The sequence below is a fragment of the Chryseobacterium culicis genome (assembly GCF_900108365.1).
GTDB lineage: Bacteria > Bacteroidota > Bacteroidia > Flavobacteriales > Weeksellaceae > Chryseobacterium > Chryseobacterium culicis.
Genome location: NZ_FNWQ01000003.1, coordinates 288,358 through 346,028, shown reverse-complemented (window position 1 = coordinate 346,028; position 57,671 = coordinate 288,358). Strand labels below are relative to the sequence as shown.

The 57,671-nt window shown below is 38.5% G+C and carries 50 protein-coding genes (2 of these 50 only partly in view); 30 read left to right on the top strand and 20 right to left on the bottom strand.

Annotated elements, in window-relative coordinates:
* Positions 1–901 carry the 3' portion of a quinone-dependent dihydroorotate dehydrogenase gene (locus BLW74_RS13255; protein WP_089692887.1) on the top strand. Its footprint begins 137 nt before the window's first position, so 901 of the gene's 1,038 nt are visible here — the last part of the coding sequence; its start codon lies off the left edge, out of view; its stop codon occupies positions 899–901.
* 30 nt (positions 902–931) lie between these two features.
* Here BLW74_RS13255 and BLW74_RS13250 read toward each other — a convergent pair whose 3' ends face one another.
* Positions 932–1,819: a hypothetical protein gene (locus BLW74_RS13250; protein ID WP_089692885.1), complete on the bottom strand. Its 888-nt coding sequence runs from the start codon at positions 1,817–1,819 to the stop codon at positions 932–934.
* A 29-nt stretch (positions 1,820–1,848) separates the two neighbouring features.
* Positions 1,849–3,093, bottom strand: coding sequence for a DUF445 domain-containing protein (locus BLW74_RS13245; protein ID WP_089692883.1), 1,245 nt, complete (start codon positions 3,091–3,093; stop codon positions 1,849–1,851).
* 176 nt (positions 3,094–3,269) lie between these two features.
* Here BLW74_RS13245 and msrB point away from each other — a divergent pair, with 176 nt between their 5' ends.
* Together msrB and BLW74_RS13235 are read left to right on the top strand one after the other, a co-directional pair.
* Positions 3,270–3,716 carry a peptide-methionine (R)-S-oxide reductase MsrB gene (gene msrB / locus BLW74_RS13240; protein WP_167358427.1) on the top strand — a complete coding sequence of 149 codons (447 nt, stop codon included), beginning with the start codon at positions 3,270–3,272 and terminating at the stop codon, positions 3,714–3,716.
* A 127-nt stretch (positions 3,717–3,843) separates the two neighbouring features.
* Positions 3,844–4,590: a murein L,D-transpeptidase catalytic domain family protein gene (locus BLW74_RS13235; RefSeq protein ID WP_089692881.1), complete on the top strand. Its 747-nt coding sequence runs from the start codon at positions 3,844–3,846 to the stop codon at positions 4,588–4,590.
* Positions 4,591–4,622: 32 nt separating this feature from the next.
* Here the strand turns inward: BLW74_RS13235 and BLW74_RS13230 are convergent, their stop codons facing one another.
* Positions 4,623–5,996, bottom strand: coding sequence for a HAMP domain-containing sensor histidine kinase (locus BLW74_RS13230; protein ID WP_089692879.1), 1,374 nt, complete (start codon positions 5,994–5,996; stop codon positions 4,623–4,625).
* Positions 5,993–6,679, bottom strand: coding sequence for a response regulator transcription factor (locus BLW74_RS13225; RefSeq protein ID WP_089692878.1), 687 nt, complete (start codon positions 6,677–6,679; stop codon positions 5,993–5,995). The genes BLW74_RS13230 and BLW74_RS13225 overlap by 4 nt, the downstream gene beginning before the upstream one ends.
* A gap of 235 nt (positions 6,680–6,914) precedes the next feature.
* On the opposite strand from BLW74_RS13225, the gene BLW74_RS13220 reads away from it, so the two are divergent.
* The 3 genes from BLW74_RS13220 to BLW74_RS13210 are packed head-to-tail and all read left to right on the top strand — an operon-like array spanning position 6,915 to position 9,175.
* Positions 6,915–8,243 carry a porin gene (locus BLW74_RS13220; protein WP_089692877.1) on the top strand — a complete coding sequence of 443 codons (1,329 nt, stop codon included), beginning with the start codon at positions 6,915–6,917 and terminating at the stop codon, positions 8,241–8,243.
* An 11-nt stretch (positions 8,244–8,254) separates the two neighbouring features.
* A complete protein-coding gene (locus tag BLW74_RS13215) occupies positions 8,255–8,674 on the top strand; it encodes a Dabb family protein (protein WP_167358426.1) in 420 nt (139 codons plus the stop codon).
* Between the two features lie 21 nt (positions 8,675–8,695).
* The gene (locus BLW74_RS13210; RefSeq protein WP_228424900.1) at positions 8,696–9,175 is read left to right on the top strand and encodes a cupin domain-containing protein; all 480 of its coding nucleotides are present in this window, start codon (positions 8,696–8,698) and stop codon (positions 9,173–9,175) included.
* 158 nt (positions 9,176–9,333) lie between these two features.
* Here the strand turns inward: BLW74_RS13210 and fabF are convergent, their stop codons facing one another.
* The 6 genes from fabF to BLW74_RS13180 all read right to left on the bottom strand — a co-directional run bounded on the left by fabF (position 9,334) and on the right by BLW74_RS13180 (position 14,449).
* Positions 9,334–10,575, bottom strand: coding sequence for a beta-ketoacyl-ACP synthase II (gene fabF, locus BLW74_RS13205; protein ID WP_089692875.1), 1,242 nt, complete (start codon positions 10,573–10,575; stop codon positions 9,334–9,336).
* A gap of 2 nt (positions 10,576–10,577) precedes the next feature.
* Positions 10,578–11,003, bottom strand: coding sequence for a PaaI family thioesterase (locus BLW74_RS13200; RefSeq protein ID WP_089692874.1), 426 nt, complete (start codon positions 11,001–11,003; stop codon positions 10,578–10,580).
* Between the two features lie 8 nt (positions 11,004–11,011).
* Complete coding sequence (locus tag BLW74_RS13195) at positions 11,012–12,280, bottom strand: acetyl-CoA C-acetyltransferase (RefSeq protein ID WP_089692873.1); 1,269 nt, start codon at positions 12,278–12,280, stop codon at positions 11,012–11,014.
* A 10-nt stretch (positions 12,281–12,290) separates the two neighbouring features.
* Positions 12,291–12,896 carry a TetR/AcrR family transcriptional regulator gene (locus BLW74_RS13190; RefSeq protein ID WP_089692872.1) on the bottom strand — a complete coding sequence of 202 codons (606 nt, stop codon included), beginning with the start codon at positions 12,894–12,896 and terminating at the stop codon, positions 12,291–12,293.
* Positions 12,897–13,073: 177 nt separating this feature from the next.
* Entirely contained in the window at positions 13,074–13,493 is a 420-nt protein-coding gene (locus BLW74_RS13185) for an OsmC family protein (RefSeq protein ID WP_002982623.1), read from the bottom strand.
* 89 nt (positions 13,494–13,582) lie between these two features.
* A complete protein-coding gene (locus BLW74_RS13180; RefSeq protein WP_089692871.1) occupies positions 13,583–14,449 on the bottom strand; it encodes a helix-turn-helix domain-containing protein in 867 nt (288 codons plus the stop codon).
* Positions 14,450–14,647: 198 nt separating this feature from the next.
* On the opposite strand from BLW74_RS13180, the gene BLW74_RS13175 reads away from it, so the two are divergent.
* From BLW74_RS13175 to BLW74_RS13120, 12 genes are all read left to right on the top strand, one after another.
* The gene (locus BLW74_RS13175; RefSeq protein WP_089692870.1) at positions 14,648–15,526 is read left to right on the top strand and encodes an AraC family transcriptional regulator; all 879 of its coding nucleotides are present in this window, start codon (positions 14,648–14,650) and stop codon (positions 15,524–15,526) included.
* Between the two features lie 388 nt (positions 15,527–15,914).
* Complete coding sequence (locus BLW74_RS13170) at positions 15,915–18,875, top strand: SusC/RagA family TonB-linked outer membrane protein (protein ID WP_089692869.1); 2,961 nt, start codon at positions 15,915–15,917, stop codon at positions 18,873–18,875.
* Between the two features lie 17 nt (positions 18,876–18,892).
* Entirely contained in the window at positions 18,893–20,518 is a 1,626-nt protein-coding gene (locus BLW74_RS13165; protein ID WP_089692868.1) for a SusD/RagB family nutrient-binding outer membrane lipoprotein, read from the top strand.
* A 170-nt stretch (positions 20,519–20,688) separates the two neighbouring features.
* Positions 20,689–21,990 (top strand): MFS transporter, encoded by a 1,302-nt coding sequence (locus BLW74_RS13160; RefSeq protein WP_089692867.1) that lies wholly within the window; start codon positions 20,689–20,691, stop codon positions 21,988–21,990.
* Positions 21,991–22,021: 31 nt separating this feature from the next.
* Positions 22,022–22,993, top strand: coding sequence for a glycoside hydrolase family 130 protein (locus BLW74_RS13155; protein WP_089692866.1), 972 nt, complete (start codon positions 22,022–22,024; stop codon positions 22,991–22,993).
* Positions 22,994–23,121: 128 nt separating this feature from the next.
* Positions 23,122–25,353, top strand: a complete 2,232-nt coding sequence (locus tag BLW74_RS13150) for a GH92 family glycosyl hydrolase (RefSeq protein WP_089693576.1) — start codon at positions 23,122–23,124, stop codon at positions 25,351–25,353.
* Between the two features lie 33 nt (positions 25,354–25,386).
* Entirely contained in the window at positions 25,387–26,814 is a 1,428-nt protein-coding gene (locus tag BLW74_RS13145; protein ID WP_089692865.1) for a glycoside hydrolase family 125 protein, read from the top strand.
* Between the two features lie 111 nt (positions 26,815–26,925).
* Positions 26,926–29,076 (top strand): endo-beta-N-acetylglucosaminidase H, encoded by a 2,151-nt coding sequence (locus BLW74_RS13140; protein WP_089692864.1) that lies wholly within the window; start codon positions 26,926–26,928, stop codon positions 29,074–29,076.
* Between the two features lie 57 nt (positions 29,077–29,133).
* The gene (locus BLW74_RS13135; protein ID WP_089692863.1) at positions 29,134–31,542 is read left to right on the top strand and encodes an endo-beta-N-acetylglucosaminidase H; all 2,409 of its coding nucleotides are present in this window, start codon (positions 29,134–29,136) and stop codon (positions 31,540–31,542) included.
* Positions 31,543–31,672: 130 nt separating this feature from the next.
* Positions 31,673–32,533, top strand: coding sequence for an ROK family protein (locus BLW74_RS13130; RefSeq protein ID WP_089692862.1), 861 nt, complete (start codon positions 31,673–31,675; stop codon positions 32,531–32,533).
* 20 nt (positions 32,534–32,553) lie between these two features.
* Positions 32,554–34,836 carry a GH92 family glycosyl hydrolase gene (locus tag BLW74_RS13125; RefSeq protein WP_089692861.1) on the top strand — a complete coding sequence of 761 codons (2,283 nt, stop codon included), beginning with the start codon at positions 32,554–32,556 and terminating at the stop codon, positions 34,834–34,836.
* A 22-nt stretch (positions 34,837–34,858) separates the two neighbouring features.
* Positions 34,859–35,356, top strand: a complete 498-nt coding sequence (locus tag BLW74_RS13120) for a cupin domain-containing protein (protein ID WP_089692860.1) — start codon at positions 34,859–34,861, stop codon at positions 35,354–35,356.
* 255 nt (positions 35,357–35,611) lie between these two features.
* On the opposite strand, the gene BLW74_RS13115 is transcribed toward BLW74_RS13120, so the two are convergent.
* The 5 genes from BLW74_RS13115 to BLW74_RS13095 all read right to left on the bottom strand — a co-directional run bounded on the left by BLW74_RS13115 (position 35,612) and on the right by BLW74_RS13095 (position 41,865).
* Positions 35,612–38,314 (bottom strand): TonB-dependent receptor domain-containing protein, encoded by a 2,703-nt coding sequence (locus BLW74_RS13115; protein WP_089692859.1) that lies wholly within the window; start codon positions 38,312–38,314, stop codon positions 35,612–35,614.
* Between the two features lie 67 nt (positions 38,315–38,381).
* The gene (locus tag BLW74_RS13110; RefSeq protein ID WP_167358425.1) at positions 38,382–38,741 is read right to left on the bottom strand and encodes a hypothetical protein; all 360 of its coding nucleotides are present in this window, start codon (positions 38,739–38,741) and stop codon (positions 38,382–38,384) included.
* A gap of 19 nt (positions 38,742–38,760) precedes the next feature.
* Positions 38,761–39,399, bottom strand: a complete 639-nt coding sequence (locus BLW74_RS13105; protein WP_228424896.1) for a hypothetical protein — start codon at positions 39,397–39,399, stop codon at positions 38,761–38,763.
* 78 nt (positions 39,400–39,477) lie between these two features.
* Positions 39,478–40,164, bottom strand: coding sequence for a response regulator transcription factor (locus tag BLW74_RS13100; protein WP_002982671.1), 687 nt, complete (start codon positions 40,162–40,164; stop codon positions 39,478–39,480).
* Between the two features lie 156 nt (positions 40,165–40,320).
* Entirely contained in the window at positions 40,321–41,865 is a 1,545-nt protein-coding gene (locus BLW74_RS13095; protein ID WP_089692857.1) for a sensor histidine kinase, read from the bottom strand.
* 202 nt (positions 41,866–42,067) lie between these two features.
* Here BLW74_RS13095 and BLW74_RS13090 point away from each other — a divergent pair, with 202 nt between their 5' ends.
* A complete protein-coding gene (locus BLW74_RS13090) occupies positions 42,068–42,559 on the top strand; it encodes an SRPBCC family protein (protein ID WP_089692856.1) in 492 nt (163 codons plus the stop codon).
* Between the two features lie 134 nt (positions 42,560–42,693).
* On the opposite strand, the gene BLW74_RS13085 is transcribed toward BLW74_RS13090, so the two are convergent.
* The 4 genes from BLW74_RS13085 to BLW74_RS13070 all read right to left on the bottom strand — a co-directional run bounded on the left by BLW74_RS13085 (position 42,694) and on the right by BLW74_RS13070 (position 46,910).
* On the bottom strand, positions 42,694–43,032 hold the full coding sequence (locus BLW74_RS13085; protein ID WP_089692855.1) for a hypothetical protein: 339 nt from the start codon (positions 43,030–43,032) through the stop codon (positions 42,694–42,696).
* Between the two features lie 240 nt (positions 43,033–43,272).
* On the bottom strand, positions 43,273–45,318 hold the full coding sequence (locus tag BLW74_RS13080; protein WP_089692854.1) for a S9 family peptidase: 2,046 nt from the start codon (positions 45,316–45,318) through the stop codon (positions 43,273–43,275).
* Positions 45,319–45,488: 170 nt separating this feature from the next.
* Entirely contained in the window at positions 45,489–46,229 is a 741-nt protein-coding gene (locus BLW74_RS13075; RefSeq protein WP_076596032.1) for a uroporphyrinogen-III synthase, read from the bottom strand.
* Positions 46,230–46,241: 12 nt separating this feature from the next.
* Positions 46,242–46,910: a DUF4271 domain-containing protein gene (locus tag BLW74_RS13070; protein ID WP_089692853.1), complete on the bottom strand. Its 669-nt coding sequence runs from the start codon at positions 46,908–46,910 to the stop codon at positions 46,242–46,244.
* Between the two features lie 241 nt (positions 46,911–47,151).
* Between BLW74_RS13070 and BLW74_RS13065 the strand changes: the two genes are divergently transcribed.
* From BLW74_RS13065 to BLW74_RS13050, 4 genes are all read left to right on the top strand, one after another.
* Positions 47,152–47,868 carry a polyprenol monophosphomannose synthase gene (locus BLW74_RS13065; RefSeq protein ID WP_089692852.1) on the top strand — a complete coding sequence of 239 codons (717 nt, stop codon included), beginning with the start codon at positions 47,152–47,154 and terminating at the stop codon, positions 47,866–47,868.
* A gap of 5 nt (positions 47,869–47,873) precedes the next feature.
* Complete coding sequence (locus BLW74_RS13060; RefSeq protein ID WP_227413285.1) at positions 47,874–48,242, top strand: DUF4296 domain-containing protein; 369 nt, start codon at positions 47,874–47,876, stop codon at positions 48,240–48,242.
* Positions 48,243–48,304: 62 nt separating this feature from the next.
* On the top strand, positions 48,305–49,435 hold the full coding sequence (tgt, locus tag BLW74_RS13055; RefSeq protein WP_089692850.1) for a tRNA guanosine(34) transglycosylase Tgt: 1,131 nt from the start codon (positions 48,305–48,307) through the stop codon (positions 49,433–49,435).
* A 6-nt stretch (positions 49,436–49,441) separates the two neighbouring features.
* The gene (locus BLW74_RS13050) at positions 49,442–50,554 is read left to right on the top strand and encodes an LptF/LptG family permease (RefSeq protein WP_089692849.1); all 1,113 of its coding nucleotides are present in this window, start codon (positions 49,442–49,444) and stop codon (positions 50,552–50,554) included.
* Here BLW74_RS13050 and BLW74_RS13045 read toward each other — a convergent pair.
* The gene (locus BLW74_RS13045; RefSeq protein ID WP_089692848.1) at positions 50,548–51,261 is read right to left on the bottom strand and encodes a biotin--[acetyl-CoA-carboxylase] ligase; all 714 of its coding nucleotides are present in this window, start codon (positions 51,259–51,261) and stop codon (positions 50,548–50,550) included. The two genes, BLW74_RS13050 and BLW74_RS13045, sit on opposite strands and share 7 nt — an antisense overlap.
* Positions 51,262–51,348: 87 nt before the next feature.
* Here BLW74_RS13045 and rsfS point away from each other — a divergent pair, with 87 nt between their 5' ends.
* The 7 genes from rsfS to BLW74_RS13010 form a co-directional block, all read left to right on the top strand.
* Entirely contained in the window at positions 51,349–51,714 is a 366-nt protein-coding gene (rsfS, locus tag BLW74_RS13040; RefSeq protein WP_047376360.1) for a ribosome silencing factor, read from the top strand.
* Between the two features lie 21 nt (positions 51,715–51,735).
* Positions 51,736–53,757, top strand: a complete 2,022-nt coding sequence (gene ftsH / locus BLW74_RS13035) for an ATP-dependent zinc metalloprotease FtsH (protein WP_089692847.1) — start codon at positions 51,736–51,738, stop codon at positions 53,755–53,757.
* A 136-nt stretch (positions 53,758–53,893) separates the two neighbouring features.
* A complete protein-coding gene (locus BLW74_RS13030; RefSeq protein WP_167358424.1) occupies positions 53,894–54,475 on the top strand; it encodes an LUD domain-containing protein in 582 nt (193 codons plus the stop codon).
* Between the two features lie 24 nt (positions 54,476–54,499).
* Complete coding sequence (locus BLW74_RS13025; protein ID WP_089692845.1) at positions 54,500–55,372, top strand: phosphatidate cytidylyltransferase; 873 nt, start codon at positions 54,500–54,502, stop codon at positions 55,370–55,372.
* A gap of 4 nt (positions 55,373–55,376) precedes the next feature.
* Entirely contained in the window at positions 55,377–56,033 is a 657-nt protein-coding gene (locus tag BLW74_RS13020; protein WP_089692844.1) for a phosphatidylserine decarboxylase family protein, read from the top strand.
* A 433-nt stretch (positions 56,034–56,466) separates the two neighbouring features.
* Positions 56,467–57,459, top strand: coding sequence for a helix-turn-helix transcriptional regulator (locus tag BLW74_RS13015; protein WP_089692843.1), 993 nt, complete (start codon positions 56,467–56,469; stop codon positions 57,457–57,459).
* 97 nt (positions 57,460–57,556) lie between these two features.
* Positions 57,557–57,671, top strand: the beginning of a protein-coding gene (locus BLW74_RS13010; RefSeq protein WP_089692842.1) for a transposase. Its footprint extends 299 nt past the window's final position; 115 of the gene's 414 nt are visible here — the first part of the coding sequence; it begins with the start codon at positions 57,557–57,559; its stop codon lies beyond the right edge, outside the window.

Here is a 57,671-nt window from a genome sequence, read left to right as displayed (position 1 = left end):
GGAAAGAGAAGTTTTCGGATTAAAATTTAAAAATCCTGTAGGATTGGCTGCCGGTTTTGATAAAAACGCAGTGTTATTTAATGAATTGGGAGATCTGGGTTTCGGCTTTGTAGAAATCGGGACGGTAACTCCAAGAGCTCAGGCCGGAAATCCTAAAAAAAGACTGTTCCGCCTTATTGAGGATGGCGGGATTATCAACAGAATGGGATTCAACAATGAAGGTCTTGAAGCAGCAATTGAAAAACTGAAATCCAACAAAGGAAAAATAATCATCGGTGGAAACATCGGAAAAAATACAGATACAAGCCCGGAAAATTATACCCAGGATTATCTGGACTGTTTTGAAGGTCTTCATCCTCATGTGGATTACTTTGTACTGAATGTGAGCTGTCCGAATGTAGGAAGCCACGCCAAGCTTGAAGATGTGGAATATCTTAGGGAGCTGATTACTGAAGTGAAGAAAATAAACCACTCAAAATCTGTACAGAAGCCTATATTACTGAAAATTGCACCGGACCTTAATAACAATCAGCTGGACGAAATCATTGAGCTGATTGCGGAAACAAAAATTGATGGTATTGTAGTCTCCAATACTTCTGTGAACAGAGAAGGCTTAAAAACCTCTAAGGAAGTTTTAGAACAGATTGGAAACGGAGGGTTGAGCGGAAAACCTATCCGTGAGAGAAGTACAAAAATGATCAAATATCTTTCTGATAAAAGTAACAGAGCGTTCCCAATCATTGGAGTAGGAGGAATACATTCTGCAAAAGATGCAATGGAAAAGCTAGATGCGGGAGCGAGCCTGATTCAGCTATATACCGGATTTATTTATGAAGGCCCGGAACTGATCAGCGAAATCAATAAGGAGCTTTTGAAAAGAGCAGGCAGATTACCGAGATAAAAATAAAAGAGAGTTGAAGGACTCTCTTTTTTATTTCGACTTTACCACAGATGCATTTTTGATATCAACTGTAAGTGTATGAGCAGGTGTGCTGTCGGACTTCTTTATTTTGTATTGCAGCTTTTGTTGATCTCCTGATTTTGTTTTGGCAGTATCATAGATATTTTCCAGGCAGCTTTCTATCAGAAATTCTTCATAGTTTTTATAATTCCAGTCTTTGGTAAAATAAAGAACTCTGTAGCCTTTTTCTCCTTCACTGGCTCCGCATCTCCCGCATGCGTTAAGGTTTGAAGAATGTTCGAAATACAGCAGTACCCGGTTTCCGGTTTCGCCGGATGTATAAGATATCAATTCATTTCCTCCGTGTTGATTAATAAAATCAAAGGTATTAATATTTTTATGGTGGGGTAATATCAGATAATTATTGTAGCGATAGATCATGTCATTGCCGGTAAAAAGCTTTGCCGGCTGCACTTTTTTATCCAGATAAAAATTTCCGTGGATTATGTTTTCCCTGGTATCACTTTGATTAAAAATAATATACTCTTTAGGGCTTAAGGACTGTATTATTTCATTTGCTTTTTCTACAGTTTGTGGCGATGTGATTTTTTCTTTCAGTTTTTTCGAATTCGGTTTTTGATGAGAGCCAAAGTTATACAGCGACAGTTTACCATAATCGTAAATTCCCGTCAGCGGAATTTTCTTCTGATACTTATCATAATAGTACCATCCGTCTACAAAATACTGATAGAGACTGCAGTCAGCGATCCCTGCAAAATGCAGCTGTATCGTAATGGGAATCCCTGCAATATCCCCTTTGAAAACTTGTGAAGAATCTGTGACCTTCTTTAATTCCACTTTCTGACAGAGTACAGATGTGAGAAAAAAGAAAAAGAATACAGTGAAAATTTTTTTCATGGTTGAGTATGATCGTGGTGTTAGTTTTTTTAAATGAAAAAATGGGCGATGGTGTAGATTATAAGCCCTACAAGCCCTCCTACCAGTGTTCCGTTGACACGGATGAACTGCAGGTCCTTTCCAACTTCCAGTTCCAGCTTTTCACTGAGTTCTTTTCCCTGCCAGTTCCCAACAGTGGTACTGATGAGGTTCCCGAATTGATGGGTGTTTTTAAGAATGTATTTATAAGCTGTTACCCGAACCCAATGATCAATTTTGTTCTGCAGGCTTTCGTCGGTTTTTAAATTCTGTGCAAACTCATTAAGGTTTTTAGAAAGATAGTTTTTCAGTGCAGAATTTTCCTCCTGAAGTTCTTTCATTAATGTTTTTTTTATGGAAATCCATATGTCGTTAGAATATTCATCGAGTTTATCATTTTTAAGAAGTCCGTTTTTAATGGTTTTAAATTCTTCATCCCATTTCGGATCTTCTTTCAGATCAACAGAGAATTCATGAATCTTCTGTGTAATCAGTCCTCTTACTTCATGCTGGGGATTTTCTTCTATTTCTTTAAAAAAGTCAGAAAGTCCGTCGGCAATTTTATCAGCAATTTTGTTGTCTACAAAAGAAGGAATGAATGAATAGCTGCCTTTCTTTACCCGTTCCTGAATCATTTCATCATTTTCAATGATATAGTCTTTAATCTGTTTGGAAAGATTCGTGATGATTCTCTGATGGTCGTTCTTTTCAAGAATATAACCGATTCCGTTTCCTACCACTTTATTCAGTTTGATGTCATCTGTCATTTCAGAGACCTTTTTACTGATAAACTGGCTTACCGTAGAATCATCAAGCTTATTAAGAATATCAAGAACAATATCGGAAAGGTTTCTGATCAGAATATCCTGGCTCTTTTCCTTGCTCAGCCATTCCCCTGCAAAATTGGAAACTTTAAGCTTTTGTATATAAGGTCTGATATTCTGAGGAGAAAGAAAATTACCCACTACAAAGCTTCCGAGGTTATCTCCCAGTCTCTGTTTACTGTTTTCAATCAGGTTGGTATGAGGAATCGGAAGCCCCAGAGGATGGCGGAATAATGCCGTTACCGCAAACCAGTCTGCCAGGGCGCCCACCATAGCAGCTTCAGCAAAAGCCCGTACATAACCGATCCAGTGCGAGTTGTTAGACTTCTGTAAGATGGTGGTAACAATGAAAATAGCGGCCATCAGGACAAATAATCCAGTGGCAAATGCTTTATATTTTCTGAGTTGTTTTCTTTTTGCTTCGTCATTCATATTCTCAAATTTACTAAATTTGGTTATGAAACCTGTTAATCTTAATAAAAGCTTCTAAACCTCAAAATTATTGCTGTTTAATGATAAGATTTAAGATTAAATTTTTAGTTTCAGTCACCTTATTATTTTTTCTGCATGCATGTACGCAGAAATATGAACCTATTAAAACCCTTTCTATGGAAAATACAGAAGCAAAAAACAATCCATACTATTCCAGAACAGATACTGTAAAACTCAATGTTTCTAATGAGGAATGGAAAAAAATACTCGCGCCGGATCTCTATGCAATTGCCAGAGAAGCTGCAACAGAAAGAGCTTTTACTGGAAAATACAATGAGTTTGATGAGGCAGGAGAATATTATTGTGCCGTATGTGGAAATCACCTGTTCCGTTCTACCTCAAAATTTTCCAGCAGCTGTGGCTGGCCGAGCTTCTTTGAAGCCGATAAAGAAGGAGTCTATTATGTAAGAGATCAGTCTTACGGAATGGATAGGGTAGAGGTACTTTGCAAAAGATGCGATTCTCATCTTGGCCACGTTTTCGATGATGGTCCGAAACCTACAGGGCTGAGGTACTGCATGAATTCTTTGAGCCTGGAATTTGTTCCGGATTCTCAGAAATAAATGCTTTAATTCACAAAATCAGGACGTTAAAGTTTCTTAAATAGCGTTAAACTTTTTAGAGTTATAACCCCTTGGTAATTATGTTTTTATAATTTTGCCCCACTAATTTGGATTTATATAGTATTGAATGAAAGGATTTTATAGCGTATTAGGCCTTGTTTACATGGTGACGACTTCATTCTACATTTCCCCAATAATCGCGGCGAAAAGTGAGAATGTAAAAACAACAAAAGTAGCTGAAACGAAATCTGAGAAGAGTACTGCAGCCGTATCTTCATCAGAAGCACTGTACCAATCTATTGCCTTTGACCCGGAACATGAACTGAACTATGAAGTGTTCTCAAAAGCATTAACTGGTTATGAAAACTTAAAAAAAGCAGGGTTGCTTACCCAGGACTCGCATTTATTGACTATCTGCGATTTTTCTATGTCTTCTAACACAAAAAGACTTTGGATCATTGACCTAGAAGACAAAAAAGTTCTGTTCAACTCACTGGTAGCGCACGGAAAAAATACAGGCGAAGAATTTGCGACGAATTTTTCTAACAAGGAAAGTTCGCTGCAGAGCAGTCTTGGATTTTATATCACAGATGCAACCTATCAGGGGGATAACGGATACTCTCTTAAATTATTAGGAATGGATAAGGGCTTTAATGATGCTGCATACAGAAGAGCAATTGTAATGCATGGGGCGGATTATGTAAGTGATGCATTTGCTGCGATGCACAAAAGAATAGGAAGAAGCTGGGGATGCCCTGCCGTTCCAAGAGAGCTGACACAGGCTATAATCAATACGATTAAAGGCAAAAACTGTCTGTTTATCTATTACCCTGATCAGAATTACCTTTCATCCTCAGAATGGTTGAAAGCATAAAACGAAAAAGCAGTCTGAACAGACTGCTTTTTTTATTTTTTGGAAGGAAATACTACGGTAAATATACTTCCGTTTGAAATTTCAGAATCTACAGTCAGCTTTCCTTCGTGGATCTCTACAATTCTTTTTACAATAGAAAGGCCAATTCCGTTTCCTTTCTCAAAGCTTTTATTGGCCCCGCGGTAAAAAAGATCAAAAATTTTTGAAAGATCTTTTGCAGAAATTCCAATACCATGATCAATAAAACGGATTTTTATATGTTCCGGGTTGGTTTCAATTTCTACATGACAGCTTTTATCTGCAGAATATTTACAGGCATTTTCCATCAGATTTAAAAAAGCAACCTGCAGCAGATAAGGATTTCCATGAAAATCATAATTATTTTCATCATCATCTGAGGCATTACCTGTATAATTGATTCCGATTTTATACCTGTTGTTTTTCTGCAGCAATGCAAGTTTGGATTCTGCAAGGATTTCATCCAGACGGAGATTTGTGAGACCGATCTGTGATACATCATAGCTGGCCCTTGCAAAATCCAGAAGAGCCGAAGATAATTCTGACGCATCATTAGCATCCTGAAGGGCATTGTCAATAGAAAGTTTATAATCATCCAGCGTTACATTCAGTTCCTTGGCAAGCTCAAGCTCCGCAATTAAAGTTGAAAGAGGAGTGCGGAACTCATGAGAAATGGTAGTGACAAACTGTTTATGGTTGTTAAAGGATTTTTCGAGCCTGTTGAAGGTAGAGTTAAAAGTTTCTGTCAGCTCATAGATTTCATCTTTAGCTTTCGGAACGTTCAGCCTTTTATTCAGATTGTGCTCGGAAATATCCCGGATCTGAATAATAATATCTTTCAGAGGCTTTAAAGTGTAATATGAAAAAAGAAACCCCACAATGAAAATAATAACAATGGAGCTGATATAAATGATAATAACATCTTTCCTGAATTCTGCAATGTGAGCTTTTCCGGTGACATCTACCGCACTGCCGATAATATAATATTTCTCTCCGTTTGACTCAAACTGAATGGTGATATACTGGCGGTCTCCCTGCTGCCAGAATATTCTGTTTTTACCGGATCTGATAATTTTATCCAGATATTTTTCATTGCTTTTAAGAGGAGGAATATCCGTGAATGTGAGCTCTTTTTTACTGTTATAAACGCTGATATCTGCTTCATTCAGCAGTTTTTGATTGCGCTTGTGAAGCTCACGGATTTTTTCATCATTGATTCTGACATCGAAAATAAATTCTGAACGCCAGATCACCTTATATCCTAATCTGTCATTAAACTCATCTTCCCTGTTCTTCTCGGATACAAAATAAAGCATATAAGCAAACAGAAATAATATGCCTGCTGTAAGAATAGAATAAATGAGTGCTGTTCTGGTTGCTATTTTCATAATTGCGATGCGAAAATAAAACCTACTCCGGGTTTGGTATGAATAAGTTTATGGTCAAAATTTTTATCAATCTTTTTCCGCAGATAAGCAATATAAACGTCAATATAATTGGTTCCCGTATCAAAATGATTTCCCCATACATTTTCTGCAATTTCTTCACGGGTAAGAATTCTTTCGGCATTGCTTACCAGAAATACCAGCAGCTTAAATTCTTTGGGAGTGAGTTCTATTTCTTCTCCGTTTCTGAATACTCTGTTGATTTTTTTATCAATCCTTAGATCATGATATTCCAGATCGGTCTGGTAAGCCTCTTTGTTTTTCGCAGATCTTCTCAGAAGAATAGCCTTTATTCTCACATACAGTTCCCGGATTTCAAAGGGCTTTACCATGTAATCATCTGCTCCGGCATCAAATCCTTCAATTTTTTCATCAATCGTTCCCAGGGCAGTAAGCATAATGATGGGAAGATCCGGATATTTCTGCTTGATCATCTTGCACAGATCAATCCCGCTCATTTTCGGGAGCATAATGTCGGTAATTGCCAGGTCGAATGATATTTTATGCAGCAGCACGACTGCATCTTCCGCATCTTCCGAAATATACACCTGATAATCCTGACTTTCGAGCCCTCTTTTCAAAAGGCTTGAAACACGTACATTATCTTCTACAATTAAAATTTTCATAAAGGAATACTATTGAAAATGCCCTGGATTTTCAGACGTTTTTAATTTTAAAAGCTTGATTCTCATCTGCCATCAAAGCACTCTGCAAAGGTATTTCATATTTTTCTTTTATCAGAAAAGATTATCCCTTTTAATAGTTTTCTATAAGGTTTCTAATAGATTTCTAATACCTGTCCTTACAATCACGATCTAATTTTGTCCCGTTGAAATCAACAAAAAGATAGAACAGAAAAATATGAAGATTACCTCTTTCAAAATCGGAATTGCTATGTTTTCCCTTGTGGGACTTATGGGAAAATTAGACGCTCAGAAAAAAAATGATTTTAATAACCCAGGATTGACCCATTACTTCAATGATGAACATTCACGATATATTTCCTTTAGCGGATACGCAGAATTGTGGGCCAGATACACACAGCTGAATCCCGGAAGTCTTGTTAATAATGAAGCAAAATCTGATCTGTCTGATCTTTCACTGCGAAGGGTTCGTGTAAAAATGACTTATAAACCTACAGAAAAGCTAATGTTTGTATTACAGGGAGGAACTACCAATGTAAATGTGAATGCCAAAGGAAGCAATTATTTTGATCTTTTGGATGCTTATGCAGAATATGCTTTTAATGATAAAATTGCTGTTGGTGCAGGTCGCTCTACATGGCGGGGGCTTTCAAGGTTTACCACAGGCCCTTTGAATACACTTTTATATGATCTGCCGGCTTATGCAACATCCAATGCCGGCACTACAGATTATACGGTCCGGGAACTGAGTGCCTATATTAAAGGACAGCTGGGAAGATTAGATTATCGTCTGGTGGTGGCTGATCCTTATACGATGGCAACATCAGATCCGAAGCTGAATGTGGCTTCCTTCAGCAAAAATTCGCCGGGTAAAGATTTCTCAGGATATTTCAGATATGCTTTTTTGGATAAGGAAAATATTTCCACTCCCTTTAATGCCGGAACTTACGTAGGTAAGAAGAACGTCCTGAGCCTGGGAGCAGGGTTTGATTATATACACAATGCATTATGGCATCTGGATGCCGGTAAAAATACAGTGAATGATGACATGAAAAGTTTTGCTGTAGACCTGTTTTATGATGCCCCTCTCAACAAAGAAAAAGGAACATCCATAAGTGCGTACGGAATGGCCATGCATAACGACTACGGGCCTAATTACATCCGTTATGTGGGAACCAACAATCCTGCAACTTCCGTAGATGTTACCCAGGCCAGTTTGAATGGAGCAGGAAATGCAATGCCTGTTATCGGAACCGGGAATACCTACTATGTGCAATTGGGAGGAACGCTTCCGTACCTGAATAAAGAAAAGAAAAATCTGCAGCTGCAGCCTGCTGTAGGAATGCAGCTGTCGGATCTGAAAGGACTTCATGACAATGCAGTGATCTATGATGCCGGAATTTCCCTGCTGATGAACGGAATGTCATCACGCTTAACCTTTGACGCCCAGAACAGACCGGTGTATACTAATGATCCCTCAAACAATGCCGTAATTTCCGATAGAAAATGGCAGTTTGTCCTTAAATACAGAATAGATTTTAATTAAAATAGATGGCCATGGAAAGAAGAAAATTTTTATTCCGCTCAGTTCAGGCTTCTGCCCTGCTGCTGGTTTCGGGAAATATGCTTGCATCTGCTTTACCCATTTTTAACCCTATAAAAAAGAAAAAAATGTACTTCCATTATTTGTTGTTCTGGCTTAGAGATGACCTGTCTGAGCTTGAAGTAAAAGAATTTGAAAATTTTTTTGAAGGTCTTAAAAAGCTTCCTTACCAAAAGAATCTCCGTTACGGAAAACCTGCTGCCTCCAGTCCCAGAAGTGTTTTAGACAATACATTTACCTATAATGCTTCTATGGAATTCGATAGTCTGGAAGAGCTTGAAGCATATGGGAAACTTCCTGAACATCTGGCTTTGGTAGAGAAATATAAACCATTTTTTGACAGAATGCTGGTTTACGATACCGCGTATAATTAAAAATAAAAAATTAAATTTATAATGAAAAACATCATGAAGGGCTTAAGCCTTGTTTTAGTAGTAAGTACTGTAGGATTTATGAATGCACAACATAAAAAGCACAACCACGTGAGTGTAACTGCGGAAGCCTCCACAGAGTTCATTCCTGCCATCAGACTAATCAATAATACTGATGGGTCATGCAGTTTTGAAAAAGGAAAAATTCCTACTTTGAAGCACATGAATACCACCACCTTCTGGATGAGCAATAAGACCGAAGAGTGGGAAAAAAATGCACACCCTGCTCCAAGAAGGCAATATGTGATTACCATCAAAGGAAATATAAGATTTAAAGTAACAGACGGTTCTACTTTTATGATTAAACCGGGAGTTGTTCTCTTGGCTGAAGATCTGAAAGGAACCGGTCACAGCTGGGATATGGTGAAAAGCAAAGAGTGGGAGAGACTTTATATTCCTATTGCTGAAAATGCAGATGACTTTTTTATCCCGGATGGCCAGTAGTTTTTGCAATATCTCTCTTTTTCAGGAGAATATATAAACCCGTTATGTTTTGAAGCAGTCAGTTCTGGCTGCTTTTGGAGTTACAAATGGGTACTGTGAAAAAAATCCCTGCATGATTTTCTGACAGGGATTTTTTTAATTATTTCTAAAATTTTTAATCAGCTGAACTTCTTGAATATTAAAGTAGCATTGTGTCCTCCAAACCCAAAAGCATTACTTAAAGCAGAAGTAATATTTTTTTCTTTTGCTTCTCCAAAGACAATATTAATATCTTTCGGGATATTCTCATCAATATGATGAAGATTAATGGTTGGTGGAATAATTCCGTTTTGAATTGCTTTAATGGAAAGTATAGCTTCTACAGCTCCTGCGGCTCCCAACAAGTGGCCTGTCATGGATTTTGTAGCACTGATATCAAGATTTTTGCTTCCTTTAAATAATTTATTAATTCCGTTCAGCTCCACCAGATCTCCCAGCGGAGTAGAGGTGGCGTGAGGATTAATATAATCAATATCATCTACATTAATTTGTGCTTCGTTAAGGGCCAGCTGCATTGCTTTGATGGCTCCCACTCCGTCGGGATGAGGCGCCGTCATGTGATAAGCATCGGCTGTCATCGCAGCACCCGCCAATTCTGCATAGATTTTTGCTCCTCTTGCTTTAGCGTGCTCATATTCTTCCAGAATTAAGGTTCCGGAGCCTTCACCCATTACAAAACCATCTCTTTCTGCATCATAAGGACGGCTGGCTGTGGCAAAATCATCATTTCTTGTAGACATTGCCTTCATAATAGAAAATCCTCCGATGGATGCCGGAGAAATAGCAGCTTCAGAACCACCGCTTACGATTACTTTCGCTTTTCCGAGGCGGATATAGTTGAAGGCATCCATCAATGCGGTATTTCCTGTTGCACATGCAGAAACAGTGGTGTAATTGATTCCCTGAAGACCATATTTCATCGAAATCATTCCCGAAGCCATATTGGCAATAAATTTCGGTACAAAGAAAGGATTGAATCTTGGTGTTCCGTCGCCTGCTGCGAAATTCATGACTTCACTTTCGAAAGTCCACATTCCGCCTTGCCCTGTTCCCCAGATAACACCAATGTCAAATGGATCCATATTTTCCAGTTCGAGTCCTGAATCTTTCAACGCCTCCGCTGTGGAGTACATGGCATATTGTGAAAATAAATCACTTCTTTTAATTTCGTTGTGTGTTAAATGCGCTTTTGGATCAAAGTTTTTAACCTCACACGCAAAATGTACTTTAAACTTTTCTGTGTCAAAATGAGTGATTTTATTTGCTCCACTCAATCCATTGATGCTGTTTTGCCAAAATTCTTCGACATTATTTCCCAAGGGCGTCACTGCGCCAAGACCTGTAATGACAACTCTTTTCATACTTAGTTATTGATTTTGAATAAATTCGAGGCTCCCCTCGCTATTAAGCGGGTTTTATCTGCGTTCCATATTTCGCACTGTGCGTTTACAAACTGCTTTCCCCTTTTAATGATTTTAGTTTCGGCTACAATATTATCATTTTCTTTTGCAGTTGAAAAATAATCGATGACATTATTTATAGTAGTAATGAAAGAATTTTCATTTAAAGAAAACATCGTGGCGCCAATGATATCGTCTATAATGGCAGCGGTAACTCCACCGTGTAAATTCCCGATCGGGTTCAGCCATTCCGGTCTTATGGTATACTGAAATTCCAGCTGTCCTTCTTCTACGGAAAGAACAATAGGATTAAGCCATTTCATAAAAGGAGATGGTGACTGATCAAATTCTTTTCCGATGAATTGTTTTAATTGTGTTAATCTGTCCATACTTGTTTTTATTTTTCTAAAATCATGGTTACTCCCTGTCCGCGGGCTGCACAGATGGATATAAAGCCTTTTCCGCTGCCTTTTTCATGAAGTAATTTGGCCAGTGTTGCAATAATTCTGCCGCCTGTTGCTGCAAATGGGTGGGCCGCCGCAAGGCTTCCTCCTTTTACGTTCAGTTTACTTCTGTCTATTTTTCCCAGGGCTTTCTCCAACCCGAATTTTTGGGCAAGCTCATCATTTTCCCAGATTTTTAGAGTGGCTAACACCTGCGCAGCAAATGCTTCGTGAATTTCATAATAATCAAAATCAGAAAGATTCATTCCTGCCTTTTTAAGCATTCTTTCTGCAGCGAAAATCGGCGCAAGAAGCAGATCCTGTTTATTTTCCACATATTCTATTCCTGCCAGCTCTGAAAAACTGATATAGGCCAAAATAGGAAGGTTATTGGCTTTCGCCCATTCTTCACTCGCCAGCAAAACAGCTGACGCGCCATCTGTAAATGGTGTGGAATTCCCGGCGGTTAAGGTACCGTTTTGCTTATCAAAAGCAGGTTTTAACTGTGAAAGCTTTTCAATACTGCTGTCACGTCTCAGGTTATTATCTTTATTTAAGCCAAAGGCTGGTGTAATCATATCATCAAAAAATCCTTCATCGTACGCTTTTGCCATATTCTGATGACTTTGTAAAGCCAGTTCATCCTGTTCTTGTCTGGAAATCTTATAATATTTAGCAGTAATTTCTGTGTGCTCACCCATTACAAGACCTGTTTTGGGTTCCTGTCCTTTATATGGAACAGGCATCCAGTCCTTCAGTTTCGGGCTTAACAGTTGTTTTAATTTGCCGAAAGCAGATTTTTCTTTATTGGCCTTTAGCAAGGCTTTTCTTAATCTTGGCGAGGATTCAAACGGAATATTGCTCATAGCTTCCACTCCGCATGCGATTCCCGCATCTATCTGTCCCAAGGCAATTTTATTTCCGATATAAATAGCTGCTTCAATCCCTGTATCACATGCCTGCTGAAGATCACAAGCTGGGGTTGCAGGGTCGAGAGTAGTATTCATTACTGTTTCTCTGATGAGGTTACTTTCTGAAATATGCTTGATGACGGCACCTCCTGCAACTTCCCCCAAGCGCTTTCCCTTAAGGTGATAACGGTCTATCAATCCGTTCAGAGAAGCAAGCAGGAGGTCCTGATTACCCTGCTCTGAATAAGCGGTATTCATTCTGGCAAAAGGAATTCTGTTATATCCTACAATAGCCACTTTTTTTGTTTCCATAGGGTATTATTTATGATGGAAGAATATTGAGTTCATGATTAATCATCTGGCTTACCTTATCTAAAGCATGGTTGAGATAACTTTGATCTCCCATTGTTTTTGAAAGCAGAATACCACCTTCAATAAGCATTATAAACAGCGATGCATATTGTTGAGCATTGATTTTTTCGTCAATTTCACTTTTACTTTGTCCTTCTGCAATGGTATCTGATATTTTCATCATCCACTTTTCGAAGGACTGTTTTACGTGAGTCTTTAAAGCAGGAAAAGAATCATCCGCTTCTGTTGCGGCATTCATAAGCGGACATCCGCCGTTTGCAAAAACAAACTGCCAGTTTTTCCTGTAGAAATCTACAAAAGCACGAAGTTTATCCAGTGAAGTGGGAAATTCATCACCAAAGGAACGGCTGAGGGTTTTGCTCAGTATGCCGGCATTGTATTTATAGACCTCAATGGCTACTTCGTCCTTATTCTCAAAATTTCCATAGATGCTTCCTTTCGTGAGTCCGGTTACCTGGGTAATGTCGGACAGTGACGTGGAAATATAACCTTTCGTATTGAAAAGGGTTGCTGTTTTCTCTATGATATGCTGTTTTGTTTTTTCTGCCTTCGACATTGTAAATAGTTAAATACGATACAAATATACAAAAATATACCATTCGGTATATTTTATTGGAAAATTTATCCTGTAGATAGAGGGAGCATTTGTATGTTGGCTGAAGCCATCAGTCGTTTTTTCTCAATAAAAAACGGGCTAAAGCCCGTTTCTATTGATGTTGAATAATACAGGGAATTAATTTTCCAAAGTAGCATTCAATGTAATTTCAAAGTTGAATGCAGCGCTTACGGGACATCCTTCTTCGGCAATTTTGGCAAATTTCTGGAATTCTTCTTCTGAAATTCCCGGAACTTTAGCGGTAAGTGTTAGTTCAGATTTGGTAATCTTTCCGATGTTAGGATCCAGAGTGATGACAGAAGTTGTTTTTAACTCTTCAGGATTGTAGCCTGCCTGCGACAATTCTGCATCAAGCTTCATAGTAAAGCATCCTGCATGTGCTGCCGCCAGTAATTCTTCAGGGTTTGTTCCTACACCATCCGCAAAACGGCTGTTAAAAGAATACTGAGTCTGGTTTAAAGTTGTGCTTTGAGTAGTTAAATGTCCTTTTCCTTCTTTAATGGTACCGTTCCAAACGGCTGTTGCGTTACGTCTCATAATGTTTGTTTTTGTATTTAGTATTGTTGTTTGATTTTGATGTTACAAAGGTATGACTGTGGTTAGGAGTATTCAATAGATAAAAAGACTTAAATATTGTACTTTTTTCCCGTGATGTAATTTTTTTTGAAATTTGAAGGAGTGCTTCCCGTTTTTTGGGTGAAAAGACGGTTAAAATAAGCAGGATCTTCATAGCCGAGATCGTAGGCAATTTCCTTTACGGGTTTATCGGTATAAAAGAGTAATCTTTTTGCTTCCAGTAAAATTCTGTTAATGATCAACTGATTGGGAGAATCCAGCTTTAAGTTTTTAAATTTATGGGTTAAAGTTTTCGGGGCCATATGAAGCAGTTCTGCGTATTCGGAAACATTATGTTTTTTTCTGAAATGAATTTCCAGATGTCTGCTGAAATCCCGGAAAACATCAAGTTCACTGCCTGGTATTCTGAGAGTTTCATGGTCTATATTCTGTTTCTTCCACTTTCTGGTAGCACGGATGATGATCTGTTTTACATAGGTTCTGATCATTTCTTCAGCTGAAGAATCTTTCCATTCAAGTTCATCTTTTATATTTTGGAAAAGTTGTTTTATAAGAATGGTTTCTGAATCATCAAGCTCTACAAAAGGAATTTCAAATACATTATGAAAAAGAAGCCCGTCGCATGCCACTTCCTTATCATGAATCTGAATGCAGTAAAAATCACGGTTGTAAAAAAGCAGAATAGCGTCATCTTTTGCTTTTTTGATGTCAAAATGCTGGTTGGTAAGGAAGAAAAGTGAGGGGTTTATGATTTTATAATACTTAAAGTCTACCGTAAGTTCATATCCTGGAGGAATAAAAAATACTTTAATATCAGAGCTGAAATCATTTTCATTGAAATTTTCCAGATTTTCCTCTGAAAATACCTCCAGACCCAGTCTTTTATAGTGATCTTCAAAAATAAGCGGTTGCGGCATACTTTAACTTTAGCTTAAAGATACAAAAAAGCATGATTGAAGCCTTATTAAATTATTGAAACCTTCATTCTGATGTCTGCCCTCGGGATTGGAATGAAATAAATAAAAAAATATATTTCTACATTGATATTATTTTATCATTTTTACAAAGATTTGTATTGTACCTAATATTATTAACCTTATTTCATAACTGTCCGTATGAGTGAATTAGAAAATATTCTGAGAGAAATAACGCCATTATCTCCTGAAGACAGTTTTCTTGTATTCGACAGGATCAAAGCTTCATTTGATTTTCCATATCATTATCATCCGGAAATTGAAATCAATTTTATCTATAAAGGTAAAGGATATCGCAGAATGATAGGAGACCACACCGGCGAAATCGGCAATATAGAGCTGGTCTTGGTGGGCCCCAATTTACCGCACTGCTGGGCCAATTACAGATGCAAAAACAGAAAAACACACGAGATCACCATACAGTTCAATCAGGATTTCTTTCACCAGTCCCTAATGGGAAAAAATATTCTGAAGCCTATCAGTAATCTGATGAGAGACTCTATCAGAGGGATTCTTTTTTCTGCTGAAACGGCTGAGAAACTAAAAGATTCGTTTCTGAATCTTTCAAAAATGAACAGCTTTGAATCTTTCATAGAAATAATGAAAATTCTTAACGAACTGGCCATCGCTGAAGATAAAACACTTTTATCTTCCTATAGTATTGAGCTCGAAACTTTTGCCGATAATGATAAAATGAAAATTATACACGATTTTGTTCATAAAAATTTTGAAAATAAAATTACGCTGGATAACGTAGCTTCTCTGGTGAATATGAGCAATGTGACATTCAACAGATTTATCAAAAAGAGAACAGGAAAAACATTTATTAATTACCTGAATGAAATAAGAATCAGCTATGCCGCACGCTGGCTGATGGAAAAAAATCTTACGGTTTTTGAGATCGCTTTTGAAGCCGGATTTAATAATATTGCCAACTTCAATAAGGTATTCAAATCCATCAAAAAGACAACTCCCACAGAATTTAGAGAGCAGTTTAAAGGCGTGAAAAAAATTGAATAAAATTCTTATAAAATTTACTTTTTTCTGCGTAATAAGTTGAAAATAATGAGAGAAACCGGGTAAGTGATATCTGGTTTTATTTTGTTAAAAAACCATGATAAATCCTATTTTTATGAGTGATTTTGAGATGCTGTATTTTATTGATATTTAGGGTCTTAATTGCATTTAAATAAAAAGGCTGAAAAAATAATATCGTTTTATGATAAAATAGTATTATATCGGACTGGTTACAAAATTTAGATTTGTGAATGTGAATTAAATCTTAACAAAACTTTAAATAATTTAATACATAAACGGTAAATTTTTGCTGAAAAAACAATAATTTTTTTTGTATTGAAAAATAAAGTAATGTCATTGATTCTCAATTAAATCTAACGAATCTAACCTTATGAGAAAAGCAGTTATACCTGTTCTGTTTGTTTTTTCACTTACTGCGAATGCACAGGAGAAAAAAGCAGCCGACACTACGAAGACAACCAGTATTGAAGAGGTCGTAGTCACCTCTTTGGGGATAAAAAGGCAGGCCCGCTCTTTGACGTACTCCAGTCAGCAAATTGGCGGAGATGAGCTTACAGAAGTGAAAACTCCCAATCTATTAAATTCGATCAACGGAAAAGTTTCCAACGTACAGATCAACAGAACCAATGGTGTAGGAAGCTCCGTAAGGGTGATCATGAGAGGGAATAAGTCTGTAAATAATACACAGCCGCTTTATGTAATTGATGGAATTCCTATCATCAATGGTACAGGAAAATCTGCAGATATCGGGCAGTATTCCAATATGCCGGACCCTGGGGATGTGCTGAGCTCCATCAACCCGGACGATATTGAAAGTATTAACTTCCTGAAAGGGGCTTCTGCTTCTGCACTGTACGGTTCTGCCGGAGGTAACGGAGCTATTTTGATTACCACCAGAAAAGGACGCGCAGGGAAAAGTTCAATTACTTACAGTTCCAGCCTTACGGTAGACAGAGCCTACAGTCTTCCAAAACTGCAGCACAGCTACTTGTCTTATGATCCGTCTGTAGCAGGATCGCAGCCCGGGCAATCTGTAGACAGCTGGGGAGCAAAAGGATCTTCTAAAGATTATCTTAAAGATTTTCTGCAAAATGGTACAACTTGGGTAAACAGTCTTTCTTTCCAGTCAGGAAACGAGAGATCAACCAGTTATTTCTCTATCGGAAATACTACCAATAAAGGAATTGTTCCTATGTCTTATTTTGATCAGTACAATGTGTCTTTCAGAAATTCAAGTAAATTTTTGGATGATAAACTGACATTAGACGCGAACTTCATAGGATCATTACAGGAAAGTAAAAACAGACAGACTCCGGGAGCTTCTTTTTCTCCTTTGACGAGTTTGTACTGGCTGCCTAGAGGGGTAGATTTTGACCAATACGGAGAAAATAATTACTCTTATTTGGATAAAACAAGATTTTTGCCGGCTCAAAACTGGTGGGAAGTAAATCCGGACGGAAGTTTTAAAGGAAATCCGGTAACCCAGAACCCTTATTGGATCTTAAACAGAAATCCGGTTACAGTCAGCAACAAAAATACATACGGAGCACTTTCCCTGTCTTACCAGATCAATAATTGGTTAACAGCGAGGGTGAGAGGAAATTACAGCTGGAATATTTCAGACAGCCAGCGTGATATTGCTGCTTTCTCTGCACCAAGCTTACTGGCAAACGGTACAAATGGCAGAATGCTTAAAAATACCTATGAAAACACTTCTACTTATGGAGATGTTTTATTAATTGGTAGTCCTAAAATAAGTGAGACCATCTCATTAGATTTTACTGTAGGAGGAAGTATCAATACCACAAGAAACAAAATAGGACAGATTGATAACGCTTATCTGGCCAATCCGAATCTTTTCACCATGAACAACCTTCAGTGGAATATCAACAGGTCGCCAGGAGACGGATATCACAATACCTATACCAATATGAAAAAGCAGGTGCAGTCTGTATTTGCAAGTGCTTCAGTAGGGTATAAGAATATGTTCTATATCGATATGACCTTCAGAAATGACTGGGATTCAACGTTAGCATTAACAGGAAGAACAGGATTTGATTATGAATCTGTAGGAGCAAACGCTATATTATCTTCTATCTTCAAACTTCCGGAAGTAATTAATTTCTGGAAAGTAAGAGGGTCTTACGCAACAGTGGGATTGGGACTGCCTACCAATATTTCCAATGCCATGCTTGAATACAACAAAGGATACACCTATGGAGTAGATGCAGGAACCATTGTATATCCTAAGAGTTCTTTCGCTACAGGAGCGGGCTTTGAAGCATTACTTCCAAGGCCGGAATTGAATAAAACATTCGAAGCAGGTACAGAATTGAGGTTGTTAAATAACAAGCTAAACTTTGATATCACTTACTATAACTCAAATACAAGTAACCAGTTACTGGAAACAACTGTGTTCTCAAACTTAGGAGGTTTGGCACCTGGATCCTACTACCTCAATGCAGGAAAAATCAGAAATACAGGTTTTGAATCCTCTCTTTCTTATAAAATCTTTGATTCAGAAAAGTTCGGGTGGACCACTACACTGAATGCTTCAGCTAACAAAAACAGAATCGTTGAATTATTCCCGCCAAGCCTTAGTATTCCGGAAGATCAGCTTTTCTCATTAACAGGAGGTGGAGATTACACCAGACTTAAGCTTGGAGGTTCTTTTGGAGATCTTTATGGAATTAAATTCAAAAGAGATGATCAGGGACGCATTTTAGTAAATGAAAAGGGAGTTCCTTTAGCTGAAAATACACCTTCTTATTTAGGAAACCCGAATCCTAAGTTTATCCTTGGATTTAATAACGCATTCAATATCGGTAAACTGGGAATTTCTTTCCTTATTGACGGTAAATTCGGTGGAAAAGTTCTTTCTCTTACAGAAAAAGCAAATGATCTGTATGGGGTAAGCCAGGCTACTGCTGATGCAAGAGATGCTGGTGGTGTAGCCATTCCAAATGCAGTATATGCGCCGGGAACTCCTAATGCAGGACAGGCTTATACAGGTTTAACCAATGCAAAGGATTATTATAAAGGCGTAGGAACTACAGAAGGATACGGAAAAGGAGTAGATGAAGCTTATCTGTACAGCGCTACCACAGTACGTCTGCGTCAGGCATCTGTTTCTTATACCTTTGCTGTGGATTCAAAATATCTGAAAAACGCAACGGTAAGTTTAGTAGGTACCAACCTGTTCTTCTTCTATAAAAAGGCACCGTTCGATCCTGAGCAGGTATCAGGAAATACACCTGGTGGAGTGGGAGTAGACTCTTTCGGTCTGCCGGTTACCAGATCTATCGGATTATCATTAAAAGCGAACTTCTAACTTTTACAATTACGAAAATGAAAATCAAAACTATTAAAACATTGGTATTCGGAGCCGCAGTGCTGTTTTCCGCATCAGGATGTACCAATGACTTTGATCAATATAATCAGGAAAAGCTGGGAGGCCCTGAAAACTTTTACGCAGATTTTATTGCTGTTGTAAACCCCATGAAATCTATCCAGAGAGGATTGCAGTCGGATTATCAGTTGTATCCTAACCTGAGTGCAGATATGTACAGCGGAATGTTCAGTACGGCAACGCCATTCAACGGAGGGGTAAACAATCTTACGTACTCTATGATGGATGGGTGGAACAATAGAATTATTGCCAGACAGCAGGATATCTTCAACTATTCAATCATCATTGATAATGCGGCTAAAAATAACTATCAGGGAGTAGATTTCACAGGAACTTTTGCGGTAAAGAAAATCCTGAAGGTGATTACTGCAGCAAGAGTTTCAGACAGCCACGGCCCTGTAGTGTACAGTAAGTATGAAACCCCAAACCCTAACGGAGTGACAGATTTCGACTCTCAGCAGGATGCCTATAATTATTTTATCGCTGATCTTACTGCGGCTATTGCAGATTTACAGAAAGTGATTGCCATGCCGGCCACAAAGAATGTAGAAGATAGATCTTCTCTGAAAAATGCTGATTTGGTTTACGGCGGAAATATGGCTCAGTGGGCAAAATTTGCCAATTCATTAAAGCTGAGGTTAGCCATGAGAATGAGCTATGCAGACCCTGCAAAATCAAAGCAATATGCGGAAGAGGCATTGGCTTCATCTGCTGGATTGATCACTGATAATGCAGATAATGCGTTGATCAGTGTGGGGCAGTCAGAATTAAGCTTTATCATCTATTCATGGGGAGACTGTTTAATAGGCGCACCTTTGATGGCTTACATGAACGGATATAACGACCCAAGACTTCCTGCTTATGCTATTCCGGCATCTGATCCAACTCTTCAGGGGAAATACATAGGAATACGTCAGGGAATTGATTTATTAAATGGAAAATCAACATACGGAGGATTCTCTCAGCCACAGGCAAAATCGGCCAATGGAGATTATTTCTCAGGAACTGATGGTAAAATGAAATTATTCACAGCCGCAGAAACATGGTTCCTAAAGGCAGAAGCTGCTCTAAGAGGATATGCAGGAGCTGGTGATATTCAGACTAATTATACGACCGGAGTTCAGCAGTCTTTCGGAGAATGGGGGAAAAGTGCCAATGTTGCAGCTTATCTCGCTGATAATACCTCTACAGAAGCACCTTACGTGGATCCGAAAAATGCAGACAATAACATTGCTTTGGGAAATCCTCAGCTTAGTACCATCACCATTGCATGGAATAACGGCGACACCAACGAAAGAAAGTTAGAAAGAATCATTACACAAAAATGGCTTTCCCTTTATCCAAACGGACCAGAGGCATGGGCTGAGCAGAGAAGAACAGGTTACCCGATTCTTTTCAAAGTAAGAAAAAATGACAGCGGCGGAGCCATCAGTACAGACGCCATGATCAGAAGAATTCCTTTCACTATTGATACTAAAACGTCATTATATAACTACCAACAGGCTGCACAGATGCTTAACGGTCCAGATACCGGAGGTACTAAGCTGTGGTGGGATAAAAAATAAAAATAATCAGAATCACTCATTAATAAAGAGGCATCTCAAGATCAGATTTTATTTGATACATTCATTAAGGCAGGAGAATAGAGTAGAATCTCCAAAAAATTTATAGTTTCGTTTTTTAGCCTGAATGAATTTTTGAGATGTTCTCTTTTATCAGAATCTTATTTTAAAATATGGGAAAAGACAACTCCGGAACCCGCAGAATCCAGCCAATTTTTTGGATTTCCACATTATATTTTGCAATGGGTGTTCCCTTTGTAACCATTAATGCGGTTTCAGGAATCATGTATAAAGATATGGGTGTTTCGGATGCACAGATTACATTCTGGACAGCTCTTATCCTGTTCTCCTGGACGTTAAAACCACTATGGAGCCCATTCCTGGAGATCTATAAAACCAAAAAATTCTTTGTTCTTTTTACCCAGTTTGCCATAGGGATTCTGTTCGCATTAGTAGCCTTAAGTCTGCCAATGCATGATTTTTTCAAATACAGTATTGCTCTTTTTGCAGTAGTGGCATTTTGCGGAGCTACCCATGATGTGGTAGCAGACGGAACGTATATTGGTTTTCTTACCAATAGAGAACAGGCAAAATATATTGGTTGGCAGGGGGCTTTTTACAATCTGGCAAAGATTATAAGCAGCGGGGCACTCGTTTATTTCGCAGGTGTTTTAGAAAAGACAAAAGGCGTTACCCATGCCTGGATGATCATTATGGTGATCTATGCATTACTGTTTTTTGTATTGGCTGTTTACCACTACTTCATTCTTCCAAAAGAAAACAAAGAAGAACCGAAAGATCAAAAAACGGCAGGAAATGTTCGTAAGGAATTGTTGGAAGTGATTACCTCTTTCTTCACCAAAAAGAAAATTCTGTGGTGTATACTTTTCATTATTCTTTACCGTTTTGCGGAAGGATTTGCCATCAAGATTGCGCCTTTGTTTTTTAAAGCTCCAAGAACATCAGGAGGATTAGGATTATCCACTTCGGATATCGGACTTATTTACGGAACATACGGTTCTGCAGCATTTATCCTTGGTTCAGTATTGGCAGGATATTTTATCTCAGCCCGCGGACTGAAGAAATCTTTGATATGGCTGTGCTGTGCATTTAATATTCCGTTTGTAGTATATGCATTACTGGCGTATTACCAGCCGGCAGACCTTTTACCGGTAGGAATTGCCGTAGTAGTAGAATATTTCGGCTACGGATTTGGCTTTGTGGGGTTAATGCTTTACATGATGCAGCAGATTGCGCCCGGAAAACACAAAACAGCTCATTACGCATTTGCAACAGGAATCATGAATCTTGGTGTAATGATTCCCGGAATGTTCAGCGGAATGATCAGTGACTGGATCGGGTACAAAATGTTCTTTATCTGGGTACTGATTGCTACCATTCCTGCATTTTTGGCCACTGTATTCGTTCCTTTCCCTTACCCTGAAAATCAGAAAGAACAACAAATCAATTCATAATAATTAAAAAATAAAAAGTAAAAAATACTTTATGACAGCTCAATCAGTAATGATCCCCTGGCAGGATCGCCCGGAAGGTTGCAATGATATTATGTGGAGGTTTTCCGAAAACCCGATCATTAACAGATATGCGATACCAACATCCAACAGTATATTCAACAGTGCGGTAATCCCGTTTGAGGATGGCTTTGCAGGGGTGTTCCGTTGTGATAACAAGGCCGTACAGATGAATATTTTTGCCGGCTTCAGTAAGGACGGAATCAATTGGGACATCAATCATGAGCCTATCGAAATGCAGGCAGGAAATACAGACATGATTGAATCCGATTACAAATATGACCCGCGCGTTACTTTTATTGAAGACCGCTACTGGATCACATGGTGCAACGGTTACAATGGCCCTACCATCGGAATTGGGTATACTTTTGATTTTAAAGAATTTTTTCAGTGCGAAAATGCCTTTCTTCCATTCAATAGAAACGGAGTTTTGTTCCCTGAAAAAATCAACGGTAAATACGCCATGTTGAGCCGTCCAAGTGATAACGGACATACACCTTTCGGTGATATTTACATCAGCTACAGCCCTGATATGAAATACTGGGGAGAGCACCGCTGCGTGATGAAAGTAACTCCTTTCGAGGACAGTGCATGGCAGTGTACAAAAATAGGAGGAGGGCCGGTTCCGATCAAAACGGAAGAAGGATGGCTGCTTTTCTATCATGGAGTGATCAATACCTGCAGAGGATTCAGATATTCAATGGGAGCAGCTTTGCTTGATCTTGAAGATCCTACAAAAGTATTGTACAGAACGAAACCCTATCTGCTGGCTCCGGCTGAATTGTACGAGCTGACAGGTGATGTACCGAATGTGGTCTTCCCTTGCGCAGCATTAACCGAGGGAGACAAAGTAACAGTATATTATGGTGCTGCTGATACCGTAGTTGCAATTGCCTTTGGATATATTTCAGAAATTATTGATTTTATGAAAAAGAACTCAATCTAATACAGTAATATAAAGTTTAGGAGAATAGGTTAATCATCTTAATTTTCCCTTTTGCTGGGAATTTTATAATGGTTTTCCTATTTTTAAACCAACTTTTAAACAAAACAATCTCCGATACCTCTCTTATCATGAAAAAAGAACTGTTAATCTGCTTTTTTACCACCCTGATTTCTGTAGCCAGTGCCCAACAAAATAAAAACGATGTTTTATCCTGGGTAGATCCTTTCATAGGCACGGGAGGTCACGGCCATACATTTCCGGGGGCAACCACGCCATTCGGAATGATACAGCTGAGTCCGGATCAGAATACAAAAAGCGGCGACTGGGACTGGTGTTCCGGATACCACTACAGCAGCAAGACAATCATGGGATTCAGTCATAACCACCTGAGTGGAACAGGATGGGCAGACCTTGGAGATATTCTGGTAATGCCTACCGTAGGACAAGTGAAAATGGTCCCGGGATCTGAAGAAAATCCTGAAACAGGTTACCGCTCAAAATTTACACATGATAAAGAAGTTGCGTCTCCGGGATATTATTCTGTCATGCTGGACAGCTACGGAATTAAAGCAGAGCTTACTGCTTCCCCAAGAGTAGGTTTTCATAAATATACTTTCCCGAAAAGTAGTGAAGCCAATATCATCATTGATCCTACCAATAAAATCTTCGGAAACATCTACCATACTTTAGTGAGTGTGGAAGGCAATAATACCATCAAAGGGTACTGCTACAGCAATGGCTGGGGAGGTAAACGGTTTGCTTACTTCGTAATGGAGTTTTCCAAACCGTTTAAGTCTTACGGTGTTTATGCTGACGGAAAAATCAAAAATGATGAAAAAATTGCCCTTGCCAAAGATGCTAAAGCTTTTGTGAGATTCTCCACAGAAGATCAGGAAAGTATTGAAGTAAAAGTATCATTGTCTCCGGTAAGCACAGAAAATGCACAGGAAAATTTTGATACAGAAGCAAAAAATATAGACTTTGCGAAAGCAAAAGAAACCGCACAAAAAACCTGGAGAGATCTGATCGGCAGATTCCAGGTAACAGGAGGAACAGACAGCCAGAGAAAAATTTTCTATACCGGAGTTTACCATACCTTCATTGCACCCAATTTATACATGGACGTGAATGGAGACTATGTTGCCGCTCAGGAAAATATGAATACAAAATGGTTTACCAACTATAGTACTTATTCTTACTGGGACGGATTCAGAGCGACGCATCCGCTATTGACCATTATGGATCAGAAACATACAAAAGAATTTGCGAATTCTCTGATCAGCAGATATACAGATCGTAAAGATCACATGCCGATCTGGGAGCTTTGCGGATATGATAATTTCTGTATGCTGGGGTATCACAGTGCCTCGGTAATCTGGGATGCTATTTCAAAAGGAGTTCCGGGTATTGATGCTGAAAAAGCATTTGCTGCGATGAAAGATGCTTCTTTAACAGACAAAATGAGCAGCAGTGATGGTGGCGGAGGCCTTAACGACTATATAAAATTAGGCTATACTCCATCAGAAAACGGAGCTTCTGTTTCTGCAACTTTAGAATATGCATATGATGACTGGTGTATTCAGCAGCTGGCAGAAAAATTAGGAAAAAAAGAAGAATCGGAAGTCTATAAAAAACGTTCTATGAACTTCCTGAATACCTTCAATAAAGAAAATAATCACTTCTGGCCAAGACAGAAAGACGGGAAATTCTTAGCAGATTTCAAGCTTAACGACTGGAAAAAACTTCAGCCCCACTGGGTGTCCGGAAATATCTGGGCCTATGATTTCTTTGTTCCGCATCAGATTGACGAAATGATGAATCTGTATGGAGGGAAAAAAGGATTTGAAGAAAAACTGGATAAAACCTTTACAGAAGCGCTTCATATGGAAGGAGAACAGCACGTTGATATTTCAGGATTCATCGGATCTTTAGGATTCGGGGATGAACCTGGGCATCATGTTCCCTATCTGTACAATTATGCAGGAAGCCCTTACAAGACTCAGAAAATGGTAAAATATATCCGTGACAATATGTACGCAGCAAAACCGGACGGAATTGTCAATAATGAAGACTGCGGTCAGATGTCAGCGTGGTATATCTTCTCATCATTAGGATTCTATCCTGTAACACCGGGGAAACCTGTTTATGCCATCGGAGCGCCACAATTCCCGAAAGCTTCTTTAAAGCTTGAAAATGGGAAAACATTTACGGTGATAGCAGACAAAATATCTGAGAAGAATATCTACGTTCAGAAAATGTTCCTGAACGGAAAAGAATACAAAAGCTGGGAGCTGAACCACAGTGATATTATGAACGGTGGCGAATTGAAATTCGTCATGGGGAGCAAGCCTGTAAAATAAAGACTGATAAAAATAAACGAAATAAAAGTATCAATGGAAAGGAGAAATTTTATTAAAACAAGTGCACTGGCAGGAGCCGGATTGCTGTTTACTCAAAATGTTTTTGCCAAAAATCTAGTGCTGGACGATTTTCCTGTTGTCCGTGTTCCTAAAGATAAAAGACATTTTACCAGCGAATCCGTAGAAAGTGCTATTGCAGCGTTTAAAAAGAAAGTAAAAAACAAAGAGCTGAGCTGGCTTTTTGAAAACTGCTTCCCCAATACATTGGATACTACTGTTTACTATACAGAAACCGGCGGAAGACCAGATACCTATGTGATCACCGGGGATATTGATGCTATGTGGCTTCGTGACAGTTCTGCACAGGTTTTCCCTTATCTGCAGTTCTCTAAAAAAGATGAAAAACTGCATAAGCTGATCTCAGGAGTTATTCATAAGCAGACCACTTTCATCCTGAAAGATCCTTATGCCAATGCTTTCTATAATGATGATCAGAAGATCAGTAAGTGGAAAGAGTATGACCACACCGATATGAAACCGGGCACCCACGAAAGAAAGTGGGAAATAGATTCCCTTTGCTATCCTATCCGTCTGGCCTACCACTTCTGGAAAACAACAGGAGATACAAAACCTTTCGATGCCAACTGGCTGAGAGGAATTAAACTTACCCTGCAGACCTTTACAGAACAGCAGAGAAAGCATGATCTCGGACCGTACAAATTCGAGCGTACTACAGCTTGGGCTACCGATGGAGTTCCGATGGGAGGATATGGTTATCCCACAAAACCTGTGGGGCTGATCAGCTCTATGTTCCGTCCAAGTGATGATGCTACCATCTATGGATTCCTGATCCCTTCCAACTTATTTGCTGTGGTAAGCTTACGTCAGGCCGCCGAAATGGTTGCTCAGATTAAAAATGAAAAAACATTGGCTCAACAACTGAACAGCCTTGCTGATGAGGTAGAGACAGCCATCAAAAAATACGGAATTTACAATCATCCTGAATTTGGAAAAATCTATGCTTTTGAAGTAAATGGCTTCGGAAGCTACAACCTGATGGATGACGCGAACTGTCCAAGTTTGTTAGGATTACCTTATCTGGATGCGGTGAAAGCTGATGACCCTGTGTATTTGAATACCAGAAAATTTGTGTGGTCAGAAAATAACCCGTTTTTTTTCAAAGGCAAACTGGCAGAAGGAATTGGAGGTCCTCATATCGGATTGGATATGATCTGGCCAATGAGTATCATTATGAAGGCACTCACTACCCAAGACAAAAGTGAGATTAAATGGTGCATCGATACTCTTCAGAAAACGCACGGAGGAACAGGCTTTATGCATGAATCCTTTCATAAAGACAATGACAAAAAGTTCACCAGAGAATGGTTTGCCTGGGCAAATACCCTCTTTGGCGAATTGTTATGGAAAACCTTTAACGAAAACCCAGAGCTACTGACATAGCCCGCCCTTTTTATATGGTTTATTCATTTGAGATTCCTTCCCGGAAAAGAAGGATTCAGGGGAATGCTATATAAAATTCAGACACCAAAAACACCTTAAAAAAATTATACAATGAAAAAAAAATCCATCTTTACCGCACTGATTGCCATGATGCTTCAGGCCGGTTCTCTGATTAACGCACAACAGCTTAATCCTACAGGAATATGCTATGTGGAAGTGAATAACAACAACCTTCTGAACGCAGGAGCGTACAAACTGCAGACATCGAACAGCTACCTGTTTAATGTGGTAAACATTTTTGCGGCCAATATTAATTATGATACCAGCCGTGGCAGGGCTTATCTGTATTCCAATAATAACGTTACCAAAGTTCTTACCAATGCGGATACCTACATAAAGCCGCTTCAGCAAAAAGGCATGAAAGTAGTCCTGACTATTCTGGGGAATCACCAGGGGGCTGGAATCTGTAATTTTCCTACCCGCGAAGCCGCAAAAGACTTTGCATTACAGCTTGCCAATACAGTGAATACCTACGGTCTTGATGGAATTGATTTTGATGATGAATACTCCGAATATGGAAATAACGGAACAGGGCAGCCTAATGACAGCTCTTTTGTCATGCTTGTTCAGGAGCTCAGAGCCTTATTGCCGAATAAAATTATTTCATTCTATTATTACGGACCTGCCGCTTCAAGACTTTCCTGGAACGGAGCCAGAGTAGGAGACAATGTCAATTACAGCTGGAATGCCATGTACGGAACATTCTCTGCCCCTAATGTACCACCACTTACCAAAGCACAAATCTCTCCTGCGGCCGTATGGATGGGGAATACGTCCAATTCTACCACCACCAGCCTCGCCACTCAAACTAAAAACGGCGGATACGGAGTATTCATGTGGTATGATTTGCATGGAACCAATGAAACAGCACAACTTTCCGCAGGAACCCAGACGCTGTATGGAGAGCCTACTGTTTTAAGCGGTACTTTACAGTCCTGGACACAAGGAACCAATTGTGATGCACCTATCGGATTGTACACAAGCAACCTTACAGGAACAAGTGCAAAACTAAACTGGTCAGCCGTAGGAAATAATACTTATGATGTAGATTACAAACCGGCATCTTCTACAACCTGGACGAATGCAGTGTCTGCAACCAGTTCCACTTCGGTAACCATTTCCGGATTAACAGCCAATACCGAATACGACTGGAGAATCAGAACCAACTGCAGCGTGAAAAGTGCCTATATGTTTGCTCCAAGATTTAAAAGTGCGTCAGGAACCACCCCTACAGGTTCTTATGCATTATCTCTGGATGGAAGCACAGAATCAGGAGCTGCCGGAAACATGAATCTAAGTGGTTCTGCTTTGTCTTTTGAAGGTTGGATTAAGCCTTCGTCATTCAAATCAGCATCTCCTTATATTTCTTCTATCATGGGAACAGAAGTAAGCGACAGTAATTCCGCATTCTTACGATTGGGTGATGCCGGACTTGCTAACAATAAGCTTCAGTTTGTGGTGAGCATTAACAATGTACAGCAAAAACTGGCATCTGCAACGGCTTTAAACGCCAATACCTGGTATCACGTAGCAGCTACCTATGATGGATCCAATATGAAGATTTACATCAATGGTATTCTGGACGCCACCAAAGCACAAACCGGAAGCGTAAACTCAACCGGCACATTTAATGTAGGATATCTGTATAATACTTCAAGAAACTTTAACGGGAAAATAGATGAGGTAAGGGTTTGGAAACGTGCATTAAGTCAGACGGAAATAAGCCAGAATATGTGTAACGTATCTGTTCCGGCTACATCATTGGCTGCTTATTGGAAGTTTAATGAAGGCAGCGGTTCTACAGTTCAGGATACTTCAGGAAATGGTGTGACTTTAACGTTAACAGGAGTTGATGCTTCCAACTGGGGGACAGATGTGCCATGTACCACCGGAAGTTCAGCAGCTAGAACGGCAGCAAGCCAAAAAGCGATAAATGGAGGAGAGACAAACATTAAAAATCAAGTAAAATTATATCCTAATCCGACAAGCAAATCTTCACCACTTACAGTTTCTGTTCCTGAAGAATACAGCAAAGGAAAATTAACGGTTTATGATCTTAACGGAAGAATTGTAGATACAAGATCACTGAATTCAGGAGACAATCAATACGAATTGAACAGAATCCCTTCAGGGAACTATATTATTCAGTTTGAATCTCATGATGGAAGCTTAAAACAATCCGAAAAACTAATTGTAAAATAATAACCTCAGTCATTGGGCTTCGGCCCAATGACTTTTCTACTACAAAATTGATATACTATGAGAAAAAAATCCTTTTTTATTCCTCTGATGGCCCTGATGCTTCAGTCGGCCCCGCTGCTTAAAGCCCAGCAGCTTAATCCTTTGGGAGTCTGTTATGTGGAAGTGAACAACAATAATATGCTGAATGCGGGATCTTATACTTTGCAGAATTCCAATAAGCAGCTTTTCGACGTTGCTATTATTTTTGCAGCTAACATCAATTATGATGTCTCTAAAAACAGAGCTTATATTTCAAACAATAATAACGTTACCAAAGTTCTGAATGACGTTAATACCTACGTAAAACCTTTACAGCAAAAAGGAATAAAAGTATTGCTTGACCTTCTTGGAAACCACCAGGGAGCCGGAATTTCTAATTTTCCAAACAGGGAAGCTGCAAAAGATTTTGCGTTACAGGTTGCTCATACTGTTTACACCTACGGCCTGGATGGAGTGGATCTTGACGACGAGTATGCGGGCTACGGAAATAATGGAACAGGACAGCCCAACAACAGCTCTTTTGTCATGCTTTTGCAGGAATTGAAAGCAGCAATGCCGGATAAGCTCATTACATTCTATTATTACGGACCTGCTACCACAAGACAAACCTACAACGGAGATCTGGCAGGAAACTATATTAATTATACCTGGAATGCAATGTACAGTACATACAATGCTCCTGTTGTTCCGCCTCTTGATAAAACCAAAATTTCTGCCGCCGCAACTTGGATTCAAAACTCGAATCCAAGCTCAACGTCTGCCGCCACACTGGCAAACTTAGCAACCAGCACAAAGAACGATCAGTACGGTGTGTTTATGTGGTATGATCTGCCCGGAACCAACGTAGCCAGCTATTTGAGTACAGGATCTAATATTCTCTATAATGAAAATACACTACTAAGCGGTCAGCTGTACTCATGGTCTCAGGGACAAACCTGCGATCCGCCATTGGGACTTGATGTTTCCAATGTGACAGGTACTTCAGCAAAACTGAACTGGACTTCCAATGCCTCCCAGTCTTATAATATTGACTACAAGCCTGCCAATTCAACGGTTTGGACCAATGTGGCCAGCAATTATTCAGGAAACAATATTGTTATCAATAATCTTACCCTCAATACAGAGTATGATTGGAGAATACAGTCTAATTGCTCAGCAACATTAACAAGTACTTATATTTTCGCACCAAGGTTCAACTCCGGAAGCGGTTGCACTACACCTTCAGGATTAACTTCCGGAAGTTTCCTTGGCAATACGGCTCAGTTATCCTGGGATGCAGGAAACGCCGCTTCATATACACTGCAGTATAAAACTGCAGCAGCCACAACCTGGTCAGAAATTCCTAATATTACAACCAATTCCTATTCATTACAGAATCTGACAGCCAATACAAACTATGTATGGAAAGTACAGGCTTCATGTGCCGGAGGAACTACAAGTCCCTATTCGGCAGAAGGAACATTCAACAGTGGCTTTGCGCCCGTTACGAGTCCTGGGGCAAGATCACTTGCTTTCAACGGAAGTACGAACTATCTTAATGCAGGAACATTTAATTTAAGCGGAAATGCAGTGAGCTTTGAAGGATGGGTAAAAGTAAACTCATTTAAAACTGCTTTTCCTTATATTTCCTCTGTCTTAGGAGTGGAAGTAGGTGATAATAACTCCGCAATGCTCAGATTCGGAGACGGAAACCTGGCGAATAACAAACTGCAGTTTATATTGAGCTTCGGCTCTTCACAGGTGAAACTGAACACCAGTACAGCATTCAATACCAATACATGGTACCATATCGCTGCCACTTACGATGGTGCGGCAATGAAAATTTATGTGAATGGTAACCTCGATGCCACCTTCGCGGTAACAGGTAATTTTACAGCAAACGGAACGCTTTATCTGGGAAGAAACTATGACAATTCCAGAACAATTAACGGTTTCCTTGATGAATTCAGAGTTTGGAAAAGAGCACTGACCCCGCAGGAAATCTTAAGCAACAGCTGCAATGTTCCAGCTAACTCAGCGGGTCTTGAAGCTAACTGGAAAATGGATGAAGGAAGCGGTTTAGGAGCATTGGATGCTACGGCCAATACCCATTTTGCAACATTGGTAAGCATGACCGATGCCAACTGGAGAACAGATGTTGCCTGTGCGTCTTCTCTTGCGGTAAAAGATATTGAATCGGTAAAAGAGAACAGCACAGTTTATCCTAATCCGGTAAAACGAGGAAATGACATTCATTTTGTTATTACAGACAGTTCCGCCAATGAAGTGGCACTGTATGATGCGTCCGGAAAATTGTTCAAAAAACAGAATATTAATCAAAATAATAACGCAGTGAATACACAGGATTTAATCAGTGGTACTTATATTTACAAGATTACATCCGCCAACAGTAAAGTGCTGTCAACCGGTAAAATCATTGTGAAGTAAAATTCAGATAATGAAGTAATTACTGGATTCGATAAAATAAAGTCTGAAGTACAAAGCAGACAGACAGGAGCTCACTTCTGTTTGTCTGTTTTTTCAGTCACAGGGATGTCTTGAATTTAAAATAAAAATAATGCAGAATATAGTAGGAATAGATATTGGAGGGTCGCATATCACGCTGGCTCAGGTAGATCCGGAAAAAAGAGAAATCATCGCATCAACTTATGTAAGAGAACATGTAAATGCTTTCGAAAACAAAGAAGTGATTTTCAGCGCTTGGGTTTCAGCGATTCACAAAGCAGCTCATGGCCTTGTAAAAGACAGTCTTTTAGTTGGTATTGCAATGCCCGGACCTTTTGATTATGAAAATGGGATATCACTTATGCAGCAGGGAAAATTTATAGATCTCTATGAGGTTAATATTAAAGACGAACTGGCAAAAAGACTTTACATTTCCCGGGAGCAGATTCATTTTGTAAATGATGCCGCCGCCTTCATGGAAGGGGAAGTATTTGGAGGATGTGCCCAGGGATTTAACAGTGCTTTTGGAGTGACTCTCGGTACAGGATTGGGAACTACCTTTTTCAACGGAAAATTTGCGGCAGATGAAGATTTGTGGAATTCTCCTTTCAGAGATTCCATCAGTGAAGATTATCTGGCCACCCGATGGTTTGTCAATCGTTATAAAGAACTGACAGGGCAAGAAATATCAGGCACCAAAGACTTACTTGATAAACCCGTAGAAATACAGGCAAGAATATTTGATGAATACGCAGATTCTTTCTCAGAATTTATCGTTACCTATGTAGATCATTATAAACCGGAAGTTTTAGTTATAGGAGGAAATATAGCCAAAGCGTATCCTTACTTCGAGCAACAATTTGTTCAGAATTTAAAAAAGAATAATATTAACTTGCAGGTTAAAATTTCGGCCATATTTGAAGACGCAGCCATTCTTGGAGCTGCCGGCTATGCATTAAAAAAGCTTATATAATTAACAAACGAAAAGATACAATGAAGTTTATATTTTCCACTTGCTTATTGTTATTACAGGCCTGGGCCTTCGGTCAGAACGTATCTCCGGTAGATTATGTGAATCCTTTAATGGGAACACAGTCCAAACCTTCTTTGTCCAACGGAAATACGTATCCGGCAGTCGGGCTTCCATGGGGAATGAATATCTGGACCCCTCAGACCGGAAAAATGGGCGACGGATGGGCCTATACCTACGATGCAGACAAGATAAAAGGATTTAAACAAACCCACCAGCCTTCTCCATGGATGAATGATTATGGTGCATTTGCCATCATGCCGGGAGTAGGAAAAATGAAATTTAAAGAAGACGAAAGAGCCAGCTGGTTCAGCCATAAAGCTGAGGTTAGTACCCCTTATTTTTATAGCGTTTATCTGGCGGATTTCAATGTTACGACAGAATTTACCCCTACAGAAAGGGCTTCTTATTTTAAATTTGATTTTCCAAAAACAGACAGTGCTTACGTAGTTGTTGATGCCCTGAATAAAGGTTCTTATATCAGAATTGTACCGAAAGAAAGAAAAATACTGGGCTACACCACCAGATATTCTACCGGAAAATACGAAAACTTTAAGAATTACTTTGTCATTCAGTTTGATAAAGATTTTGAGCTGACAAGAACCTGGAAAAACGATCAACTGGTGAATGATCAGCTGGAAATTACCAGTGATCATACCGGCGCTGTGGTAGGCTTCAGGCTTAAAAACAAAGAAACCGTGCATGCAAAAGCAGCCTCTTCATTCATCAGCTTTGAACAGGCAGAACTGAATCTTAAAAGAGAAATCGGAAATAAAAACTTTGAACAGGTAAAAGCCGACGCTAAAGATATCTGGAACAAAACACTTGGGAAAATAGACGTTAAAGGAGGAACAGATCAGCAGATGAGAACCTTTTATTCCTCTTTGTACAGAACCTTATTTTTCCCGCAGAAATTATACGAAATAGATGCTCAGAATAAAATAAAACACTGGAGTCCCTACAACGGTAAGATTGAAGACGGAAGAATGTTTGCAGGAACAGGCTTCTGGGATACCTTCCGTGCCTTATACCCTTTCCTGAATCTTGTTTACCCAAGTATCAATGTAGAAATGCAGGAGGGGCTTGCGAATGCTTATAGAGAAGGTGGTTTCTTACCGGAATGGAGCAGCCCGGGGTATTCCAATATTATGATAGGGAATAATTCCGCTTCTGTAGTGGCAGATGCCTATATTAAAGGACTTCGCGGTTATGATACTGAAACCCTTTGGCAGGCTGTAAAACACGGCGCCAATAATGAAGGTCCGATTACAGCGGTAGGCCGTGCAGGAGTACAATATTACAATACATTAGGATATGTTCCTTACGATGTGAAAATCAATGAAAATGCGGCCAGAACATTAGAATATGCTTATGATGATTTTTCTATCTATCAGTTAGGAAAAGCATTGGGTAAACCAGCCTCTGAAATTGATATTTATAAAAAAAGAGCTTATAACTACAGGCATCTTTTTGATAAGGAAACAGGTCTGATGCGTGGTAAAAATAAAGATGGTAATTTCCAGAAACCATTTAATCCTTTCAAGTGGGGAGATGCCTTTACAGAAGGGAACAGCTGGCATTACACATGGTCCGTTTTTCAGGATATCAATGGTCTGGCTGAATTAATGGGTGGTAAAAAGAAATTCGAAGCTAAATTAGATGAAGTATTTTCGTTACCTCCGGTTTTTGATGACAGCTATTATGGCGGTGTGATCCACGAGATCAGAGAAATGCAGATCATGAATATGGGGCAGTATGCTCACGGAAATCAGCCTATCCAGCATATGATTTACCTTTATAATTATGCAGGGGCACCCTACAAAACCCAATATTGGGCAAGACAGGTTATGAATAAATTGTATCATGCCACTCCGGACGGATATTGCGGTGACGAAGATAACGGACAGACTTCCGCGTGGTATATTTTTTCAGCCTTAGGATTTTATCCGGTGACCCCGGCAACAGATCAGTATGTATTAGGAGCACCATTGTTTAAAGAAGCTACGATCCATCTTGAAAATGGTAAGAAAATTGAGATAAAAGCCCCGGAAAACAATGCTGAAAATTTCTATGTAAAATCATTGAAGGTAAACCAACAGTCTTATTCCAAAAACTGGCTGAGCCATAAAGAACTGTTGAAAGGAGCTGTTTTAGACTTTAAAATGGACAGCAAACCGAATAAAGAAAGAGGTTCACAGGAAAAAGATTTTCCTTATTCCATGTCAAAAGAAGAATCAGATAAATAATTATAATATAAAATACCACTGTATGAGTACAGAAAAAAAAGAAATATTCGAGAGAGTAGAAAGCATGCTGCAGACACAAGGTTTTAACATTGCGGCAAAAGATGATACAAGACCATGGGGAGGATTCTTTGTAATTGATGAAACACAGGCACAGGATTTTGCCAATCAGTATTTTGACGGTATTGATGTAGATGGGCTTAGAATAGGAGGGAAGCTGAGTCCCAAGATTCTTATCGTGGCTCCGGAAGCGAGGTTAAGCTGGCAGTATCACCATAGAAGAGCCGAAATATGGCAGGTAGTGGAGGGAACTGTAGGAATCAAAAGAAGCAACACCGACGAAGAAGGAGAATTGGGCAAATATGGCCCGAAGGATCAGGTGAAACTGCAGCAGGGTGAAAGACACAGATTAATTGGTCTCGAAGGCTGGGGAATCGTAGCTGAAATCTGGCAGCATACAGATGCTTCCAATCCTTCGGATGAAGATGACATTGTAAGAGTACAGGATGATTTTGGGAGATAAATACAAGAAGCGGTTTCAATATTGAAACCGCTTCTTGTATTGGTAAGGAAGCTTGAGGCTGGAAGAGGGAAGTTTCTGAAGGGTATCAGAAGCTTTTATGCTCCTTCGGCATTCATGGAAGCTGGTAGCAAAAAAATAACCCTTACAGGTCTCAAAGACCTGTAAGGGTTTGTTTATTTACAATTTTATGCCAGAAGCTGATCGGAAATTAACTGGCGGCTAGCGCTCCCAGCTTCATTACTCCGGCTTCCGCTTTTAAAACGTTACATCCAGTCCTACATAGAAGTTGGCCTTCATAATTGGCGCATAGACCATTCCTCCGTCAAAATAATTTCCGAAAGGATTTTTAAAATCAACAATCGCATTTTTCTGATAGTAAGAAGTGAGGTTTTCACCTCCTACATAAGCTCTGATCTTTTTATTGAAGTTTCTTGAAATCTGAGCATTTAACACTGCGTAAGATTCAGAGTAAGTTGGTAACTGGAACTCAGCAGGATTGCTTGAAGTGTCAGGAAGTCTTTGTTTTCCCACCCAGTTTAAAGTGGTATCAAAACTCCAGAATCCTCCATTATTATTTTTATTGGTAGAATAGGCTAAGTTGACAAATCCTCTGTGCTTCGCCATAAACGGAACTTCTCTTCTTCCTCCTATGTAATCAGCCTGCACATCATAATATTTATAAGCAAGTCTTACTTCAAGATTTTTTACAGGCATAAAATCCCATTGAGTCTGGAATGAATTGGCAAATGACTTTCCATCCAGATTATAGAAAGTCAGCTGTTGAGGAGACTTGTCCAGATCTACCAATACCTGATCCTGAAAATCTGTTCTGAAAAAATCAGCAACAATGCTGGACTTTCTTCCGAACAGTTTGAATTCCTGCTGTAAGCTCGCCCCATAATTCCATGCAATTTCAGGTTTTAATCCATAAATATTTCCTCCGTTGGGTAAAATGGTAACCGCTCTGTTCGAAGCAAAATACTGCTGGCTTTCTGCAAAAACATTCGCTGTTCTGAATCCTCTCCCCGCAGAAAGTCTTAGAATCGTCTGTGGCGTGAAATCATATTTGAAATTAAGCCTTGGGGTAAACTGAGTTCCTGCCAGGTTATGGAAATCGACTCTTGAACCGGCTACTAATGTATATTTTAATCCCGTTAAAGTATATTCAGCAAAAATTCCCGGTACAATTTCATTTCTTCTCATATCATCAAGCAAATACGTTTCTTTATAGCCATCGTATAAGAAGCTTGCCCCAGCCTTATACTTGTGGTTAGTATTTCCGATGATGCTTTCAAATATTAAATTAGAATAATACGTATGCTGCTGTCCTGCATAATTTCTCAATCCAAAGAAGCTGTCCTGTTGGTGATACACATACTGGTTCATCCAGCCGATACTCTGGTAAGGTTTTCCTTTAAAAACATAACCCGTCTTATTCCAAACCTGAAATCTTGAAATATCAATTCCTACACCATATGGAGACTGCTTATCCTGAGCCAGTTTTTTATCAAAACCAATCTGCCCGGCAGTTCTTTCATCTCTGATAAAGTTAATCCCGAAGTGAGATCCAAATCCTGACTTTTCAAGGTCGTTATAATTCAGCAAATACGCTGCGTTGATCTGTGTTCCTTTTGGTCTGTCCAGGAAGCCGTCATCATTCATATCCGTATTTCCGAAAGTTCCGTTTCCGTGAAGAAGAAAAGTCTGAGACCATTTGTCGTTGATGGGAGAAACATTGGTAATATTTACTTCGGCTCTTCCATTAAAATCAGAGAAAAGATTTAATGATGTTTCCGGAGTCTTCGCATTCTTCAAAAGTTCAGTATTGATCTGGCCAGTAATGCTTTCATAACCGTTAGTTACCGTACTTCCTCCTTTGGTAAGCTGAATGCTTTCAATCCATCTTCCCGGAATAAAATTCAGTCCGTATGCAGAAGCTAATCCTCGGATTTCTGGCAGCTGTTCCTTTGTTAAGCTTGTGTATTTCTGTTCCAGACCAAGCATTTTCAGCTGTTTTGTTCCCGTAACCGCATTGCTGAACGATACATCTACGGTTGCATTGGTTTCGAAACTCTCAGACAGGTTACAGCAGGCTGCCTTTAAAAGCTCTTTTTTATCAATATTAAAAACAAGTCCCGCTTCTTTTTTGCTTAAAGCCGTTGCAGCCTTTGAACCTGTTACGACCACACCATCAATACTTTTTTCATGCTGGGAATGATCTTCTTGAGCTGCCGGATCTCCTGAGTTTTTATGATTTTCATGCTTTACTTCTTCTTCGTAATGCATTTTTGGATTCGGTTCACCAAAAGTAAAATTCCTGTCATACAGACAACACCTCGGAAGCCCGTTGTAGACGGCATCTGAAGCCTTGTATTTTTCATTATCATGACCAGCATCGGCAATTGCTTTTAGAATCTTATCTGATGAGGTTTTTGAAGGATCAAAATGTAAAGTAACCGTTTGTTTTTCTGCATTCCATTCTGCAGTGCTGGCTCCGGCATCTTTTGACGCTTTTTCAATTCTGGCTTTACATGAAATACAGTTTCCTCGTACATAAAATTCATTTTCTTTTTTATCAGGAGTCGTATTCACATGATGCTCATGATGCTTTTCGGCCTGCGAAGGCTGTAAATCTCTTTCGTAATGACAACATCCCGGAAGCCCTTCGTACGTTGTGTCGGGTGCTTTGAATTTTTCATTGTCATGGCCTGCTTCTGCTACCTTTTTCAGAATATCGTCAGAAGATACCTTATCTGTTTCTAACGTTAATGTCTGAAGATCAATAGAGTAAACCGCTGTTTTTGCGCCCGCTTTTTTTGCAGCACTTTCAATTCTTGTTTTACACATTTCGCAGTTCCCTTTTACTTTGAACTGATTTTTTGAAAGTGTTTGAGCAGAGATTAATTGTGTAAATAGGAATAATGCACCAAGTATCAACCTGGAAATATATAATTTCATTTTGTTTAAAGTTTTAATTAATTAAAAAACAGTTCATTACAAGACATAATGAACCCATGGTATTTAATTAACCTATCTTGGGCGGCTGCCAGATTTCCTTTAAACGGTCAGAAAGATAAGGATCTGAATATTGAAACTGAAGCTTCTTATTCGCTTTGTAAGACAGTTCCAAACGTAGATTTTTTGAGAAAGGGGTTTCAATAAAAGTATAGCAGGCAACACATGTTGAACAGCAGTCATCATGACATGATTTTGTTTTACCGTGCTTGCTGTCTTTTTCTGAGGAATGATTTTTACAGCAGTCCATTTTCTTGGAAGATTCTGCTTTACAGCATGTTTCCTGCATTCCCTGCACATAGAAACTGTCCTTGGGAATCATAAAGACTCCCAGGAAAAAGACTATTGCAAGTAAGTGAAACAGCTTCATATCTGCAAAAATACAAAATTTATGGTAAAGGATCACCAACTTTTAGAGAACAGCTGTGCCAAGGTTCTCCATGAGCCGGATTCAGCTTCGGCTTTTCTCCCATTGCAAGGCTTTGTGCTGCGGGTGCTGGAGCTTGTGTCGTCTGTACTACATTTTGAGCGGGTTGAGGAGCTGCAGCTGGTTTACTGTTTAATGGCTGTCCTACCGGAATATCACATCGGTGCCCTGGCTGTCCGTGTGGAGGATTCATTCCTGGGGCTGTTTTTACCTGTTTTCCGCTGTTGTCAAGGGTAATTTTTCCGGGTGATACGGCATTGGGATCAATTTGGATCGTGTTACTTCCGTTTACGTTTATATTTTGTGCAGCGGGAGCCGCTGCAGCAGGTTGGCCGTTCAAAGGCTGTCCTACCGGAATATCACATCGGTGCCCTGGCTGTCCGTGTGGAGGGTTCATTCCCGGAGCGGCAGCCATAGGAGCAGGATTGGGGCTGGATTGGATACCTGCCTGCTCCATCAGTGCAGTTTTTGAAGTTGTATTAAGGGCTACGTTGGGTTGTCCAGCGCTGGCTTCCTCTTTCAGATAAGTAGCTCTTTCATCTTTTTTACATGATGCAGCTAACAATGATACAGTGATCAAACCTATAAATGTATTCTTCATATCCATGGGTATGAAACAAAATTAGCAAAACATTTTTAATTGTTTTGCTAATTTTATACTTATAATTTGATATCTAGATTAATTTTTTACTAAAAGTCTAAATCCTTCTCCGTGAACATTGATAATTTCCAGTCCTTCGTCATCTTTTAATAACTTACGAAGCTTGGCGATATAAACGTCCATACTTCTTGCTGTAAAGTAATTTTCTTTTTTCCAGATCTTTCTTAAAGCAAGATCTCTCGGCATGAAATCATTTCTGTGAATACAAAGTAGTTTTAACAACTCATTTTCTTTAGGAGAAAGTTTGTATTCTTTATCGCCTACCTTCAGTTGTCTCAGCATAGAGTCAAAGAAAATATTGCTGATCTTGAACTGTTCCTGCTCTTCATTTTCCAACGTGGAACTTCTCTGAAGAATTGCTTTTATTTTATATAAAAGAAGCTCAGTATCAAATGGTTTTGTAATATAATCATCTGCTCCCAGCTGATATCCTTTCAGGATGTCTTCTCTCATGTTTCTTGCTGTAAGGAAAATGATAGGTGTATTTTTATCAATCTTTTTTACGTCTTCTGCTAATGAAAATCCGTCTTTTTTAGGCATCATTACGTCAAATATACAGATGTCGAATTCATTTTCTGTAAATTCTTTTAATCCCTGCTCTCCGTCTGTGGCAAGAGTTACTTCAAAATTATTGATGGTCAAATAATCTTTAAGCACCGCCCCGAAACTCTGATCGTCCTCTACTAATAATATTCTGTTGCTCATAACTTTTAATAATTAATAATTAACAATTAAGAATGAACTTCCTCACTCTATCTTCTATATTTTGATATTTGGTTAAACTTTATCCGTGATGAATGATTATTGATAATTGTGTGAAAATTTTTATCATTTATCGTTAATCATCTATCATGTATTTCCTTAGCCCATGGGCAGCTTTATCGTGAATGTGCTTCCTTTTCCTTTATGAGAATCTACGATAATCTGTCCCTTGTGCAGTTCTACGATTTTCTTCACATAAGAAAGTCCTAATCCCTGTCCTTTTACGTTATGTATATTTCCTGTTTCTTCCCTAAAGAATTTTTCAAAAATTTTGGTTTTATTCTGAGTGTCCATCCCCATTCCTTTATCAGAAATTTCAATGACATACCAGTTTCCTTCATTTCTCGTTTCTACATGTATTTCCGGTGCTTCAGGAGAATATTTGTTGGCATTATCCAGTAAGTTGACCAGCATATTTGAAATGTGGAATTCGTCTATTTTAAAATTATATTGGGTGGCATTGAACCTCTGGGTAAGGGTTCCGTTTCTTTGCTGTACAATCAGATTGAAGGATTCTGTTGTCTTCTTTATAAGTTCCCGTACGTTTGCTTCTTTTAAAAAGAGTTCCACTTCGTTCCTTTCAAGCTTAGACATGTTGAGCACATTTTCCACCTGCTTTTTCATCCTTAAATTCTCCTGTTTAATGAGCTCCGAATAGTATTTTACCTTATCCGGGTTAGTCGCAATTTTGTCATTGGCTAAGGAGTCTGTTGCTACAGAAATGGTGGCAAGAGGAGTTTTAAACTCGTGGGACATGTTGTTGATGAAATCTGTTTTTACTTCAGCAAGTTTTTTCTGTCTCATCATATAATTGATGGAAATAATGTAAATCCCAAGAATTGTAAGAAGAGAAAGAAAGGTTCCCAACAGCATCGGCCAGTTGTTCATTGCCAGAGAGTATTCTTTTTTGGGGAAAACCAAGGCAAGGCTGTACAGGGTATTTTTTTTGTCTGCAAAAAGAGGAAAGCTGTATGTATTACTGTCTTTTTTCTCTTTATAAGCTTTATTGGCAATGCTGGTAAGCTTATTATTGCTGTCCAGCACTCCATACCCGAACTTGGCAGTAATCCCTCTTATTTTAAGTTCTTTGGCAATTACAGAATCAAGGGTCTTGGAATCTACTCTTTTTGTGATAGGAAGATTGTTTCCGTATACTTTTACAAATTCTTTCATGGAGTAGTCTCCTGTTTCAATCTCCTGATTGATATCTGTGGTAAGAAGCTCACGGTTGGTAGTATCTCTTTTAATTTTATAAGCTGCTTCGTCCGTATATAATGTAGTCAGCTTGATAGAATCTCCTTTTTGGGAAATCGGAAGCTGAGTGTTTTCAATAATATTTTTGGAATAAATAATCTGTCTTTGAGTACCAGAGTCCTGTACCTGCTGAATGGTCGTTAAAGAAGGCTGTTTACTGTTCGCAAGGATATTTTTTCTAAAATCCTTATAATCCTGGTTCAGGTACTTATCTGCTTCAATTTCTTCAATACTTTTTGAAGTACTTTCCAAAACTGCATATACTTTATTTGAAAAATCCTGTTCCAATACGCCGTAATAGCCTTTCAGCCAATAAAATTGGAGCGTCACAAAGACAATCAGTGAGATTGTCATAAACACCGAAATTATTGGGATGAATTTGTTATTCATTATGTAATTATATATGTTTTGGAAAAATGAATGTTAAAATTAATTTTTTTAAGACTACATAAACAAAAAACGAGCCAAAAAATTGTTTTTTTTCTCTTAAAAGAGTGTTTTTTAACATTTATTTATGAATTATCTTCTGTCTGTCATATGAAAACTCCCTTTGATTGAAATAAAGTGCTAACTTTATTAAAAATAATTATTTATGGAATCGAACTTCATTTTCAACAAAGATTTTGATTCAGCCACTGTTTATGTCATGAAAATTTATAAGGCTGATGTTTCAACTGTATGGGACTACTTTACGCAATCCGCATTATTGGATCAGTGGTGGGGACCCAAACCCTGGAAATGTGAAACGGTAAGTCAGGAGTTCCGGGAAGGAGGGGTCTGGATGTATGCTATGGTAGGACCTAATGGTGAAAGAGTACCTATGTTTTCTCAGTCTCAGTATGGCGAAATAAGAGAACACAGAAGTCTTGACTGGATGAGTGCTTTCTGTGATGAAAAGGGAAATATCAATGAAGATTTTCCAAGGTCAAAATGGCTGCTTGGTTTTACGGGTGTGGAAGAAGGAACCAAAGTGACCGTTAATATTCATTACCATTCTCAGGAAGTAATGAAAAAGATTCTGGATATGGGATTTGAAGAAGGTTTTACCATGGGGCTTAATCAACTGGAAGAAATAATCGGATAGCTATATCTTAAAAATAAATAATTAAATAAAAATCGGCCGGATCTTTCCTTGGAAAGATCCGGCCGATTTTTTCTATGCTGAAGATTGGCTCGTAAGTGATTAACTTGCTGCTTCATTCTCCCAGCTTCCATTCTTTATAAAAGCTCCTCCTCCTGAAAGTACTGAATAATAGCCTTTTTCATAAGCAAGGTTTGCTCATTTGGTTTTAATTCCGGCAGCTCTTCCAGACTTTCAAAGTGCGGCCATCCGTCTTCATAGTGTGTAAATTTGTAGTATCCAAAAGGTTCAAGCAACCTGCAGACTGCAATATGAATGAGGTTTACTTTGTCTTCTTTTGTATACTTCTGCTGGCCGCTGCCAAGTTCCTGAAGTCCTATCAGGAATAAAAGGGTTTCTATGGGTGGGTTCTTCTCGGTCTGAAAATTGTCTTCGAAGAACTGTTCTATTTTTTTCCAGTATTCGGATTCGTTCATAATATATTTAAATGATAAATTTAGTTCTTTAGCATTTTTCTACAGGAAGAAGTTACTTTCAGTATTTCTTCGGTTTTAAATAGCAGCCATATAAGTAGAAGACCGGAATATTTGTTTTCTGATCACAGAAAGGCTTCATTATGTGGAAACTTTTAAAATTCTTTAATGATCATGACGGCTAGCTGCTTTGTTTTAAAAGCAAAAATTGGATTATCATCCGGGCTATCCGGCATTTATAATTTATGAATTATCATTTATTTTCAACAGAAATGCATACTCCAGAGCGTCCTCTTTCAGGGATTCAAATCTTCCGCTGGCACCTCCGTGTCCTGAGCTCATGTCTGTTTTAAATACTAAAATATTATTATCTGTTTTTAATTCTCTTAGTTTTGCGGTCCATTTGGCGGGTTCCCAGTATTGTACCTGAGAATCATGGAATCCCGTGGTAATCAGCATGTGTGGATAATCCTTAGCTTCTACATTGTCATATGGAGAATACTCTTTCATATAATGGTAATATTCTTCATCATTGGGATTTCCCCATTCATCATATTCTCCGGTAGTCAGAGGAATAGTATCATCTAACATGGTGGTAACAACATCTACAAAAGGTACCTGCGCTACAATTCCGTTGAATAGCTGAGGCTCATAATTTACCACAGCTCCTACCAGCAGGCCGCCGGCACTTCCTCCCATTGCATACATATGTTTTGATGAAGTGTAATTTTCTTTGATCAGATATTTTCCTGCATCAATGAAGTCAAAAAATGTATTTTTCTTGAACAGCATTTTTCCGTCCTCATACCATTCTCTACCCAGATGTTCTCCACCACGGATATGGGCGATAGCATAAATAAAGCCCCTGTCCAGTATAGATAACCTTACATTTGAAAAACTGGCATCCACAGTATGGCCGTAACTTCCATATCCATATAGTAGAAGCGGAGTGTCAGCGGATTTTTTCGTGTCCTTATGATATACTAATGAAATAGGAATTTTTACTTTTCCGTCTCGGGAATCTGCCCAGATTCTTTCTGAAATATAATTTTCCGGCACAAATTTTCCGCCCAAAACCTCCTGCTGCTTCAGTAGTTTTGTGGTTTTGTCCTTCATGTTGTACTCATAGGTGGAGCTAGGTTGTGTTAGCGAAGTATATCCATAACGCAGAATTTCAGTATCAAATTCCAGATTAACTCCGATATATGCTGTATAAGTAGGATCGGAGAAAGGCAGATAGTACGATTCTTTTGTCTTCTCATCAATAATTTTGATCTGAAGCAGACCTCTTTCTCTCTCTTCAAGAACCAGATAATCTTTGAAAATTTCAAAGCCTTCCAGCAAAACTTCCGCACGGTGTGGGATAACATCTACCCAATGCTCCATACTGCATTTGTCAATCTTTGCTTTTACAATTTTAAAATTGAAGGCATCATCCGCATTGGTAATGATGTAAAACTCATCTTCATAATGCTCTACAGAATATTCAAGATCATCTATTCTCGGCTGAATTATTTTCCATTCTGCGAATACATCATCAGAAGGAATAAAACGGTGCTCATCAGAAATAGTGCTTGAGCTTGCAATGAAAATATATTGTAAAGATTTTGTTTTAAATACGTTCACATCAAAGGTTTCATCCTCTTCGTGGAAGATCAGAACATCTTCTGCAGAATCTGTTCCCAGCTTATGCCTGTATACCTGAAATGCACGCAGGCTTTTATCTTTTCTGATATAAAAAACATGCTGGTTATCATTAGCCCAAACGGCTTTTCCCGTTGTGTTGGGAATAATGTCTGGTAAAATTTCTCCGGTCTTTAAGTTTTTAAAGTTAAGCGTATAAATTCTTCTTCCCACATCGTCCGAAGAAAAAGAAGCCAGCTCGTTGCCAGGGCTTACTGCTACACTTCCCACCTCAAAAAACTCCTTGCCTTCCGCATGAATATTAACGTCTAGTACAATTTCCTCCTCACTGTCAAGGCTTTTGTACTTTCTGCAGAAAATAGGATATTCCTTGCCTTCTTCATAACGCACAATATACCAGTACTCATTGAAGAAATAAGGCAGAGATTCATCATCTTTTTTATATCGGGCTTTCATCTCTTCGAAAAGCTCTTCCTGAAGAGCTTCCGTATCCTTCATGATGAATTCTTCATAAGCATTTTCTTCCTCAATATATTTAATGACTTCAGGATTTTCTCTTTCATTCAGCCAAAAGTAGTTATCAGTTCTTTTATCGCCGTGTGTTTCTAGTATTTTTTCTATTTTTTTTGCCTGTGGAGCTTTCATTCGGATATTTTGATTTTGTATTGAGCAGAATCTGTATGTATACTTTTTCTTCTGAAAGTAAGCGATTTATGCAGAAATCCGCTCAATATTAATTTTCGTTCAAATTTAGGTAAAAAAAAACCATCTTTTCTTTATTGAAAAGATGGTGATTGTATTTTTATCATTAAAGACTATTTATGAAGGGCTTTAATATACTTTTCAAGAGCCATTGTCATGGAAGGAGTTTCCTTCGTAGGCGCCATTAAATCCACTTTTAATCCTGCTTCTTCTGCAGCTGCCAAAGTAGTGTTTCCGAAAACTCCGATTTTGGTTTCATCCTGCTTGAAATCAGGGAAATTCTGCTGCAGTGATTTGATTCCCTGCGGACTGAAGAAAATCAGCATATCATAATCTTTAACGTTGATATCTGTAAGATCGCTGCATACAGTACGGTACATAATTGCTCTTGTCCATTCTACATTAGATGCATCCATGGTTTTTACAATATCCGGACTTAGAACATCTGAGGAGGGCAACAGATATTTTTCAGTGGGAAACTTTTTGAAAAGAGGAAGCAGATCAGAGAAATTTTTCTCCCCAAAGCTGATTTTCCTTTTTCTGTACACAATATGCTTTTGAAGGTAGTTGGCAATTGCTTCCGACTGGCAGATATATCTCATTGTATCCGGTACGGCAAAACGAAGTTCTTCCGCAAGTCTGAAGTAATGGTCAATCGCATTTTTACTGGTAAAAATAATACCCGTATACTGCGTCAGATCTATTTTCTGTGTTCTGAGCTCTTTATTGTCAACCCCTTCGACATGGATAAATGGACGGAAATCAATCTTTATTTTTTCCTTCTTCGCTATATCCAGATATGGAGAAGACTCACTAGGCGCTGGTTGAGAAACCAATATAGACTTTATTCTCATCATTGACATTTATTAAAAAAATAACAACTTCCAAAGCAATAATAATGGTGCGATTTGGAGGGTGCAAATATACAAAAATTTATAATACCATTTCTCGGGAAGAATCTTGTTCTTGTGAAATAAATAGAAAAAAACTTTGAAAATGAATACAAAAGAAAAGAAGCAGACGTAATATAAAAATATTTCATTCCTGTCGATAGGGAAGTAATAATGGGCTACACATAAAATTATTAGCAAAAATGAGAGAATAAAATAAAATTTTGTGGAGGTGAAATAGAAAATTGTCCATTTTTTTCCGTCCCCTATGCTTTGATAAAATAAAAAGCCCAATGTTGACTTTATCAAATAAAAAAACAGCACCGCCAGCAAAGTATATCCAAACTTGTTAAGCTGATACCCAAAAAGCTGAAGATCGGCAATGAATTTCGGGACAATAGGAATATACTGGGAAATTAAAACAGAAAGCGTGAGAGTGGTCACACATGAAGTGATCATCCAGCTGGGAAGGTTGTTGCTCGCATCAAAATACTTTTGAAGCAGAAAATCCTTGAGACTGGCATCCCTTTCTATGACGTTCATCATAAAAACATACAAAAATATACAGCCCACGAGGATAAAGATTACCCAATCATTATTCTCAGGTATCCTTACATGATTGACGAAGTGTTGTGATGATGGCAAAATTTAAGTTTTTATTATTTATTATTTAACTTCATATAACATATCCCGGCACAGATTTTCCTGTCACCAGATGCAAAATCTGAAGTTAAAATAGTTGCTCTCACCGATTTTACGCATTGTCCAGATCTGTTGAATACAACTTTCTGGTTCTTCCGCTCAATCCCTGAGAAATATTTTTGCAAAATTATAGATTATTTTGTATAAAATAAAAAGGTTAAATAAACTATCTTTGCAAACTGAAATGAAAAAACTCGTCATTATCCCAACTTATAACGAAAAGGAAAATATTGAAAATATTATTTCCGCAGTTTTTGCGTTGGAAGACGACTTTCATATTCTGGTGGTGGATGACACTTCGCCGGACGGCACTGCAGAGGTGGTAAAGGAATTGCAGAAGCAGCATCCACATTATCTGCACCTCTCTGTAAGACACGTGAAAGACGGATTGGGGAAGGCTTATATCCACGGATTTAAATGGGCTATCGAAAATAAATACGATTATATTTTTGAGATGGATGCCGATTTTTCACATAATCCTGACGATCTTCCCAAATTGTTTGAAGCATGCAGAAATGCAGATATGGCTATAGGTTCCCGTTACTCAAAAGGAGTAAATGTGGTTAACTGGCCTATGGGAAGGGTATTGCTATCGTATTTTGCATCCAAATATGTGAGATTTGTATTAGGACTTCCTATTCATGATACTACAGCAGGATTTGTCTGTTTTTCGAGAAAAGTACTGGAGGAAATAGGACTTGATAATGTAAAGCTGAAAGGCTACGGGTTTCAGATAGAAATGAAATTCAGAGCATTTAAAAAAGGTTTCAGAATTGTAGAAGTTCCTATTATATTTACCAACAGAATTTTAGGAGAAAGCAAAATGAATGGCGGAATTATACATGAAGCCGTTTTTGGAGTGCTGAACTTAAAATGGAAATCAATCATAAACAGGTTATGAAACTGATGAAAAAGTTAATCTTTATTTTCGTTTTGTTGGGCTTGTTTTCGTGCAGCGACTATATTGATAAGCCTAAAAATCTGATCAGCAAAGATGTGATGGCCGAAATCATTGCAGACCTCGCGATCAACGATCAGGCAATATTTGTATATCCTGACAAAAATATGGAGGCGGGTACAAGAGCTGTACTGAAGGCCCATAAAGTAAAATCTGAAGACTTTGTAGAAAGTTTTAAATATTACGTCATCAAAGAAGAAATGGACGGGATTGCCAGTGATGCCCAGGAAATACTGGTGAAAAAAGATCCCAAAGCAGAAAAATATATCAAGGATAAGCTGAAACAAAACGGAACTGTAATCCCTTTGGTAAGGTAATTACAGACTGAGTTTCAACCTAAGGAAATCACCGGTAAATGGTGAATTAAAAAAGGATAGAGATGAAATTTTTTAATATAGAAAAAACCTCTGAAGGAAAAGCAAGAGCAGGGGAAATTACCACAGATCACGGGAAGATTCAAACTCCTATTTTTATGCCTGTGGGAACTGTAGCAAGTGTGAAAACAGTTCATCAGAGAGAATTAAAAGAAGACATTAAAGCTCAGATTATTCTGGGAAATACATACCATCTATACCTTCGTCCGGGTATGGAAACCATGCAGGATGCAGGAGGTTTACATCAATTCATGAACTGGGACCTTCCCATTCTTACCGATTCCGGAGGTTTTCAGGTGTTTTCACTGGCAAGTAACAGAAAAATGACAGAAGAAGGGGCGAGATTCAAATCCCACATTGACGGAAGCTATCATATGTTCTCCCCGGAGAGATCAATGGAGATTCAAAGACAGATCGGAGCCGATATTTTCATGGCCTTTGATGAATGTACCCCTTACCCTTGTGACTACAACCAGGCAAAATCATCTATGGAGCTCACGCACCGCTGGCTGAAAAGATGTATTGACTGGACTAATGATAATCCTGAATTATACGGACATAAGCAAAGACTTTTCCCGATTGTTCAGGGATCTACCTATTCCGACCTTAGAAGAATATCTGCAGAAGTTATTTCTGAAGCAGGAGCAGAAGGGAACGCCATTGGAGGACTTTCTGTAGGAGAGCCGGAAGAAGAAATGTACAGAATCACGGATGAAGTAACAGACATTCTTCCCAAAGAAAAACCAAGATATCTGATGGGAGTGGGAACTCCATGGAATATTCTTGAATCTATCGGATTGGGAATTGATATGATGGATTGTGTAATGCCAACGAGAAATGCAAGAAATGCAATGCTTTTCACATGGCAGGGGGTGATGAACCTTAAAAATGAAAAATGGAAGCGCGATTTCTCGCCTCTGGACGAATTCGGAACCAGTTTTGTAGACCGTGAATATTCAAAAGCGTATCTTCGCCACCTGTTTGTGTCTAAAGAATATCTGGCCAAACAGATTGCTTCAATTCATAACCTGGCATTCTACCTGGATTTGGTAAAAGTAGCCAGAGAACATATTATGGCAGGAGATTTCTATGAGTGGAAAAACGCCGTAGTACCGGTTCTCAGACAAAGACTGTAAGAGAATATGCTTAAAATTGTAGACAGATATATCATTAAAAAATACCTTGGAACTTTCAGTTTCATGCTGGTATTATTGTCTATAGTAGTATTGGTAATTGATGTTCAGCAGAAGATTCCAAGGATAGAAAATGCCAAGGCCATTGATCCGAAACTCGATCTGACCTATTTCCTGATCCATTTTTATCCCTTCTGGATTATCAATCTCGTGGTAACTTTCCTTTCCATTCTGGTATTTATTTCGGTGATTTATTTTACCTCCAGAATGGCCAATAATACTGAAATTGTTGCCATTATCAGTAGTGGGGCCAGTTTTCACCGATTTTCCAAACCTTATCTGTTCACCTCTATTTTTATTGGGCTGATCGCTCTTGTGGTATATCATATGGTTCTTCCATGGGCCAATATCAAGAAAAATGAGCTGGAAGCATATACCTATAATGCGGCCAATAAAGAAAAGATTTTAGGAACTGCTCCAGCCTCTTCGCAGCTGAGCAAAACAGAATATATCTTCGTAGACTCCTGGAACAAAAGAGAAAAAAGAGGATCAAGCTTTGTCTATCAGAAATATGATAAAGACAGAAAAATGACCTATGAGCTTAAAGCAAGCGAAGTGTACTGGGATAAAACCAAAAAACAGTTTGTTTTAAATAATTATCTGGAAAAAACAATCAATAAAGACAATACCGAAAAACTCGGAAACGGCATAGAATTAAGGAAAAATTACGGGCACTCCCCGGAAGAACTTTTCCCCAACGAACTTTTAGGACAAAATAAAACCACACCGGAACTTCTTAAATTTATAGAAAGAGAAAAAGCAAGAGGAAACAGTAACCTGAACTCTTACCTGAATGAGCTTCACCAAAGAACCTCAATGCCTGTTTCCATTATTATTCTGACATTTCTGGCGCTTTCCCTGTCATCACAAAAGAAAAGGGGAGGACTGGGGGTCAATTTGGCGATCGGTATTTCATTAGCCTTTATCTTCGTGTTTTCATTCGAAGCCTTGAAAGTGGTGTCAGAAAATAAAAGTTTGTCTCCGGCTGTAGCCATGTGGCTGCCCAATATGGTATTTTTGCCGCTCACGCTTTATCTTTATATCAAAAGAGCCAATCAGTAAAGTAATTTTACTTCCTTATGGTAAAAGGAATGTAACCCGTCTTCCAGCTCGATCCAGAGTTCACCTTTTTCATCTGCATACCGGATGATGCCATTTTGTCGTGCTTTTTCAATTTCAAAGACAGAGACCTGATCCTTTCTGAAAAGATTTTTATTAAATCCGTCCAGTATGTCCTGATCAGGCGGAATGTTTTTCAGTTTTTCAGACAAATATTCGTGAAGATTCAACGAAAGTTCTTCAAGATTATAGGCAGTGCCTGTCTGCGTCAGAAGGGATCCAGCATTCGATATGGCATCAAAATCTTCCTGAAGAATATTAATTCCGGCTCCTATGATGAAATAATTATTTTGATTAATTTTTTTCTTTTCTATTAAAATTCCAACGATTTTTTTACCTTTAAGGATGATATCATTGGGCCATTTGATTTTTACCTCAGAGTCAGACAATTTGGCAAGGAAATCCCGGATTATCATTGCGGTATAATAATTGAATATAAAGTCGGAGCACAGGATGTTCTGAGTATTCACTGCCAGCGTATAAGCCAGGTTTTTTCCGGCAGTCTGAGTCCAAACATTTCCATACTGACCCCGTCCTTTAGTTTGATTAAAAGTATGAAGCCCTATAAAATTTGAATCTCCGTAAAGTAAAAACTTTGTTATTTCGTCATTAGTAGAAGAACATTCTTTCAGGTAGAAGAGTTGGCTCATTTAAGAAAACTTTAAGACATTAAGAGGGTAAAAGTAAGGTTAAAGTAAAGAAAAAACAATAAATTTGCAGATTATAGTATTTTTTTAATGAATAAAACAGCAGAAAAACAAGCGTTAATAGATAAAATCGTTGAAGCTATCCAGGATGTAAAAGGGGAAGACATTATGATCTTCGATCTTTCCAACATCGAAAACTCCGTAGCAGAAACGTTCGTGATATGTAGCGGAAACTCAAATACACAGGTAGCTGCATTGGCAGGAAGTGTAGAGAAAAAAGTAAGAAACGAACTGCAGGACAGACCTTGGCACGTAGAAGGTACTGAAAATGCGATGTGGGTACTGGTAGATTACGTTTCAGTGGTGGTTCATATATTCCAAAAACAGGTACGCGAGTACTACGATATAGAAGAGCTTTGGGGTGACGCAGTCATTACCAAAATTGAAAATGAATAATAAAAATTTTAAAAAGTCTAAATGAATAATAAAGGATTCAACTGGTTCTTTCCAATTGCAATCATAGCTCTTTTGCTTTTCTTTGGCTCCAATTTCCTTGGAGGTGATGCAGCAAAATCTATTGATGAAGATGGTTTCTTTAGAGAAATGCAGGCAGGCAAAGTCCAGAATATAATTATATACAAAGACATAGAGAAAGCTGATGTTTTCCTAACAAAAGAAGCAAAATCGGCGATGGTTTCCAAAACCGGTAAAGAAAATAACCCTCTTTCTGCCTTTGAAATGGCTCCTAAAGCAGATTTTTCTGTAAAGTACGGAGACCTTCAGCTTTTCCTTCAGAAATTTGAACAGGTTAAAGCCAGCAATCCGGTGATTAAAACCACTAAAGATTACGGAACAGGTAAAAGCGCACTGATGGATATCCTGGTTCCTGCACTGGTATGGATTTCCATTCTTGGATTATTCTACTTCCTCCTTTTCAGAAAGATGGGCGGCGGCGGAGGTCCTGGCGGACAGATCTTCTCTATCGGAAAATCTAAAGCAAAGCTTTTTGACGAAAAAGAAAGAATTCAGGTAACATTTAAAGATGTTGCAGGTTTGGAAGGGGCTAAAGAAGAAGTTCAGGAAGTAGTAGATTTCTTGAAAAACTCTGAAAAATATACAAAACTGGGAGGTAAAATTCCTAAAGGAGTTCTATTAGTAGGCCCTCCGGGAACAGGTAAAACCTTATTGGCAAAAGCTGTTGCTGGGGAAGCTAAAGTTCCGTTCTTCTCCCTTTCAGGTTCAGATTTCGTTGAAATGTTTGTAGGGGTAGGAGCTTCCAGAGTAAGAGACCTTTTTGCTCAGGCAAAAGCGAAATCTCCGGCCATTATCTTCATAGATGAGATTGATGCTATCGGACGTGCAAGAGGAAAGAATAATTTCTCTGGCGGAAACGATGAGAGAGAAAATACGCTTAACCAGCTTCTTACCGAGATGGACGGTTTCGGAACAGATACCAACGTGATCGTGATGGCTGCAACCAACAGAGCAGATATCCTTGATAAAGCTTTGATGAGAGCAGGACGTTTTGACCGTTCTATCTACGTAGACCTTCCGGAACTTCACGAAAGAAGACAGATCTTTGACGTTCACCTGAAAAAGATCAAGCTTGATGATAATGTAGACAGAGAGTTTCTTGCAAAGCAGACTCCCGGATTCAGCGGAGCAGATATTGCGAATGTTTGTAATGAAGCAGCGCTTATTGCAGCAAGAAATAATCATACTTCCGTTACCAAACAGGATTTCCTTGATGCTGTAGACAGAATTATCGGAGGTCTGGAAAAGAAAAATAAAGCCATCAAGCCTTCTGAAAAAAGAAGAGTGGCTTACCACGAAGCAGGTCACGCTACAATCTCATGGCTGGTAGAACACGCTTCTCCGCTTTTAAAAGTGACAATTGTCCCGAGAGGACGTTCATTGGGGGCAGCATGGTACCTTCCTGAAGAAAGACAGCTTACCACTACTGAACAGATGTTGGATGAAATGTGTGCAACATTAGGAGGTAGAGCAGCTGAGCAGGTGATCTTTAATAATATTTCTACAGGAGCACTTTCTGATCTGGAAACAGTAACGAAAAGAGCTCAGGCTATGGTAACGATCTACGGATTGAGCCCGAATATCGGTAATATCTCTTACTATGACAGTTCAGGACAGTCTGAATATAATTTCGGAAAACCCTATTCTGAAGAAACAGCTACCAAAATTGATGCAGAGATCAAATCGATCATCGAGAATCAGTATGAAAGAGCAGTCAGAATCCTTGCGGATAACAAAGATAAGCTTGATGCTTTAGCAGGTAAACTGCTGGAAAAAGAAGTGATCTTCCGTGAAGACTTAGAAGAAATATTCGGAAAAAGAGCATGGGATCCTGAATTGACAGAGAAACCTGTTACCAATACGATTCCTGAAAAAGATCAGCCGGTAGCATTGGAAACACCTCAGATCAAAGAAAAAGAAGAACAAAGCGAAATACAGGCTCCTGAAAGCCCGACACAGCTTTAAGACGCTGAAAAATAAGTATTACAAAAACCTGACAGTTGCAAAAATTGTCAGGTTTTTTCATATTTAAGGAGATATTTTGGACACTATTGTAATTTATTTTCTATTTTTGTATAAAGTTGACTAAAAATAGATTAAGTTGAATTTATTCAAGAGGATTGTAAGCAAACTTACCAACCAGCCTGAAGAAGAGGACAAACAGAGCCTGGAGAAGCTTGGGGATTCGCTGAAAAATGCGGATCTTGACTATAAGTTTGCGCAATTATTTACGCATTCGGGAGGATTTTTTAATTATTGTGCAGATGAAGCGGAGGCTCTACAAACTTTAAATCAAATTATCAAAATAGAAGGGATTCATAACCTTTTCTGTTGGGATAAAGAACTTCAGAACTTTTTGAACGTTGTGAAGTCTGCCTACACTTCAGAACTGCAGCCATCTAATGATGCCGCTTTCATCACCTGTGAATATCTGATTGCCTATGATGGCAGAATAATGCTTTCACATAATAATATTCTTCATTATCATTCTTCAAGGCTTCCCGATAGAATTATCATCATTGCCAATGTTTCTCAGATTGTAAATAACCTGAATGATGCTATGGGAAAAATAAAAAGAAACGGAAATATCAAGAACCTTACTTCCATCAGCGGAAGCCAGTCTAAAATGGACAGCTCTTCGAATTCCAATACAAAATTATTTTTATTGCTGCTTGAAGATTAAGCAACCACTTCTAAATTTTAAATCTTGGATAAAAATCTCATTCAAAGAACCGTATCAGGTATCGTTTATGTAGCCATTATTATTCTTTGTTCTACTCCGTTGGGAGCACAGCTGCTGAACACTATTGCACCTGGCCTTGCCAAGCAGCAGTATCTATATCATGGATTAATGAGTTTGCTGCTGATTGTAGGGACATGGGAATGTGTCAAAATCATGAAGTTTGGAAACGGCTATGAAAAATGGGTTGTATATCCATTGGTTATTTTTATATTTTACATGTTTTCCAAAAGATATTTTAATCACGATTTCTTTTTTGATTTCAGGCTTAGCGAAATACTGGCCCTGGCGCTCATTGGGATTGCTGTGGTTACTTTATTCAAATATCCTAACGAATTATACTTTGACAGCGGGAAGCTTATTTTTACCGTTATTTATGTGGCGCTGCCATTCAGTTTTGCATTAGGCCTGCCAAAGTTTTCCAGCTATACAGACAGCTTCTCTCCGGAGGTACTGTTTCTGTTTATTCTCATCTGGAGTAGTGATACTTTTGCGTATCTGGTAGGAAAGTTCTTTGGAAAACATAAAATGGCACCTAAAATTTCTCCTAAGAAAACCTGGGAGGGATATGCCGGTGGTGTAGTGTTAACATTGGTTTTATCCTATTTTATTGAACACTATCAGCCCGAGCTGAGAGGAAACTGGATGATTGTAGGATTTCTGGTCGCTGCTTTTGCTCCGTTAGGTGATCTGGTGGAGAGCCAATTGAAAAGAAATTTCGGTGTAAAGGACAGTGGAAACATCATTCCTGGGCACGGCGGAGTTTTAGACAGACTGGATAGTTTTATTATCTGCGTTCCTGTCGTATATTTGTACTTTATTTTAGAAAAATTTATTTAGTCTCATGAAATTACATAGAGAATCAAAAGGAACAATTACTGTAGCAACTCTGGTTTTTATTATTCTGGGAACGCTGGCAATTTATTTCCTTAAAATGTGGTCCCTCGTGATCATTATGCCATTGTTGGTTATTTACGGTTTAGTTTTTTGGTTCTTCAGAGTTCCGGATCGTAATATTCTGGATCACAAAGAAAACGTAATCGCTCCGGTAGACGGTAAAGTAGTAATGATCAAGGAAGTGGATGAAGATGAATTTATCAAAGGAAAAGCCATCCAGGTTTCTATTTTCATGTCTCCGCTAAATGTGCATATCTGCAGATATCCGGTTTCAGGGGATGTGATTTACAAAAAGTACCACCCGGGGAAATATCTGGTAGCCTGGCATGAAAAGTCTTCTACCGAGAATGAAAGAACTACGGTAGCAGTGCAAACGCTGACCAATCATAAAGTGGTTTTCAGGCAGATTGCCGGATACGTAGCCAGAAGAATTGTTTTCTATTGTAATGAAGGCGATAAAGCAAAAGCAGGACACGAGTTCGGATTTATTAAATTCGGTTCCAGAATGGATGTATTTCTTCCTCTGGACTCTGAAATTATCTGTAAAATCGGAGATATTACAAAAGGGGGTGAGGATGTTATTGCCAAGCTAAAAGAAAATTAATATTAAAATTACGATACAATCAAAAGAGATCCTTTACGGCTCTCTTTTTTTATTAGGTAAACAAAGCCGTGTTTGAGTGTTTTAAGTTTAATTACGCATGCGTAATATTGCGTATCGGAACATGAATGCTTTTTCATTGAGATCAATAATTTTGCATGCTTAAAAACACAAGCTTCTGTTTTTTATAGTGATGTACGATAAATAGCTGTTGATTTTTATCATAATAGTATTTCATTTGATCATTGTACTGCTGAATTTTAGTAAATTGTAGCTGGAAAAACACCTTCATCATATTCTTTTTAATGCTGAAAAAAGACTGACATATCTCGTTTTGTAAGTTTTATTTGCGTAAAAGGCTGTTAATATTGGGAAATTTATTCTTTCAGGAGTACAAATGCCAACTTAAGCTTGTGAAAGCATAAAAAACAACAAGATGATTTATAAGTTTTTCTTTAAGATGATCAATGACGAAGCTGAAAAGACGGATGATGATTTTGATACTAATTATCTTCATCTTATTAATCGGTATCTGCTTTTGTTATTTTTCATATTTCTGTTTTATTCTATTTTTATCATTACTTTTTTTGGAGATATGTTTATCTCGATATTCCTCACCGTTATCACTTTTTTCTGGTTGCTTTTAATGGCTGTCAAAGGGAAGACGAAGCGGTTCAGGAATACGCTGAAAGGAGCTGTAATCTCTATATTTTTTTTGCTGACTTTTATAGTAAGCTTTTTTAATATTTATACCTATAAAAATGCAGGGGTAGAGTATTTTTACTTTTGTCTCCTCTTTGCGGTTCCATTTTTTTTGAACTATAAAAAGGATTCTTTTTCTATCTTTTTTATTACGTTTATAATTTGTATTAATTTTGTTGGATGCCTGTATTTTGACTTTGATTTTCTTCCGAAAAGCCAATTTATAGAAAAGGAAGATTTTAAAACCATCAAGCTGCTGAACATCTTATTCTCCACAGCATCGTTTCTGATGGATATTGTTTTTATTACCCAGAAAGATCAGCTGATTCATGGTTTGATAACAGATAAAAAACAGAAGGATTCTACCATTAAGGATCTTGTAAAGACCAACGCAGAGCTCATGAAGCATCAAATGCTGATCAATCATCTTTCTGAAGAAAATATCACAGAAATCCTGAGCCTTGCAGAAAACAATTCACCAATGTTTTTTGAAAAATTTCAGGTGTTTTTCCCTCATTTCATTCCGGGTATTTTGAAAATCAATCCCAATCTCATTCATTCTGAGCTGTATTTCTGTGCCTTGATGAAACTTGATTTTGATACCAAAAAGATCGCACAGTGCACCAATAACAGTATCCGGGCTGTAGAAAGTAAAAAATACAGAATCCGGAAAAAGCTTAATATTCCCTCAGAGATCAATATCAATAGCTTTCTCATTAAAATTTAAATGAAATTCCGATTTTTGTTACGTATACGTAGTGTTGAGTAGTATTTTATGAGGTAATTTGATCATCTTGTCGATAATTTTACTTAAAAATATCGTGATGAATATCAAGAACATTCATATCGGGAGCCTCATAAAATCCAAAGTGGAAGAGCATCAGATTTCAATGGAAAGAATCTCCAGATTTTTTGAGAGTACGGAAGAAGAAGTGGAGC

Excerpts from the sequence above, each read along its gene's own strand:
- BLW74_RS13105 (WP_228424896.1), bottom strand. The coding sequence starts at position 39,399 with ATGAAGAATACATTTATAGGTTTGATCACTGTATCATTGTTAGCTGCA.
- BLW74_RS13230 (WP_089692879.1), bottom strand. The coding sequence starts at position 5,996 with ATGAAAATAGCAACCAGAACAGCACTCATTTATTCTATTCTTACAGCA.
- BLW74_RS13075 (WP_076596032.1), bottom strand. The coding sequence starts at position 46,229 with ATGAGAATAAAGTCTATATTGGTTTCTCAACCAGCGCCTAGTGAGTCT.
- BLW74_RS13150 (WP_089693576.1), top strand. The coding sequence starts at position 23,122 with ATGAAAAAAGAACTGTTAATCTGCTTTTTTACCACCCTGATTTCTGTA.
- BLW74_RS13195 (WP_089692873.1), bottom strand. The coding sequence starts at position 12,280 with ATGGAAACAAAAAAAGTGGCTATTGTAGGATATAACAGAATTCCTTTT.
- BLW74_RS13180 (WP_089692871.1), bottom strand. The coding sequence starts at position 14,449 with ATGCCGCAACCGCTTATTTTTGAAGATCACTATAAAAGACTGGGTCTG.
- BLW74_RS13050 (WP_089692849.1), top strand. The coding sequence starts at position 49,442 with ATGCTTAAAATTGTAGACAGATATATCATTAAAAAATACCTTGGAACT.
- BLW74_RS13250 (WP_089692885.1), bottom strand. The coding sequence starts at position 1,819 with ATGAAAAAAATTTTCACTGTATTCTTTTTCTTTTTTCTCACATCTGTA.
- BLW74_RS13085 (WP_089692855.1), bottom strand. The coding sequence starts at position 43,032 with ATGAACGAATCCGAATACTGGAAAAAAATAGAACAGTTCTTCGAAGAC.
- BLW74_RS13080 (WP_089692854.1), bottom strand. The coding sequence starts at position 45,318 with ATGAAAGCTCCACAGGCAAAAAAAATAGAAAAAATACTAGAAACACAC.
- BLW74_RS13060 (WP_227413285.1), top strand. The coding sequence starts at position 47,874 with ATGAAAAAGTTAATCTTTATTTTCGTTTTGTTGGGCTTGTTTTCGTGC.
- BLW74_RS13160 (WP_089692867.1), top strand. The coding sequence starts at position 20,689 with ATGGGAAAAGACAACTCCGGAACCCGCAGAATCCAGCCAATTTTTTGG.
- BLW74_RS13095 (WP_089692857.1), bottom strand. The coding sequence starts at position 41,865 with ATGAATAACAAATTCATCCCAATAATTTCGGTGTTTATGACAATCTCA.
- msrB (WP_167358427.1), top strand. The coding sequence starts at position 3,270 with ATGGAAAATACAGAAGCAAAAAACAATCCATACTATTCCAGAACAGAT.
- BLW74_RS13220 (WP_089692877.1), top strand. The coding sequence starts at position 6,915 with ATGAAGATTACCTCTTTCAAAATCGGAATTGCTATGTTTTCCCTTGTG.
- BLW74_RS13125 (WP_089692861.1), top strand. The coding sequence starts at position 32,554 with ATGAAGTTTATATTTTCCACTTGCTTATTGTTATTACAGGCCTGGGCC.
- BLW74_RS13115 (WP_089692859.1), bottom strand. The coding sequence starts at position 38,314 with ATGAAATTATATATTTCCAGGTTGATACTTGGTGCATTATTCCTATTT.
- BLW74_RS13120 (WP_089692860.1), top strand. The coding sequence starts at position 34,859 with ATGAGTACAGAAAAAAAAGAAATATTCGAGAGAGTAGAAAGCATGCTG.
- BLW74_RS13100 (WP_002982671.1), bottom strand. The coding sequence starts at position 40,164 with ATGAGCAACAGAATATTATTAGTAGAGGACGATCAGAGTTTCGGGGCG.
- BLW74_RS13110 (WP_167358425.1), bottom strand. The coding sequence starts at position 38,741 with ATGAAGCTGTTTCACTTACTTGCAATAGTCTTTTTCCTGGGAGTCTTT.
- BLW74_RS13130 (WP_089692862.1), top strand. The coding sequence starts at position 31,673 with ATGCAGAATATAGTAGGAATAGATATTGGAGGGTCGCATATCACGCTG.
- BLW74_RS13245 (WP_089692883.1), bottom strand. The coding sequence starts at position 3,093 with ATGAATGACGAAGCAAAAAGAAAACAACTCAGAAAATATAAAGCATTT.
- BLW74_RS13155 (WP_089692866.1), top strand. The coding sequence starts at position 22,022 with ATGACAGCTCAATCAGTAATGATCCCCTGGCAGGATCGCCCGGAAGGT.
- BLW74_RS13145 (WP_089692865.1), top strand. The coding sequence starts at position 25,387 with ATGGAAAGGAGAAATTTTATTAAAACAAGTGCACTGGCAGGAGCCGGA.
- ftsH (WP_089692847.1), top strand. The coding sequence starts at position 51,736 with ATGAATAATAAAGGATTCAACTGGTTCTTTCCAATTGCAATCATAGCT.
- BLW74_RS13170 (WP_089692869.1), top strand. The coding sequence starts at position 15,915 with ATGAGAAAAGCAGTTATACCTGTTCTGTTTGTTTTTTCACTTACTGCG.
- BLW74_RS13210 (WP_228424900.1), top strand. The coding sequence starts at position 8,696 with ATGAAAAACATCATGAAGGGCTTAAGCCTTGTTTTAGTAGTAAGTACT.
- BLW74_RS13015 (WP_089692843.1), top strand. The coding sequence starts at position 56,467 with ATGATTTATAAGTTTTTCTTTAAGATGATCAATGACGAAGCTGAAAAG.
- BLW74_RS13045 (WP_089692848.1), bottom strand. The coding sequence starts at position 51,261 with ATGAGCCAACTCTTCTACCTGAAAGAATGTTCTTCTACTAATGACGAA.
- BLW74_RS13065 (WP_089692852.1), top strand. The coding sequence starts at position 47,152 with ATGAAAAAACTCGTCATTATCCCAACTTATAACGAAAAGGAAAATATT.
- BLW74_RS13200 (WP_089692874.1), bottom strand. The coding sequence starts at position 11,003 with ATGGACAGATTAACACAATTAAAACAATTCATCGGAAAAGAATTTGAT.
- BLW74_RS13135 (WP_089692863.1), top strand. The coding sequence starts at position 29,134 with ATGAGAAAAAAATCCTTTTTTATTCCTCTGATGGCCCTGATGCTTCAG.
- BLW74_RS13140 (WP_089692864.1), top strand. The coding sequence starts at position 26,926 with ATGAAAAAAAAATCCATCTTTACCGCACTGATTGCCATGATGCTTCAG.
- BLW74_RS13215 (WP_167358426.1), top strand. The coding sequence starts at position 8,255 with ATGGAAAGAAGAAAATTTTTATTCCGCTCAGTTCAGGCTTCTGCCCTG.
- BLW74_RS13235 (WP_089692881.1), top strand. The coding sequence starts at position 3,844 with ATGAAAGGATTTTATAGCGTATTAGGCCTTGTTTACATGGTGACGACT.
- BLW74_RS13185 (WP_002982623.1), bottom strand. The coding sequence starts at position 13,493 with ATGAGACGTAACGCAACAGCCGTTTGGAACGGTACCATTAAAGAAGGA.
- BLW74_RS13175 (WP_089692870.1), top strand. The coding sequence starts at position 14,648 with ATGAGTGAATTAGAAAATATTCTGAGAGAAATAACGCCATTATCTCCT.
- BLW74_RS13190 (WP_089692872.1), bottom strand. The coding sequence starts at position 12,896 with ATGTCGAAGGCAGAAAAAACAAAACAGCATATCATAGAGAAAACAGCA.
- BLW74_RS13020 (WP_089692844.1), top strand. The coding sequence starts at position 55,377 with ATGAAATTACATAGAGAATCAAAAGGAACAATTACTGTAGCAACTCTG.
- tgt (WP_089692850.1), top strand. The coding sequence starts at position 48,305 with ATGAAATTTTTTAATATAGAAAAAACCTCTGAAGGAAAAGCAAGAGCA.
- BLW74_RS13090 (WP_089692856.1), top strand. The coding sequence starts at position 42,068 with ATGGAATCGAACTTCATTTTCAACAAAGATTTTGATTCAGCCACTGTT.
- BLW74_RS13225 (WP_089692878.1), bottom strand. The coding sequence starts at position 6,679 with ATGAAAATTTTAATTGTAGAAGATAATGTACGTGTTTCAAGCCTTTTG.
- BLW74_RS13165 (WP_089692868.1), top strand. The coding sequence starts at position 18,893 with ATGAAAATCAAAACTATTAAAACATTGGTATTCGGAGCCGCAGTGCTG.
- rsfS (WP_047376360.1), top strand. The coding sequence starts at position 51,349 with ATGAATAAAACAGCAGAAAAACAAGCGTTAATAGATAAAATCGTTGAA.
- fabF (WP_089692875.1), bottom strand. The coding sequence starts at position 10,575 with ATGAAAAGAGTTGTCATTACAGGTCTTGGCGCAGTGACGCCCTTGGGA.